General features: G+C 52.3%; 52 protein-coding genes and 2 pseudogenes. 44 read left to right on the forward strand and 10 right to left on the reverse strand.

The window, feature by feature from the left end:
- Positions 1 to 61 precede the first annotated feature (61 nt).
- On the forward strand, positions 62 to 553 hold the full coding sequence (locus tag ENTMO_RS0109525; protein WP_010429792.1) for an REP-associated tyrosine transposase: 492 nt from the start codon (positions 62 to 64) through the stop codon (positions 551 to 553).
- A gap of 85 nt (positions 554 to 638) precedes the next feature.
- Here ENTMO_RS0109525 and ENTMO_RS0109530 read toward each other — a convergent pair whose 3' ends face one another.
- From ENTMO_RS0109530 to ENTMO_RS0109575, 9 genes are all read right to left on the reverse strand, one after another.
- Positions 639 to 1,760 (reverse strand): ribosomal protein uL16 3-hydroxylase, encoded by a 1,122-nt coding sequence (locus ENTMO_RS0109530; RefSeq protein ID WP_010429795.1) that lies wholly within the window; start codon positions 1,758 to 1,760, stop codon positions 639 to 641.
- A 91-nt stretch (positions 1,761 to 1,851) separates the two neighbouring features.
- The gene (gene phoQ, locus ENTMO_RS0109535) at positions 1,852 to 3,315 is read right to left on the reverse strand and encodes a two-component system sensor histidine kinase PhoQ (protein ID WP_010429798.1); all 1,464 of its coding nucleotides are present in this window, start codon (positions 3,313 to 3,315) and stop codon (positions 1,852 to 1,854) included.
- Entirely contained in the window at positions 3,315 to 3,986 is a 672-nt protein-coding gene (gene phoP, locus ENTMO_RS0109540) for a two-component system response regulator PhoP (protein ID WP_010429800.1), read from the reverse strand. The genes phoQ and phoP overlap by 1 nt, the downstream gene beginning before the upstream one ends.
- A gap of 73 nt (positions 3,987 to 4,059) precedes the next feature.
- A complete protein-coding gene (locus ENTMO_RS0109545; protein WP_010429802.1) occupies positions 4,060 to 5,346 on the reverse strand; it encodes a site-specific integrase in 1,287 nt (428 codons plus the stop codon).
- Positions 5,346 to 5,561 (reverse strand): excisionase family protein, encoded by a 216-nt coding sequence (gene xisR / locus ENTMO_RS0109550; protein WP_010429804.1) that lies wholly within the window; start codon positions 5,559 to 5,561, stop codon positions 5,346 to 5,348. Before xisR ends, ENTMO_RS0109545 begins: the two co-directional genes overlap by 1 nt.
- A 61-nt stretch (positions 5,562 to 5,622) precedes the next feature.
- The gene (locus ENTMO_RS0109555) at positions 5,623 to 5,928 is read right to left on the reverse strand and encodes a DUF4060 family protein (protein ID WP_275990997.1); all 306 of its coding nucleotides are present in this window, start codon (positions 5,926 to 5,928) and stop codon (positions 5,623 to 5,625) included.
- Positions 5,849 to 7,735: an exonuclease family protein gene (locus tag ENTMO_RS0109560; RefSeq protein WP_010429808.1), complete on the reverse strand. Its 1,887-nt coding sequence runs from the start codon at positions 7,733 to 7,735 to the stop codon at positions 5,849 to 5,851. The genes ENTMO_RS0109555 and ENTMO_RS0109560 overlap by 80 nt, the downstream gene beginning before the upstream one ends.
- Before the next feature lie 223 nt (positions 7,736 to 7,958).
- On the reverse strand, positions 7,959 to 8,231 hold the full coding sequence (locus tag ENTMO_RS0109565; RefSeq protein ID WP_010429810.1) for a hypothetical protein: 273 nt from the start codon (positions 8,229 to 8,231) through the stop codon (positions 7,959 to 7,961).
- Between the two features lie 856 nt (positions 8,232 to 9,087).
- Positions 9,088 to 9,507 (reverse strand): helix-turn-helix domain-containing protein, encoded by a 420-nt coding sequence (locus ENTMO_RS0109575; RefSeq protein WP_010429811.1) that lies wholly within the window; start codon positions 9,505 to 9,507, stop codon positions 9,088 to 9,090.
- 77 nt (positions 9,508 to 9,584) lie between these two features.
- Here ENTMO_RS0109575 and ENTMO_RS0109580 point away from each other — a divergent pair, with 77 nt between their 5' ends.
- From ENTMO_RS0109580 to ENTMO_RS0109665, 17 genes and pseudogenes are all read left to right on the forward strand, one after another.
- Complete coding sequence (locus ENTMO_RS0109580) at positions 9,585 to 9,797, forward strand: Cro/CI family transcriptional regulator (protein ID WP_010429814.1); 213 nt, start codon at positions 9,585 to 9,587, stop codon at positions 9,795 to 9,797.
- Positions 9,797 to 10,249 carry a toxin YdaT family protein gene (locus ENTMO_RS0109585; RefSeq protein WP_010429817.1) on the forward strand — a complete coding sequence of 151 codons (453 nt, stop codon included), beginning with the start codon at positions 9,797 to 9,799 and terminating at the stop codon, positions 10,247 to 10,249. The genes ENTMO_RS0109580 and ENTMO_RS0109585 overlap by 1 nt, the downstream gene beginning before the upstream one ends.
- Positions 10,250 to 10,271: 22 nt before the next feature.
- Positions 10,272 to 11,190 (forward strand): annotated as a pseudogene (locus tag ENTMO_RS26510) (helix-turn-helix domain-containing protein).
- A gap of 2 nt (positions 11,191 to 11,192) precedes the next feature.
- Entirely contained in the window at positions 11,193 to 11,933 is a 741-nt protein-coding gene (locus ENTMO_RS0109595; RefSeq protein ID WP_010429826.1) for an ATP-binding protein, read from the forward strand.
- A 17-nt stretch (positions 11,934 to 11,950) separates the two neighbouring features.
- Complete coding sequence (locus ENTMO_RS0109600) at positions 11,951 to 12,607, forward strand: DUF1627 domain-containing protein (protein ID WP_010429828.1); 657 nt, start codon at positions 11,951 to 11,953, stop codon at positions 12,605 to 12,607.
- Between the two features lie 498 nt (positions 12,608 to 13,105).
- Positions 13,106 to 13,306: a hypothetical protein gene (locus ENTMO_RS0109605; protein ID WP_010429831.1), complete on the forward strand. Its 201-nt coding sequence runs from the start codon at positions 13,106 to 13,108 to the stop codon at positions 13,304 to 13,306.
- A gap of 169 nt (positions 13,307 to 13,475) precedes the next feature.
- Entirely contained in the window at positions 13,476 to 14,390 is a 915-nt protein-coding gene (locus tag ENTMO_RS0109610) for an FRG domain-containing protein (protein WP_041951381.1), read from the forward strand.
- A 241-nt stretch (positions 14,391 to 14,631) separates the two neighbouring features.
- A complete protein-coding gene (locus ENTMO_RS0109615) occupies positions 14,632 to 14,952 on the forward strand; it encodes a hypothetical protein (RefSeq protein ID WP_010429838.1) in 321 nt (106 codons plus the stop codon).
- 179 nt (positions 14,953 to 15,131) lie between these two features.
- Positions 15,132 to 15,350, forward strand: coding sequence for a hypothetical protein (locus ENTMO_RS0109620; RefSeq protein ID WP_010429840.1), 219 nt, complete (start codon positions 15,132 to 15,134; stop codon positions 15,348 to 15,350).
- Between the two features lie 144 nt (positions 15,351 to 15,494).
- Positions 15,495 to 15,788: a Ref family recombination enhancement nuclease gene (locus tag ENTMO_RS0109625; protein ID WP_010429843.1), complete on the forward strand. Its 294-nt coding sequence runs from the start codon at positions 15,495 to 15,497 to the stop codon at positions 15,786 to 15,788.
- Positions 15,781 to 16,137 (forward strand): RusA family crossover junction endodeoxyribonuclease, encoded by a 357-nt coding sequence (locus ENTMO_RS0109630; protein WP_010429847.1) that lies wholly within the window; start codon positions 15,781 to 15,783, stop codon positions 16,135 to 16,137. Before ENTMO_RS0109625 ends, ENTMO_RS0109630 begins: the two co-directional genes overlap by 8 nt.
- Positions 16,134 to 16,733: a hypothetical protein gene (locus tag ENTMO_RS0109635; protein ID WP_010429850.1), complete on the forward strand. Its 600-nt coding sequence runs from the start codon at positions 16,134 to 16,136 to the stop codon at positions 16,731 to 16,733. Before ENTMO_RS0109630 ends, ENTMO_RS0109635 begins: the two co-directional genes overlap by 4 nt.
- 59 nt (positions 16,734 to 16,792) lie before the next feature.
- Positions 16,793 to 17,161: a type II toxin-antitoxin system Phd/YefM family antitoxin gene (locus ENTMO_RS0109640; RefSeq protein WP_010429853.1), complete on the forward strand. Its 369-nt coding sequence runs from the start codon at positions 16,793 to 16,795 to the stop codon at positions 17,159 to 17,161.
- Positions 17,161 to 17,568 carry a type II toxin-antitoxin system death-on-curing family toxin gene (locus ENTMO_RS0109645; RefSeq protein WP_010429855.1) on the forward strand — a complete coding sequence of 136 codons (408 nt, stop codon included), beginning with the start codon at positions 17,161 to 17,163 and terminating at the stop codon, positions 17,566 to 17,568. Before ENTMO_RS0109640 ends, ENTMO_RS0109645 begins: the two co-directional genes overlap by 1 nt.
- Before the next feature lie 632 nt (positions 17,569 to 18,200).
- On the forward strand, positions 18,201 to 18,503 hold the full coding sequence (locus ENTMO_RS24010; protein ID WP_010429859.1) for a hypothetical protein: 303 nt from the start codon (positions 18,201 to 18,203) through the stop codon (positions 18,501 to 18,503).
- Positions 18,503 to 19,039 (forward strand): lysozyme, encoded by a 537-nt coding sequence (locus ENTMO_RS0109660; protein WP_010429862.1) that lies wholly within the window; start codon positions 18,503 to 18,505, stop codon positions 19,037 to 19,039. Before ENTMO_RS24010 ends, ENTMO_RS0109660 begins: the two co-directional genes overlap by 1 nt.
- A complete protein-coding gene (locus ENTMO_RS0109665) occupies positions 19,036 to 19,554 on the forward strand; it encodes a hypothetical protein (protein WP_010429866.1) in 519 nt (172 codons plus the stop codon). The genes ENTMO_RS0109660 and ENTMO_RS0109665 overlap by 4 nt, the downstream gene beginning before the upstream one ends.
- A gap of 433 nt (positions 19,555 to 19,987) precedes the next feature.
- On the opposite strand, the gene ENTMO_RS0109670 is transcribed toward ENTMO_RS0109665, so the two are convergent.
- Positions 19,988 to 20,473, reverse strand: coding sequence for a GNAT family N-acetyltransferase (locus tag ENTMO_RS0109670; RefSeq protein WP_010429870.1), 486 nt, complete (start codon positions 20,471 to 20,473; stop codon positions 19,988 to 19,990).
- Between the two features lie 420 nt (positions 20,474 to 20,893).
- Between ENTMO_RS0109670 and ENTMO_RS0109675 the strand changes: the two genes are divergently transcribed.
- The 26 genes and pseudogenes from ENTMO_RS0109675 to ENTMO_RS0109795 all read left to right on the forward strand — a co-directional run.
- Complete coding sequence (locus tag ENTMO_RS0109675; RefSeq protein ID WP_010429874.1) at positions 20,894 to 21,250, forward strand: hypothetical protein; 357 nt, start codon at positions 20,894 to 20,896, stop codon at positions 21,248 to 21,250.
- Between the two features lie 109 nt (positions 21,251 to 21,359).
- Positions 21,360 to 21,746, forward strand: a complete 387-nt coding sequence (locus ENTMO_RS0109680) for a hypothetical protein (protein ID WP_010429878.1) — start codon at positions 21,360 to 21,362, stop codon at positions 21,744 to 21,746.
- Positions 21,747 to 22,082: 336 nt separating this feature from the next.
- On the forward strand, positions 22,083 to 22,571 hold the full coding sequence (locus tag ENTMO_RS0109690) for a DUF1441 family protein (protein ID WP_010429881.1): 489 nt from the start codon (positions 22,083 to 22,085) through the stop codon (positions 22,569 to 22,571).
- Positions 22,571 to 24,673 carry a phage terminase large subunit family protein gene (locus ENTMO_RS0109695; protein ID WP_010429883.1) on the forward strand — a complete coding sequence of 701 codons (2,103 nt, stop codon included), beginning with the start codon at positions 22,571 to 22,573 and terminating at the stop codon, positions 24,671 to 24,673. The genes ENTMO_RS0109690 and ENTMO_RS0109695 overlap by 1 nt, the downstream gene beginning before the upstream one ends.
- Positions 24,670 to 24,885, forward strand: coding sequence for a hypothetical protein (locus ENTMO_RS0109700; protein WP_010429885.1), 216 nt, complete (start codon positions 24,670 to 24,672; stop codon positions 24,883 to 24,885). The genes ENTMO_RS0109695 and ENTMO_RS0109700 overlap by 4 nt, the downstream gene beginning before the upstream one ends.
- On the forward strand, positions 24,882 to 26,381 hold the full coding sequence (locus ENTMO_RS0109705) for a phage portal protein (RefSeq protein ID WP_010429887.1): 1,500 nt from the start codon (positions 24,882 to 24,884) through the stop codon (positions 26,379 to 26,381). Before ENTMO_RS0109700 ends, ENTMO_RS0109705 begins: the two co-directional genes overlap by 4 nt.
- Positions 26,308 to 28,341 carry a ClpP-like prohead protease/major capsid protein fusion protein gene (locus tag ENTMO_RS0109710; RefSeq protein WP_193354203.1) on the forward strand — a complete coding sequence of 678 codons (2,034 nt, stop codon included), beginning with the start codon at positions 26,308 to 26,310 and terminating at the stop codon, positions 28,339 to 28,341. Before ENTMO_RS0109705 ends, ENTMO_RS0109710 begins: the two co-directional genes overlap by 74 nt.
- 82 nt (positions 28,342 to 28,423) lie before the next feature.
- Positions 28,424 to 28,750: a DUF2190 family protein gene (locus tag ENTMO_RS0109715; RefSeq protein ID WP_010429891.1), complete on the forward strand. Its 327-nt coding sequence runs from the start codon at positions 28,424 to 28,426 to the stop codon at positions 28,748 to 28,750.
- A 25-nt stretch (positions 28,751 to 28,775) separates the two neighbouring features.
- The gene (locus ENTMO_RS0109720) at positions 28,776 to 29,018 is read left to right on the forward strand and encodes a DNA breaking-rejoining protein (RefSeq protein WP_029485040.1); all 243 of its coding nucleotides are present in this window, start codon (positions 28,776 to 28,778) and stop codon (positions 29,016 to 29,018) included.
- A gap of 9 nt (positions 29,019 to 29,027) precedes the next feature.
- Positions 29,028 to 29,606: a phage tail protein gene (locus ENTMO_RS0109725; RefSeq protein WP_010429894.1), complete on the forward strand. Its 579-nt coding sequence runs from the start codon at positions 29,028 to 29,030 to the stop codon at positions 29,604 to 29,606.
- Positions 29,603 to 30,004, forward strand: coding sequence for a phage minor tail U family protein (locus ENTMO_RS0109730; RefSeq protein WP_001704117.1), 402 nt, complete (start codon positions 29,603 to 29,605; stop codon positions 30,002 to 30,004). The genes ENTMO_RS0109725 and ENTMO_RS0109730 overlap by 4 nt, the downstream gene beginning before the upstream one ends.
- A gap of 9 nt (positions 30,005 to 30,013) precedes the next feature.
- Positions 30,014 to 30,757 (forward strand): phage tail protein, encoded by a 744-nt coding sequence (locus ENTMO_RS0109735; RefSeq protein WP_001704116.1) that lies wholly within the window; start codon positions 30,014 to 30,016, stop codon positions 30,755 to 30,757.
- Between the two features lie 10 nt (positions 30,758 to 30,767).
- Positions 30,768 to 31,199 carry a phage tail assembly chaperone G gene (gene gpG, locus ENTMO_RS0109740; RefSeq protein ID WP_010429898.1) on the forward strand — a complete coding sequence of 144 codons (432 nt, stop codon included), beginning with the start codon at positions 30,768 to 30,770 and terminating at the stop codon, positions 31,197 to 31,199.
- A 50-nt stretch (positions 31,200 to 31,249) separates the two neighbouring features.
- The gene (locus ENTMO_RS0109745) at positions 31,250 to 31,522 is read left to right on the forward strand and encodes a phage tail assembly protein T (protein WP_010429901.1); all 273 of its coding nucleotides are present in this window, start codon (positions 31,250 to 31,252) and stop codon (positions 31,520 to 31,522) included.
- Complete coding sequence (locus tag ENTMO_RS0109750; RefSeq protein WP_010429903.1) at positions 31,506 to 34,643, forward strand: phage tail tape measure protein; 3,138 nt, start codon at positions 31,506 to 31,508, stop codon at positions 34,641 to 34,643. Before ENTMO_RS0109745 ends, ENTMO_RS0109750 begins: the two co-directional genes overlap by 17 nt.
- Positions 34,640 to 34,978, forward strand: coding sequence for a phage tail protein (locus ENTMO_RS0109755; RefSeq protein WP_001704112.1), 339 nt, complete (start codon positions 34,640 to 34,642; stop codon positions 34,976 to 34,978). Before ENTMO_RS0109750 ends, ENTMO_RS0109755 begins: the two co-directional genes overlap by 4 nt.
- A 55-nt stretch (positions 34,979 to 35,033) precedes the next feature.
- Entirely contained in the window at positions 35,034 to 35,771 is a 738-nt protein-coding gene (locus tag ENTMO_RS0109760) for a phage minor tail protein L (protein WP_010429910.1), read from the forward strand.
- A gap of 2 nt (positions 35,772 to 35,773) precedes the next feature.
- Positions 35,774 to 36,493, forward strand: coding sequence for a C40 family peptidase (locus ENTMO_RS0109765; protein WP_010429912.1), 720 nt, complete (start codon positions 35,774 to 35,776; stop codon positions 36,491 to 36,493).
- A complete protein-coding gene (locus tag ENTMO_RS26515; RefSeq protein ID WP_237702314.1) occupies positions 36,486 to 36,716 on the forward strand; it encodes a tail assembly protein in 231 nt (76 codons plus the stop codon). The genes ENTMO_RS0109765 and ENTMO_RS26515 overlap by 8 nt, the downstream gene beginning before the upstream one ends.
- Before the next feature lie 7 nt (positions 36,717 to 36,723).
- On the forward strand, positions 36,724 to 37,104 hold the full coding sequence (locus ENTMO_RS26520; RefSeq protein ID WP_237702315.1) for a tail assembly protein: 381 nt from the start codon (positions 36,724 to 36,726) through the stop codon (positions 37,102 to 37,104).
- A gap of 54 nt (positions 37,105 to 37,158) precedes the next feature.
- Entirely contained in the window at positions 37,159 to 40,209 is a 3,051-nt protein-coding gene (locus ENTMO_RS24020; RefSeq protein WP_237702316.1) for a TipJ family phage tail tip protein, read from the forward strand.
- Positions 40,206 to 40,706: a DUF1983 domain-containing protein gene (locus tag ENTMO_RS26525; RefSeq protein ID WP_010429917.1), complete on the forward strand. Its 501-nt coding sequence runs from the start codon at positions 40,206 to 40,208 to the stop codon at positions 40,704 to 40,706. The genes ENTMO_RS24020 and ENTMO_RS26525 overlap by 4 nt, the downstream gene beginning before the upstream one ends.
- A 40-nt stretch (positions 40,707 to 40,746) precedes the next feature.
- The gene (locus tag ENTMO_RS0109780; RefSeq protein WP_010429919.1) at positions 40,747 to 41,061 is read left to right on the forward strand and encodes a hypothetical protein; all 315 of its coding nucleotides are present in this window, start codon (positions 40,747 to 40,749) and stop codon (positions 41,059 to 41,061) included.
- Positions 41,062 to 41,733, forward strand: a complete 672-nt coding sequence (locus ENTMO_RS0109785; RefSeq protein ID WP_010429921.1) for a hypothetical protein — start codon at positions 41,062 to 41,064, stop codon at positions 41,731 to 41,733.
- Between the two features lie 107 nt (positions 41,734 to 41,840).
- Positions 41,841 to 42,074, forward strand: coding sequence for a phage exclusion lipoprotein Cor (gene cor, locus ENTMO_RS0109790; protein ID WP_010429924.1), 234 nt, complete (start codon positions 41,841 to 41,843; stop codon positions 42,072 to 42,074).
- Between the two features lie 59 nt (positions 42,075 to 42,133).
- A pseudogene (locus tag ENTMO_RS0109795) lies at positions 42,134 to 42,615 on the forward strand (hypothetical protein); the annotation flags it as partial.

A 42,615-nucleotide genomic window follows, 5' to 3' on the forward strand; every position in this document is an offset into this window, starting at 1 on the left:
TCACGCTTTTGTAGGCAGGGTAAGGCGTAGCCGCCACCCGGCTTTTAGGCAAGGAACGCCAATGTCAAACTATCGTCGTCATTACGTCCCTGGCGGTACCTGGTTTTTCACCGTCAACCTGCAAAACCGCCAGAGCGATTCGCTTATACGTCATATCGACAGCCTGCGTGCTGCCACCTCTATGGTTAAACGCGCGAAGCCCTTTACCATAAACGCCTGGGTTATCCTTCCCGAACATATGCACTGTATCTGGACCTTACCGGAAGGCGACAGCGACTTTTCGGCCCGCTGGCGGGATATTAAAAAAACGTTTAGCCGCAACATCGACATGCGCCACATATGGCAGCCGCGTTTCTGGGAGCACACCATTCGCAATGAACAGGATTACCGGCGGCATGTGGATTACGTCTATATCAATCCGCTGAAGCATGGCTACGTCAGTAAGATTCGCGCCTGGCCGTATTCAACGTTTCATCGGGACGTACGGGAAGGGTTATATCCAGAGGATTGGGCCGGAGAGATCGAGGATTTTGCGGCAGGTGAGCGGAAGTAAAAAGCCGGGTGGCGGCTACGCCTTACCCGGCCTACATTCGGATCGTAGGCCCGGTAAGCGAAGCGCCACCGGGCATTATAGCGACTTAGTCCTCAAAAAACCAATACCCACTGTTCACCAGCGCGGCCAGCATCGCAAGGAATGACGGGTCTTCCAGCGCGTCGCCAAACGTTTCGGCGTGCAACACCTGATGGCTGGCGATGGCTTCCAGCGCCGGACGGTGTGGAGAGTCCAGCTTTTCGCCGTTCACGAAGACATCTTCACCAATGCGCAGCACGCGTAACCCGCCGAGGCGAACCAGCTTGTCACCCTGTTGCAGGGCATCATAAATCTCATCGGCCTGATACGGTGGCTCCGGCGGCGCAACGTCCAGCTCGTGGCGTGACTGGCTGACAAACTCACCAAACCACTGTTTGAAATGTTCCGGCTCGTTGATCAAATCCAGCATCATCCCGCGCAGCTTATCAAGCTCTTCCGGCAGGATGTCAGCAGGGTGTTCACGCGATGGCACGTCCGGGTCGCTGTAGCGGTAGCTGCCCAGCTCGCGCTGCAGAACATAGTCAGCGAAGCCGCTGATCATTTCGCGACCGCTTGGCGCGCGGAACCCCACGGAGTAGTTGAGCGAGTTTTCCAGGGAGTAACCTTCGTGCGGGAATCCCGGTGGAATGTAGAGAATATCTCCCGGCTCCAGTTCTTCGTCGATGATCCCTTCAAACGGGTCAACCTGAAGCAGGTCCGGATGCGGGCAGTGCTGTTTCATCGGCACTTTGTCACCCACGCGCCAGCGACGGCGGCCGGTACCCTGAATGATAAACACGTCGTACTGATCCAGATGCGGGCCAACGCCGCCACCGGGAACGGAGAAGGAGATCATCAGATCGTCCATTCGCCAGTCGGGCAGGGCGCGGAACGGGCGCATTAAGGCGGCGGTAGGCTCATGCCAGTTGTTGACCGCCTGCACCAGTAAAGACCAGTTATTTTCGCCCAGGTGATCGTAGCTTTCGAAAGGACCGTGGCTGACCTGCCATTTTCCGTCCTGGTGGCTCACCAGGCGGCTGTCGACTTCATTTTCCATGGCCAGGCCGGCCAGCTCGTCAGGGGAGATAGGGTCGACAAAATTGCTGAACCCGCGTTTGAGAACTACCGGGCGTTTTTGCCAGTAGCGCTCGATAAACTCGGGCCAGTTAAGTGCTAAGTGATATTCCATATTTTTTTATTCCGCAGGCTCTTATTGAGTCGGATTATAACGGAAGCTCAGGAGCCTGAGTGCGAGATCCGCGCATTTTTCACATAACGGGTCAAGTATCGTTCGATGTGGGATGCTGGCGGCCAAAAATAGCCTCCATTCGCGCACCGCCCAGCAGGCTTTCACCCGTTTCAATTTTGCCATCGTACTGATCGACAATCTCCCGGGCGACGGCTAACCCCACTCCCTGACCCGGACGTAGCGTATCGGCGCGTTGACCACGATCGAACACCACTTCACGTTTATTGCGGGGAATGCCGGGCCCATCGTCTTCAACGATGATGTGCAGCTCGTTATCCGTCTGACGTGCGGACACTTCCACAAACTCCAGACAATATTTACAGGCGTTATCGAGCAGGTTACCCATCACTTCCATGAAATCATTTTTCTCGCCCACGAAGCTGATTTCCGGCGAGATATCGAGGCTGATGTTCACCCCTTTACGCTGATACACCTTGTTCAGCGCGGAAGTGAGGTTGTCCAGTAAAGGCGCCACCGGATGCAGCTCGCGGCTCAATAACGCACTTCCTGAACGCATGCTGGCGCGATGGAGATAATAGCCAATTTGCTGCGAGATGCGACTGATCTGCTCAAGCATCACAGGCTCTGCATCATCAACGCTGAGCGTTGAGCTACGCATGGAACGCAGCGTGCTCTGCATGACCGCCAGCGGCGTCTTAAGGCTGTGCGTCAGGTCGGTGAGCGTGGTGCGGTATTTATCATAGCGTTCGCGCTCGCTTTTCAGCAGGCGGTTAAGATTACGCACCAGGCTGGTGAGTTCGCGCGTGGTTTCCGGGTTGAGCTTTTCACGATGATGTTCTTCCAGCTCGCGAACCTCTTTGGCCAGTGATTCTATCGGGCGCAAACTCCACCATGCTGCGACCCACAGCAGAGGGATAACCAGCAGAAGATTGGCGGCCAGAACATACACGAACCAACTCCAGACCATGTAAGAACGTTTAAGCTCAACCGGAATGGTGTCGATCACCACGATGGTCAGTTGCGGCATGTTCATGGTAGCGGGATAGAGATTAATGGCGACGGAGTGGGTCATCTCCGTGTCGTCGTCATCCTCGCGTATCTCATTCAGCTTTTGCTGAAGGGCGCGATCGTCATGCAGCAATGCGCTGGTTGAATTGAGATCGGCCTCAATCTCATGAAAACCATTTGTCCTGAGCCATTCCGGGCGAATGCGTTTTTTCAACCAGGGGACGTCGCGCTGAGCCCACAGCAGTTTGCCTTTTTCATCATAAATTAACGCCAGCGTTGGGCTTTGCTGATTGAGGTGCTCAGGCATATCCACGGTAATGTGGTTATCTTCCCACTTCGCCAGGGTATAAAACAGGTTACTTTCGCCGCGTAACAGACGGAAGGTTGTTTTATCGAAGCTCACGCTATACCCGACCAGCGCCACTAACCCATAGGAAAGAGAAAGCACCAGCACCACGGCAGCGGTTGCCAGCAGAAAGCGCACCCGCAGCGAAAGGGGCAGAAAGTGTCGTGAAATCCCTTTCATTAGCGTAATTCGAACAGGTAACCCTGACCACGAACCGTGGTGATCACGTCCTGGGGGTATTGCGCCTGAATTTTTTTGCGCAAACGTCCCATCAGCACGTCAATGGTGTGGCTCTCCCGTAGCTCGGCATCCGGGTAAAGCTGGAGCATTAAGGAATCCTTGCTCACCACTTTGCCGTTATTACGGATAAGCGTCTCCATGATGGTGTACTCGAACGCCGTCAGCTTGACCACTTCATTATTAATAGAAAATTCGCGGCGGGAAAGATCAACCTGGAATGGCGGAAGGGAGATAACCTGCGAAGCATGACCGCTGTTGCGACGTAACAGCGCCTGCATGCGCGCAGCGACTTCTTCGATATGAAACGGCTTCGTCACGTAGTCGTCCGCACCCGCGCTGAGCACTTCCACTTTATCCTGCCAGCCTTCACGGGCGGTCAGGACCAGCACCGGTAGAGAGACGTCATGGCTGCGCCAGCGACGGATCAGCGAGAGACCGTCTTCATCCGGCAAGCCTAAATCGACAATGGCGATATCCGGCAGGTGTTCATTGAGATAATAATCGGCTTCTTTTGCATCTTCAGCATCGTCCACCTGATGTCCCATCTCCTGAAGCTGAACTTTCAGGTGATGACGTAGCAATGCGTTATCCTCAACAACCAGTACGCGCATCATCTCTTCTCCCTAAATAATTGGTATGAATAGTTTAACGCTGATTATGTAGTTTGAAACCAGCGTCATGAAATTAAATGACTTTTTTAATGTTCCCAATACCTTGGGGGCGTCCTGGGGGCATAGCTGTCGGCATCTGATTGTTCAGCATGTTGACCTGATCCTGGTTCATATCGCCGATCCACTTCGAGTAAACCTCATACACCATACGCGCGTCCTCATGGCCCATCTGGCTGGCGATAAAGGAAGGGTTAGCACCGGCCATAAGCGTCCAGCAGGCGTATGTATGGCGGGACTGATAAGGGTTTCTCTCACGTATTCCAGAAAGTTTAGTTCCCCGTTTCCATCCATACGAAATCGAATTTTTGGAAAAAAAGCTCTCATTCACTGACGATTTCTTTTCAGGAGTAAATACAAAACGCAGATTTTGCGGCTCGGTTTTGCCAATTTCACGGTGATGGAAAACGATCTGCTGTCTTGGGTTATTGCCGGTGATTTCGAACTGCTCGAGCAGCGCATTATGAGCAGGCTTAAGCAGTGTAATCGTTCTGATGCCTGCATCTGTTTTTGGCGGCACAAACACCCGCTTGTTCGTCAGGCTTCTTGATACGTGAATCTCACCTTTCCTCAGATCGATATCCTCCCACGCCAGAGCACAAATCTCGCCGGGCCTCATTCCCGTATGGACGGCTACAATGATGATCAAAGCCAGTTTTCGGGGAAGGGCGGCAATCAGTGCCTGGTACTCATGAAGTAGAAGCGGATCGGGGTCTGCCTTAGATAGCTTGAGCCTGGACACGCCCTCATAAGGAGCGTGTAATATAAACTGACTTCGATTCGCAAGCTTCAGCATTTCTGATAAAACCGCCATCTGTTTATTGACTGTTGAGGGCGCGCGTCCCTTTTTAACCAGATTAGGCATTGATGGGTTTAATACGCTGCCGGTCAGCAGCTCTTTACGGTAATTCAGGATGTCGGCGTGCTGAATATCAGCAAGGGGAGTATTTTCTCCCACAACACGCTTCAGGGTATTAACTGCAGATGTGAGAGAGTGCAGTGTTGCCCCTGACACCTCCAGCGCTTTTGTATCAATGAAAAAATCGCTCAGCTCTTTAAACGTCGTGATCCGCTTAGTTGATGAGAATTTTTTAAGAGCCTTCGATTCAGGGAAGCGCGCCGCGTAGTCGAACTGGCCGAACTGTATCTCACTCACGATGACGGCGCGAAGGTTTCCAGCCTTCTTGATGTTGCTGCTGTTAACCACCCAGCCACGGAGAACTTCGCGGCAGCGAATGCCGCGATAGGTAAACGTGATCCTTATTTTTCCGTTATGAAGTTCAACGCCGGTTGGAAAGTTCATCATGCTTCCTGAATAAATCTATTAATCAGCGGGAAGTTGTACCAGACCAAAGCGCGTTTGCTTTCTCCGCCGGGTACCGCGGGTACTCGCTTAAAATGAACCCCTTCAATCCAGCATCCGAGGCGATAAGCTTTTATTTGCCTGTCATCCAGCCCCGTTTTTTCAGTTAGCTTTCCCGCCACCATCCACTCTTCATCAAAAATGATTTGCGCCATGCTTAACTCCATGACGCCGCCACGATATCGCAGCGGCAGATAGTATATTGATTGTCAAAAATCACCGACCAAGGCCAGGGAGGCACCGGAGATGCCTGGCACCTGTCATTGCCGTGGCCACGTAACTACGGGGGCGGTTAACAACCTCAACCGTAATTTTTCTCCCTTGGAACTTGATGGTGTAAAAAGTCTGCTTGTCGCTGCGACCATGCGCGCCATATTTCTCAAAATGGCATTTGAGCGCGGCGGCGCATGCTGGACCGCCGATACTGTCTCCCTTGCTACGGTTAATCAGACGCACAGGAGCCTTCCTGATGGTTGATAACGCTACGGGCAAGTCCGGCGGCCATAGCCGGTAATTCCTCATACTGATTGCAATAAGCCGGGTTGGAACATAAGCCCTGCAGTGCGGCGATCGTTAGCTGTTGCAGGTATGAGGATGCCGCCGATAGATCTGGTTTCTCACGGTCAGGATCAGCTGCCTTTTGAGGTTTTGCTGTTACAGCTGGTGTATCGAGCAATACCGATTTTGGTGGTTCGGGGCGGCGGTATTCCACGATCGCATCAAGAGCTATTTTCTGACGAACGCTAATATCGTCGGACCAGCTATCCAGCATGGTTGTTGCCACATCGTGGATCTCCTCGTTGGTAAACACAGGAGACAGGCAATATTCAGTGGTGGTGATATCTTCCATCAGTAGCGGGATAACATCGGAAACGAGGTGACCTGTGAATGCCACCACGCCCTCAGCCTCTTCTTTCCCCATGATATTGGTGCGGCCAGAAATCAGATCATTTAGTGCGTGCAAAATCGAAAATTCGCGTTCGTCTGGTGCTTCGCGAACGTCTTGAGCTGGAGGCACTTCCTGTTTTTCGACTTCATTTGAGGAGGGGGTATTTATCAGAGCATCGACTGAGAAGACTCCTCCACCCAGGTTCTCAACACGCGGCTGACCGCCGGCTTGCTTTTCAGGAGTCGTGTTCGGAGCGAATGTCTCGCTGAGTTCTTTGTCGAGTTGCGCAGCTTTGCCAGGGCAAACTGCTGGTGGAAGAGTTTCGCCCGGTACAGACGGTTTGGTTTCATCATTTTCAGTCTCCAGCTTGATATTGCCGCATGCGATATCGATTGTTTTCTGATCCGGTTTCGCATGATTCGATTCAACCAGATTGCGGTTAATATATGCACGCAGATCGACCGGCTTGAGGTAAAGGTCTTCCGGAGCGGTTTTAATCAGCGCGATAATGGAGGCGCGGGAGAAGTCCAGGATGCCCGGAGTGCCGCGTAATTTATTCCACCAGGCAGAAAAGCGCGGATCTCTTCCCTCGCTTTCCATCTCTTTGGCGCGGCGGATAATTTCGGATGGAATGGCATAAATATCAAAATCCATCGCGGCCGAGAGAATGCCCAGTGCGGTTTCCAGGCGGAGAGTTGCGAGATTATGCACCAGATCAGGACTGCGATCGGTAGGGGTATTACCGCCCAGGCTGGCTTCTGTGTCCGGTTTGATGTCGGTAGCAACAGGCTCACGCTTTGCTGCCGGAGTGTCGATCCATTTAGTGATACCTTTTTTGATATCAGGCCACTGAGTTGAGACCTTCATAGTTTTGCGAATCCACGCCAGTAGTTCTTCCTGCCGCTCACCGCTCAGGGCAAACACGCGAGGTTCCTTCACAAAAGCCTGGGCCAGTTCTCGTTGGAAGCTGCCATCGTCGTCGTTATTTAAATCGACTACCTGACCGAATTGCGAATCGGTGATCTCCTCCACTGCGCCGAAGAGGGCGAGGCATGCCGCGCGGGAGTCCTGGTCAAGGTTGCGTACAATCTTCATACCCGCCGCGTGCACGGTTTCGTTATTATCGATTTCTGGTTGTGGCGCAGCAGCTGGTTCACCTCGATTGTTATTCCAGACAACGTGCTCACCAAAGAAATCAGCGCTAAACACATCAAGCTCAGGACATGGAAGGTCTTCGTGGTGCTCCCAAATTTTCACCTTAAAATAATCATCTATATGTTCAGGATGTTCAGCCGCCAGCTTGCCGAAAATAACAGCTTCAGCAATGGCTTTTGTGGCCGAATTTACTGCTGTAGCAAGCGGCTTTAAGTCCGGGTGTTTTTTCAAGGCTTTATCTTTTGGAAAATAAGCACCGCCGAAAACTTTTAATTCAACAGACATAATTACCTCTATTAATTTTTTGGTGTGTGATGTTTAGCGATATGGTTTACGAATAACACGCTTAACCTTTTTTAACGCGTTACGCCTTTCTCTTTTTTCATTGCATTGCTCACATAAATAAATCGTGCGCTTGAAGGGGTATCTGTCTGTTTTCCTTTTGTGCATTTCCGATTTTTTATATTCGCGGCAGCAAACGGCGCAATGACAAATGATGTCATCCATATCAGTTAAGTAGTTGGCGTTTGTAATCGTAATAGGACATGCCGCAGGCGTTCTGTGCTTCTGTGAAGTTCACAGACAGCAAGCTAATGTGCTTAACAGCGCATACTGGACAATGAAACTCGCCCAGCACATAGCCACCATCAAGTACTACGGTTACAGGGCCAGAGGATGGTAGATGAACCACGCCAGAAATAATCCCGTTAATATTAAATGTCGCAATTTCTTTGTTTACTATTGCAAGACCCATTTCAATGGTTGTTACTTCTAATTTCATTTCAGACACCTTGTTTTAGGTTGAGAGAATTCCTGCCGTTTAAGGCATGGTTTTTGAATCGTGTATAATTAAATGACAGTCAGGTTATTGTGTTTTATCGACGCTATTAACCTTCAGAATTCAGGGTTGCCTTTTTGAGCAAGCAAATAACAAAGTTTTCGAAGTTTTATTTCAAACCAGTTAAGGCGGACTGCCTGTTGCCGTGATGGTTGACGATTAAAGTCTGTCATAATGAATCCCCTATAAGGTTATTAACAGCCATCCACAATTTCGATTGCCCACAACTGGAAGCACACTCCGCCAGCTAACAAACCAATCCCCATTAGTGAAAGAGTGGAATGCGCCTCCATGTTGTGGACGATTCATCTGCCCTGGTCTGGCGGCGCCACCTCGCCAGGGCAGATGTAAAGGGCAGTTTCGCTGCCAGTCGGCTTATTGGTCTGTGAAGGTATTTCAAGTCCTGCAACGCGGGGTTTGCTCTCCGCTCCAGGTTCTCCCCGCTATGCTTTAGCGCGCAACCTGAGAAAACCGCCTTCAAGCCTTTGGCTTACGCCACATTCAAGAAACTGCCTGGACGAACTCGGAAAAGCTCAGTGCTTCTTCACCCTCCGCCAGACTGTTGAAATACTCTTCGTATGCTTTTTCCATCTCGAACCCCTGTTTGCTGCTTTGCTTGGCTAATCACCCTTATCGCCGGGTAGGCGGAACGTTTACTGATTACTGCTGTTAAGTTTTGATAACGCAGATTGTTATTTAAACCTAACAAAACGTCAAGGGTGAATTTCGCAAAACCTAACAGCAGGATCGTGAAAAACACAAAAAGGCCGCTATTGAAGCGGCCTGGCGTGAAGAAAAATTATTTGATATCGAGGTTTTTGAGGATCTGCAGGATTTCTTCTTTGCTTTTGGTTTTTATCAGGTCGTTGAACGTTTCATCGTAGTCTTTGACCTTGTCCCGCAAATTGATGATGTGTTGTTCTTTCTCAGCGTTGGGGAGTTTTTCAAACAGTTCCAGAAGCTGAATCTGTTGCGGTGAAAGCATCCGATACGATTCTGCTGGGGCTGGTTCGTATCCGTCATCGCCTTTAATGATCCAGCCAGGTTCAACGCCAAGAGCCGCAGCTAACTTGAAGAGATTATCGCCCCTTGGAGAGGTTTCATCACGTTCCCACTGAGAGATTGTGACATGAGCAACCCCAGCCTGTTTGCCTAGGCTGCGCTGGGTATATTTCAAAGCAGAGCGCCGCTCTTTTATACGCTGACCGATCGTTTTCATAGTTCGGAAATCCTAACGCGCATTGACTCTTGTTTCCTTAACATATAAAGTTAGGAAAACTTACCAAGGAGGACAAAATGAAAACCGAAGATGTAATCAAACACTTTGGGAAAAAAGCCAACGTGGCGAGGGCTCTCAACATCGCTCGATCCTCTGTGAGTGAGTGGGGGGAGTTAGTACCTGAACGACGCGCCGCTCGACTGGAAAAATTAACGGGTGGTGCATTGAAGTACGACTCAGTTTTGTATGAGCACAAGCTTAACCTCAATGCCCCTAAGGAGTCTGACTGATGGAAATCAAAAAGCTGGCATGCGAGCTGGAGTCTTGGGCGCAGGAAAAGGGCTGGAAGACGGTCACGCAGCTGATAACCCCGCATCACTTTGGCGATCTGCTTCAGTCACTTGATGACGTATCGGATCCGGACGAATACGCGCGCCGTTTGCACAACAACAAGCAGATTATTCAACGTGCTTTCCGCAACGATACGCCTAACTACCTGAAACAGGCAGAAGCGCTGAGCTATGCCATCCGTACCGCCATTGATAACGAACTGGCGCAGAAGGACTGCATGCACTACCGGGCGGCCAGGGTTAACAAAGAGTGTATCGAAGCCACCAATGCCGTCTTCACTGGCAAACCGCAACCGGTAATCCGCCGCGAGACTCTGGAAGCTATCGACGCGCTGGCGCAGCTGGTCGGCGTCAAAGTGAAGCTGGTTTCGACTTGTTCAAACGTAGCCTAGTTCAGTTGTATTGAGGTGTTCTATGAGCATGGAACTGATGGTTCAGGCGATGAAGGTCAAGGTAGGAAACCCCCTTCGTAAGCTGGTCCTGCTTAAGCTGGCCGATAACGCAAGTGATCAGGGCGAATGCTGGCCGAGCTATCAGCATATCGCTGATCAGTGTGAGATCAGCCGTCGTTCCGTCATGAATCATGTTGCCGCGCTTTGCGAGTCTGGACTGATGCGAAAAGAGACCAGAACGGGCCCAAAAGGTAACGGCAGTAATTTCTACCGACTACCCCTGAGCGGTGCAAATACCAGTGCAAGGGTAGTGCAGGGGATTCACCAGGGTGGTGAAGCAAATTCACTAGGGGCTGGTGCAGGAGATTCACCAGATGGTGCACCACATTCACCAGGGGGTAGTGAAGGAGATTCACCCAGAATCAGTCACTCTTCTGAACCAGTCAAAGAACCAGAAAATAATACTTGTCCGGACGCTTCGCTGTCGGACGAACAGCTGACCAAAGAGGCGTGTTTTAAATCGTCATCCAGAGGCCGTGGTTGCACATGCAGGAAAACGGCAGTGGGGAAGCAAGGAAGATCTGACCTGCGCCCAGTGGATGTGGAACCGCATCGTCAAACTGTATGAAAAAGCCGCTGAGACAGACGGGGAACTGGTGCGCCCCAAAGAGCCTAACTGGGCTGCATGGTCCAACGAAATCCGTCTGATGTGTGCCCTTGATGGCAGAACACATAAGCAAATATGCGAAATGTTTTCGCGTGTACAGCGTGATCCGTTCTGGTGCCGGAACGTGATGTCACCGTCAAAACTGCGCGAAAAATGGGATGACTTAATTCTACGGCTGCCATCGCCAGGGGCGGCTCAGAATCAGGCTGGTGGCCGGGATATCAATCGGATCTCCCGTCCTGACAGCACCGTTCCGCCAGGATTCAGGGGGTAAGCATGCAAAACGCAGGTTCCATTCTCGATCGCCTTCGCCGCGTCATTCCGCCGGGCGTAGAACCCAAATTCAAGAGCGCCGCTGAGCTGATGGTCTGGCAGCGCGAGGAAGGTCTAAAACGTGCCGCTGAGGTGGACAAACTCAACCAGCAGGCACGTGCTGAGAAAATTTTCGGTAGATCCGGGATCCAGAACCTGCACCGCAGCTGCAGCTTCGCGAATTACACGGTGAACGGCGATGGCCAGCGCCATGCCCTGAGTATGGCAAAGAGCTATGCGCAAAATTTTGGCACCGGCTTTGCGAGTTTCGTTTTCACCGGAAAGCCGGGCACTGGCAAAAACCACCTGTCAGCAGCCATTGGAAATTATCTGCTGAAACAGGGGCGAACGGTTCTGATTGTGACGGTGCCTGATCTGACCCTGCGCGCCCGGGCCTGCTATGACGAAGGACATTCTGAAGCCGCGCTGCTGGATGACCTCTGCAAAGTTGATCTGCTGGTGCTCGACGAAGTCGGCATTCAGCGCGACAGCCGCGGCGAGAAAGTTTTGTTGAACCAGATTATCGATCGCCGGCTGGCCGCTATGCGCCCGGTTGGCGTGCTGACCAACCTGAATTACGACGAGCTGATAGAGACCCTGGGCGAAAGGGTTGTTGATCGCCTGCGCATGGATAACGGCATTTGGGTGAACTTTGACTGGGAGAGCTATCGCGGAAACGTTAGCCACCTGAGACCTGTTAAGTAAATTTTGAGGAGAAAATTATGAAATCTGTAGTCGACGCATTGAAAGCCATGGGTAAAGCAACCTATCACGAAGTAGCAGCACGCCTGGATATTGAACCCGTAGAGGCCCTGAAAATGCTGCGCGAGCACAAGGAAGAGGGGTTGTGCAATTTCTTCGATGGAGCCTGGTCGGTTGGTACCGCGAAAGAGCAGAAGCCGAAGCGTATCAGACCAAAGCAGCCATCGCAGCTGGTGGAGAGGGTATTGTCAGCTATGCAGGGGCAGGGGGCTATGAGTGCCAACCAGGTTGCAGAAAAACTGGGTAAAGGTTCGCGAGCTCTGAATGCCTCGCTGGGTGCGATGTGCAAGGACGGTCTGGTCCTGCGCCATGTGGACGGGAAAAATATCACCTGGAGCCTGGCGGATGAACCGGAAGTTCAGCCAGAACAGCAGGAGCCTTCAGTACCGGACGTCAAGTTATCATCAGCGCCAGACAGCACAACCCTGGAACAAATTATTGGGGAAATCCCAACTTTCGCCAGTCGTCCGGATGATCTGATTATTCCGTCACCGCGTTATATCTCAACTGAAATCCGCCGCACGAAAGCGAAGCTGGCACGCCTGCAGCGTGTGCAGAGGGCTGTTCGCGAGCTGCGCCATCATAAGCATCTGCTGGAGGGGCTGGGGAATGACTGATTTGCCGAAATGCCCTGAATGCGGAATGGCTCCTTCTCTGAGGGTTCGCAGCCGGGGGATGAACTGGGGTTCGGCAGAGGTTCGCTGTTCGAACGGTTGTCCCGGCATTCGGGCGGGATTTTCGTTCCCGCCTGATGGTGAGGCAGCGGCCCGGCAGTTGCTTCAAGAAAAATGGAAAGAGTTAGTGGAGGCAAAGTGAGCAATTTATTACTTCACAAATGTGTAAAAGACACCGAGGGCTCGTCGACTGAGACAAAATCTCTCGGCTGGAATCGTGGCTGGAAAACATGCCGGAAGGGTTGGAAAACGTTCTGTCGTGAGAACGCAGAAATCACGGTAGAAGAACACCTCGAGACTGATCTCTCGTTCACGAACTAGGCTGTAGCCAACTGGCATATTGCTGAATAACTCACTTACTAGACGCCATAGGATTAGCTCATAACCGCTTCTTCATGGTATTTTCATGCCACACTTCATGAGATTAGAGGGAAATTTGAGATGATGTATTCAGTGACTTTTGATGATACTGGACGTGTAGAGGATATTGAACTAGAGCGTGAGGTTAGGGCCGGAGATAGGCTCTCGCTTAACATTGATGGTCTTGATGGTATTTATATTGTCATGACTGTTAGTGGCCCTATTTATGAAAATATATGTGTTCCAGCAAATATCAGGGTCCAAAAATATTGGAAGCAATAATGTACCCCCCCTAATCATCAAGGGGGGTATTCCGAAGTGGAGTATTGCATACAAATCGAAAGACTAGTAGGGCTAGGTTAATATAGATGTTGATGTGTCAGAAAGAACCTGCTAAGCGGGGGATGAACTAAACCCGACTACGTATTAGAAGTAAATTTGGGGACATATAATGATAGATAGTAGATCGAAACTAAACAAAAAAAGACCGCGACCTTCAATTCAGATCACATCAGTATCTGATTTTGTTCGCCATGTTGTTAATTGGCGACTTGATGGCCATCCCCCAACGGCCTTCAGAGGCCAGAGTCACTATGGATGGTATTCCATTCCAAAACTTTTTCGTGATGATAATGATATTCATAGTAGCGAAAACTATGCCGTTAGGGATATTGTTTCATTGCATCCAAGTGAATTTGAATCTGATAAGACTATGTTTGACCGGTTGGTTAGAATGCAGCATTTTGGTTTACCCACTAGACTTTTGGATGTAACAACAAACCCTCTGGTGGCTCTTTGGTTTGCTACAGAAATGAGCAAACGTAGTGAGGATTATCATGGTGCAGTTCAAGCATTTTTAGTGCCTAAAGACCGGCAGCGTTATTATGATAGCGATAGAGTGAGTTGTATGGCAAATATTGCCAATCTCACAAAGAAACAAAAAGAGGAATTAGCCTCTTGTGCCATGACGGCGTCATCTGTCATTGAATTTAATAAGCAACCTGTCGTCGATACCTTAGTTTTTCACATTGGAATGGAAAAGGCACATTTTAGAAATGTTGTAAATCCTGATGATTTGTTACGCCCTATTTATGTCAAACCGAAAATGTCTAACAAGCGAATAATTGCACAGGCTGGAGCGTTTATGCTTTGGGGGGTGAATGTTGATGCGTCTAGAGTTGCTGAACGTCTCCGACAGGACAGAATTTGGATCGATGAAGCCGACAAAGCCCATATTAGAGATGAGCTGAATCTTTTAGGTATAAATGAGAGAACTCTATTTCCAGAAATTGATAAATCAGCCAAATTTATAACTGATTTGTACGGGAGTAGACGACGGGGTCTGAGCGCAAGCGGTTTACTATGATTACGAGGTCCTAGCCTTTAAGCCAGGATGCTCTAATCCCGTGAAAGATGGTTCAACTCCCGTTAGCTAGCGATCCGCAGTACATGGAAAATGCTGAGCAGAACACGAAAACTTAACCCGCTTCGGCGGGTTCTTCACATCTATCCCCGTCATCCTGTAACGTTTCGTGCTCTTATTGCGTTGATCATTCTGACGTTGCGGTGTACTGTATGAATATACAGTTAATTGTTCAGGAGGCATCATGTCGTATACATCTCCAGTGCTCGCTAACACAGAAACTCCTATGACGCTTGCCAGTCTTTGTCGCTTAGATGGCAAATACCGCGCAATCGAAATCTCACCGGGATTTGTTGTCGTAGATATAACCCGTCCCCCCCAGTCGGGTGATACTGTTGCGTTCTCGTTCTGCGGTGGCATGCAGTTTGCGAAAGTACAGGGCGAGTCATTAATTACCCCAGATGGTGATGTGATAGAAGGTGACGCGCTGGACGATGTGCGGGTGGCAGGAGTGGCTATCTTTTTGATTAAAGAAATCAACAACGACGAACTACCAATCATTTAGCCCTTCGGTAATTCCCTCACGCAAGAGAAGTCACTATCGTTCGGTTGTTTAGCTCAATTGAGCTTTATTGATTTATCCAACCTATTAGACATCAGGCTAAGCGGAACTGTTAATGAGGTCAGCGCGCAGGGAGATAAAGGACCGCCCCCGGAAGGGGAAACCATTTTAGGGATGTGCCCATGAAATTAAATGAATTTGCCGCGGGTTTAACCAAAGACGGATTGCTTGTTTTAAATCTGTCCGATGGCGAAATAACTGACTACCTCGTCACCAATAATGCTTTACGCACGCTGATACGCCGGGAGGGTAATCGAATTTCCGCGCGGATCCTCAGTGATGATGAGCGAATAATCAACCTTAACTCCCTGCCAGAAGCACTTAAGGTTCTCAAGCCGTAAGTGTTGATTTATAATAATCAAACGGGCTGAACACCCACTGATTACTGCGCCAACCTGAGGAATCAAAATGGCGCAGAGCATTACCCTAAACAACTCTCACCGCCCGTCTATGTGCGGTGTTTCTGCTTGCGCTGGTGGTCCAGCATGAAGAAAGCAGATAACCTTCATCTTTCGCGTGTGGCCGCACTGGGCTGCATCGTGTGCAGAAATCAGAACCTGGGCGAAACGCCTGCGGAAATTCACCATATCCGAACCGGTCAGGGCATAAGCCAGCGCGCTGACCATCGGAAATCAATTCCTCTATGCCATATGCACCATCGCAACGGCGGTTATGGTGCGGCGATTCATGCTGGCCGCAAGCAATGGGAGAGAAACTTCGGTACCGAGTTGCAGCTGCTGGAGCAGGTCCAGTTAGAGCTGGGAGTGTTCTATGCCTAAATACATCATCACCCCAGTCGGAAAACCACGCATGACTCGCCGTGATAAATGGAAACAGCGGCCACCGGTGATGCGCTATCGCATGTTCTGCGATGAAGCCAGGCTGCATGGAATCCAGGTACCGGAGAGCGACGCCCATATCACTTTCGTTTTGCCGATGCCGCAGAGCTGGAGCAAGAAGAAGCGCGCAGCAATGGACGGTCAACCTCATCAGCAAAAACCCGATCTGGACAACTTAAAAAAATCTCTGTTGGACGCCTTGTTTGAGGATGATTCCCAAATTTGGGACGCCCGGACAACAAAAGTATGGGGCGAAACCGGAATGATAATTATCGAGGATATGAAATGACGCCACGCCAGAAACGCCATTATCTTGAAGGACTGGGAAAAACCTCAATGGCGCCACGCAAGAGCTGGCTCGGGAAAAGTGTTCTCCTGACTGATATCCAGTCCGGGTGGATTAAATCGCTGCTAACAGTGTGGGGGGAGTCTGTGCGCGGTGGAACGGCTCCGGCCAAACCGTGCGGCCATTCGTGCTGGAATGTGCTCAGTGGAAAAAACTGGTCTGATAAAGCGCTTGAGCGATTTACGGCGGCGTTGAACCAGGCGAGAGAAGAGGGATTCCGTGGTGAGCAGGCAATGAGGCGCGCGCGCTCGATACTCTGGCCCGAGCCGCCGGTGAGTGTAATTGACGCAGCGATGTGCAGCGATGACGCGAAATTTATTGAGGATGTGGTGCTTCAGGCTTTCGATTTGATGGATCCGGTTTATTTGGTTGGCCGTCACTATTACACCACCAGGAAAAAAATCTCTGACATCACCAGAGAACTGCAGAGCTTAGCACCATGGCTGACGGAACGAGCGGCGAGAGAGCGGGTAACTTGGTGTCTACAGATATTCAGGGCAAAAGTCTATCTGTCAGCAAAGAAAGCGCTGGATGGTTGATCTGATTACAGGCTCGAATCAGTATGCTAAGCTGTACATGTACAAGAGATGAGGTGCGTATGCGCAAAGTTAGTTATACCCAGATGAGAGCAGAGCTGTCCGATATTCTTGATGCAATCAGGAACGGCGAAACCGTAGTTGTTACTCAGCGGGGAAGACCTGACACTGTATTGAAAGGCTCCACTAGTTCCGAACTTAGTTACAGCCCAATTACAACAAGACCTTATACCGCGAGGTCTAATCCTTCAAACACAATTATTGAAGTGGTTAGAGACGCTCATGGTCAGGCTTACTATGTTAAAAAGGCACCAAATGGAGAAATTATCACAAAGGTAAAAGCAGACAATACTAAAATATCATTCAGCGAAGCCCTGAAGCTTACACAAACAAAACACGCAAAAATCATCAAGGCCTTGGAAGACAAATAATGGATGACATTGCTTTTTTAACGCCTGATCAGGTTGTTGAGATTCAAACTTCGACCTTACCTAATAGTGGCCCGGCAGATGAAGGAAAACTGCATGGAGCACTATTTCGTGTCCAGACACTTGCCGAGTATGAAGGCTGTGATGACATCTTTGCATTTGCAGCGATGTATCTCATTGCAATAGCTAAAGCACATGCTTTTAATGATGCGAATAAGCGCACGGCATTCCAGGCAACCAGCGTGTTTTTACTGATGAATGGAGTCGAGCTGAACGCCTCGTTCGAACTGGTGAAGCTGACGGTGCTTGCCGCTATGGGCGAGGCTGAGTTAGATAACACAGCCTTTGCTCTGCGTATCTTGTCTGATTATCGAAATGATATCGTGGCAGAGCATGATTATTTAGTGTGACAGTAAAGCCCGCTTCGGCGGATTATTTGATCTCACGAAACCACGAAAGTGATTTTTTTCAGTTTAGAGTTGAAAACGCGTCAGAAAAGTAGATAATTCATTCATGCTTGGCAGAGCTGCGCCACGATGGCAGCGATGTAAAGCTACAATTTGAAAAAACTTTAAACCCCGCCTGCCGGGGTTTTTTGTTATCCGGCGATACGACAGGGGTATTCGCGAAGGTGCATTGCACCAGTACCCCTGTCATATCGCCGTGTTTACTTCAGGGCGCAGGATGATAGATTACCTTCAGTCATTGCCGGTTCGTATACATGATCATTTTGCTGCGATGACGGCGCTGATCTTCTTTGCAACTATTTTCAAGATCGTTTTTCCATTTATCGCGTACCTGATAAACCGTGTCTTTGAGTATCGAAGTTACAAGCGCTTTAGCAAAAAAGAAGAGATAAGCGACGAACGAGCGAGAGAAATTGCTAAAGAGATCTGGAGACCGAAATCCAAGCCACCAAAATGGTTTTTGAAACTTAAAAACAAGCTATTCCGCAAAAATAATCCCCTCTTATAGAGCCGCATTTAACTGCGGCTTTTTTATTTCCTTCACACAGCACCCGCACACAGCGAGGTGAGAGACGATGAAAATGAATGATTCAGGGAACATCTTCACGCAGTTCTTCGCGTGGGTAGCAGCTCTGGCGTCTGCCATTGGATTTACCACTCAGGATCTGGTGTTCATGTTCTTTGGCGCAGCCGGTTTGCTTATCTCGCTTGCCTCCTACGTTAACGGGCGGGTGGATGCAAACCGCAGGCGCAGAGAAGACGAGAAGCGAACGAAAATGGTCAATGACTACCTGAAAGGGGTCGGTGATAAACCTCTTCATGAACGTCCGGCTGCGGCAAGCGTAGTTGTCGAGGCATTACAAAAGGAAGGTGAGTAATGGGGAGCCGGGCAAAGTTGAGCGCAGCCGTTCTGGGGTTAGTGCTTGCTGGCGCATCCGCACCGACCATCCTCGATCAGTTCTTGGATGAGAAAGAAGGGAACAGGCTCACTGCATACAAAGATGGCGGCGGGATCTGGACGATTTGCCGCGGTGCCACGATGGTTGATGGTAAACAGGTGGTGCAGGGAATGAAGCTGACACAGGCGAAATGCGACCAGGTAAACGCCATCGAACGGGATAAAGCGCTTGCGTGGGTTGATCGCAATATTAAGGTGCGGCTGACCGAACCGCAGAAAGCAGGTATTGCTTCGTTCTGCCCCTACAATATCGGCCCCGGTAAATGTTTCCCCTCGACATTCTACAAGCGCATCAACGACGGTGACCGAAAAGGGGCTTGTCAGGCTATCCGTTGGTGGATTAAGGATGGTGGCCGCGATTGCCGCCTGACTAAAGGCCAGAAGAATGGCTGTTATGGGCAGGTTGAGCGGCGTGATCAGGAAAGTGCGCTGGTGTGCTGGGGGCTGGACCAATGAAAATTAATCTGGATCTTATCGGCGTTGTCGTTATAGCTGGCATGTCAGTCGCTCTCGTTAAGAGCTGCTCAGACGCTAGTATCCTTCAGAGCGATAACGACGTTCTGCGAAGTGACAATTCTCTGCAGGGGCAGGTTATCGCTACCCAGGCATTCAACTTCAATCGATTCAATCAGGTTGCAGAACATGCCAATAGGCTCAACTCCCTAATTGACACCAGCACCGAAGAAACCGTAATCGAATACCGAGAGATTCTCCGCCGTGAAAAGACCTGTGATCTGCCTGTTCCTGCTGATATCGCTGGTGGGCTGCTCGAATACGCGCACCGTTTACGTGCCAGCGCCATGCACACCGATACCAGCAGACCTGACGCAGCCGATGATCGTTCCGCTGCCGCCGGCTCAATAACATACTGCCAGGCCGTGCTCTGGATTAAGCCGCTGCTGGCAGTGATTGAGAAGGGCAACAATAACTTCGCAGGCATTAGGCAGATAGAGCTGGAAAGGAAAAACTAGGGATGGCTCGTCCTTGAGCACACGGGTATTCCTGAACGACGGCTTTACCTGACATAGCAAAGCACCTTTAAATTCTAGAAAAGACTCAATATTTAACAAGCGAAGCGCATCAATCCGAAAAAAAAGCCCCCACAAGGGGGGCTACCGGAGTCTCAGTTTCACATGCTCTTATTATCGATGTTTCCCTGGAGTCGGCATTCTCCGCATCAGAGTCTTGGATATCCTGGCATGGATCCAGAGATCAACAAGCGTAAGCGTAAAGAATTAAGATTTTACTTAGGTAGGTAGATTGCTGTTAGGTAACAAGTTATCTATCTGTTCACGTTATCAATGTTCAGGAGCGCCAGACGAAGAAAGACATCCTGGCGCATAACAAAGCTTGGCAGATGAACTGCATGTTTAAAAAGGCGCAATAATAAGCGCCTGAAGAATATTACTTGGTGGTACTGAAAAGCTTCATGTACTGATTGATAGGCTTGCCAGAGTGGGAATCCTTCCCTGAGTCAGGCGTAACAGATAAAACTTTCGAAGCTAGTTTGTTAGATGCCTGATTATCAACTCCGACGATAGCCTCTACATAGAATTCACTAAACGAGTTTCTAAATCCATAGCGCATTTCTTCGATGCTTGAGGTGAAGAGCGTTGTGCCGACGCCCTGCATTTTAAATCTATCAGCTACAGCATAACCGACGCCAAAACATGGCTTACCTTCTACTGGGTCGACCGGAACATATACGGCAACACCTTTAACAGTCTCTCCTTGAACAAAGGCGTAAGTAATCCTGGGGGTACCATTAGCATCGTCTAAAAGCACTTTCATATCGGTGTGAACTACACATGGAGAAAGTCTGATTAGACCATTTGACAGTGCATGCTGAAAACTTATCAATGAGTCTGTTGGGTCAACAATTTCAGGCATTTTAGTTTCTCTTTAATATGTTATGAGCGGTATCAAAATACTACGTTCCTATTTTTTATTCTTTGATATCAATGGTTCATGCGCTGAAATTTTGAAGTGGATTAAATTTTACAAAAAAATCCTTTGGAGCGCATCGTACGCGCAAATCTAAGAAACTCCTTCGGCTGTGAACTTGGGCAAAGCTTTTGTTAACGGTGGTGATGCCGAGAAAACTGTTACATTTTAGAGAGGAAGCACATGTAGGCCGCAACAGATAGTGTTCAGAACGTACGAACAAGCTGCAAAAAAATGCGCAACCCAAGAGGTAAAATCCTTGCAAATCCCTTATGCAACTCGGTTGCAAGGCGATCAAACTATCTTGCAATTTTTGCTGATTCAGATTAATCCTAAGGTTATGATTCTGCTATAAGAGGGATTAGAATGAATCAAGTGATAGTACGTACCAAAGATGAACTTGAACGCGCACAGAAAAGTAAAGCTGAAACCATTCGAATAGAAGGCGAGCTTGCTAACAAGGTTCGCAAAGGAAAAACAGTGGCAAAGGCAAGTGGGGTTACACTTGCTGCGATTGCTGCTGTATTAGCCGCAACACCTTTTACCGGTGGTTTGTCTACCATGGGACTACTCCCGGTAGCTGCATATACAGGATTTGAGATTGCTACGATTATTGCTGCTGCATCCATTGGCATAGCACTCCTTGTTCCTGTCTTTAAAGATTATGAGGAAATCGAGGCAGGTGACGGCCGATTAGTTCTCAGACGGCGTAGCAAGAATTGATGTGCTGACTAACGTTATTTTCGGCGTCATTTTTAAGTGCATATGTTACTGATATGTAAGGTTAATCATCAAAGATGATATTCATGCTCAACTTATAAAAGGAGGTTATATGGGTTTCAAAATCACAAGCATCGATCAAACTAATTCAAATTACACTAATGAAGGGGGAGTATTTAAATTCGTTTTAGATGGGTATCCTGATGAGAAATGGCGTAACAAGTTTTCTGATGCTGTAAATTCTTACAGGGGAAGAAACTTCAGCAAGGCCCCTGTAAACCCTGTTGATACCAATTTTGTTGAAGCTTATGCACAAATTCATGGCGATAAGAACTTGGAATTTGTATCAAAGGAGCTCATTGAACTTATTGAAATTGCTAACAATCATTATGATCAAGAAGTTCATGAACTTGCTGAGAAGCAAAGAAAGGAAAGAGATGATAGAACATCGTTAGATACGGAAGTTTCTAATCAAATATCTAAAATTAAATTTAGTTAAAGCTAAATTTAAGTTAACAATTAAAAGCCACTATTAGTTCAGGTGGCTTTTTTTGTCTTCATCCTCAGTAGAGTCAGATCAAAGACAATATCAACCCTACCGGTTTATCAAATTAAAATTACTTTTAATGATAATCGATATCAGGAACTCGTAGCTTTGAGAAGTGCTTTGTTTTGGAGGGTCCTCCAAGCGGGGGACCCGACCACGGGGCGGCTGGCTCGCGGGAAACGGCTAGTTTTTCGGATCTAGGGTCATCATCATCATGTGCGCAGGTCTTTGATTTAATTAGAGGCCATTTTCGCAAGATGTCGAATCGTTCAAAAAGTGTTCACCATCATGGACCAGGAAATTGCCACTTTAAAACTCAATATCAACCAGCTGGCAGGGATAACCGGCGTACACCGTCAGACGGTTGCCGCGAGACTGAAAAATGTTGAACCTGCTCCAGGCAGCAACAGCAAGTTAAAGCTCTATCTGGTGACCGACATTCTGACCGAACTGATGATCCCTACCGTTTCGGCCAACATCGATGATATGCCCCCCTCTGACAGGCTGTCCCACTGGAAAGCAGAGAATGAGAGGCTGAAGTTCGAACAGGATACGGGGCAGTTAATACCCGCAGATGAAGTGGCGCGAGAATTCTCATTGATGGCGAAAGCCGTCGTCATGGTACTTGAAACCCTCCCGGATGTGCTCGAGCGCGACTGTGCTTTAACGCCTGCTGCGGTAGTTCGTGTGCAAAGCGTTATTGATGATCTGCGCGACCAGATGGCGGAGAGGGTGCAGGACGCTGAAAAAGACGAGGAAGAGCCTGAGGAGGACTGATGGCAAAGCGGGCATCCGCCAGGGACATCCGCCGCGATGTCTCCGGTATTTTACGAGCCCCGCGTCGTATGCCGGTGGCCGATGCGGTCAGTACTTATATGCGCGTGCCAATGGGGGCGGGAAACTCAGTTCCATGGGATCCGGATCTGGCACCCTATGTGATTGAGCCGATGAACTGCCTTGCATCGCGTGAATACGATGCGGTGGTGTTTGTGGGCCCGGCGCGAACGGGTAAAACCATCGGGCTCATTGACGGCTGGATTGTTTATAACATTGTCTGCGATCCGGCAGATATGCTTGTGATTCAGGTATCTGAGGAAAAAGCTCGCGAGCATTCCAAAAAACGCCTGGACCGTACTTTTCGCTGTAGCCCTGAAGTTAAAACCCGGCTAAGCCCAAGACGTAACGATAACAACGTCTACGACCGTACATTCCGCGCCGGTAACTATCTGAAGCTTGGCTGGCCATCCGTCAATATCATGTCGTCCTCGGACTATAAGAGTGTGGCGCTGACGGATTATGACCGCTTTCCGGAAGATATCGACGGGGAGGGGGATGCTTTTTCACTGGCATCGAAGCGTACCACGACATTCATGTCCTCCGGGATGACGCTGGTTGAAAGCTCGCCCGGGAGGGATATCAGAGACACAAAATGGCGGCGTTCCACGCCCCATGAAGCCCCTCCGACCACCGGAATTTTATCGCTCTATAACCGTGGTGACCGCCGTCGTCTTTACTGGCCATGCCCCCATTGCGGCGAATATTTCCAGCCGGAAATGGACAATATGACCGGGTACCGCGACAGCAGCGATCCTGTGCTTGCCAGCGAAGCGGCTTTTCTACAGTGCCCGGCCTGTAAAGGCAGGATCACACCGGACATGAAGCGTGCGCTTAACATGAAATGTGTCTGGCTCCGGGACGGGCAAACCATCGACAGGAAAGGCCTGGTTAGCGGTGATGGCCGTCGTTCCCGTATTGCCTCCTTCTGGATGGAAGGTCCGGCAGCTGCTTACCAGACCTGGGCGCAGCTTATTTATAAGTTCCTGACCGCCGAGCAGGAATATGAATCCACGCGCAGCGAAGAAACCCTGAAGACGGTGATCAACACCGATTTCGGCAGGCCCTATTTGCCGCGGGCCAGCATGGAGCAGCGTAAAAGTGAATTGCTCGAGCAGCGTGCCGAAGAAGTCCCAAAACGTTCGGTACCCGATGGCGTGCAGTTCCTCACTGCGACCGTGGACGTGCAGGCCGGGCGCAACCGGCGCTTTGTTGTGCAGATTACGGGTTATGGAAGTATGGGTGAGCGCTGGATAGTTGACCGTTACAACATCCGGCATTCGCTGCGCTGCGACGGCAACGGGGAAAGCATTCAGGTGGATCCGGCGAGCTATCCGGAGGACTGGGATCTTTTACTCACCGACGTCTTTGATAAAACGTGGCCACTCGCAGCTGACCCGTCAAAGGGCATGCGGCTGATGTCGATGGCCGTGGACTCAGGGGGTGAAGATGGCGTGACGGATAATGCCTACAAATTCTGGCGCAGATGTCGCCGTGAGGGGCTGGGTAAGCGTATCTATCTCTTCAAGGGGGACAGCGTCAGGCGCAGCAAACTTATCCAGCGAACGTTTCCCGACAACACGGGCAGATCAACGCGCCGCGCACAGGCGACGGGTGATGTGCCTCTTTATCTTCTCCAGACCGATGCCCTTAAAGACCGGGTGAATAATGCGCTGTGGCGAGATTCACCCGGCCCTGGCTATGTGCATTTCCCCGCCTGGCTGGGCAGCTGGTTCTATGACGAACTGACGTATGAGGAACGCTCGAATGAAGGGAAATGGAGTAAGCCCGGCCGGGGCGCAAACGAAGCATTTGACCTGCTCGTTTATGCCGACGCGCTCGCCATCCTTAGTGGTTACGAAAAAATCAAATGGCCGTCAGCTCCTGAGTGGGCACGGCGGGAAACGTGGATCGAGGACACGCAGACGGAAACTGGCGAAATGCCATCCCCGCCGCCTGCGCCGAAATCTAAATCAAAACCAAAACGTGAGAAGCCCGTAACCGAGCAGGCTAATCCGTGGTCTTCGCCAGGAGGTTGGGTGTGAACCCAGCAGATATTCAAAACATGATCGACCGCTACGCTGCAGCCGAGTTGTCTGTTCTGGAGGGGAAATCAATCACTTTCAACGGGCAGCAGATGACGCTCGAAAACCTGTCGGAAATCAGAAAAGGCCGTCAGGAATGGGAGCGACGACTGGCTACGCTCAATAACAAACACCGCGGGCGACCCGGCTACAGGCTGGCGAGGTTTGGATGAGTTTTTTAGATGATGCGATAGGCCTGTTTTCACCAGGCTGGAAAGCCTCACGCCTGCGTGCCCGCGCAGTTATTAAGGCGTATGAGGCGGTAAAGCAAACGCGTACCCACAAAGCCCAGAAGGAAAATCGTTCAGCCGATCAGCTCAGCCAGATGGGGGCGGTTTCACTGAGGCAGCAGGCGCGCTGGCTGGACAACAACCACGATCTGGTGATTGGCGTTTTCGACAAGCTGGAAGAAAGGGTGGTGGGTGCGAAGGGCATCATAGTTGAACCGCATCCGATGCTGACTAACGGGAAGATAGCTAAAAAGCTGGCCACTGATATCCGCAGAAAGTGGGGCGAATGGTCCGTAAGACCCGATGTTACAACCCAGTTTACCCGCCCCATGCTGGAGCGGCTGATGCTGCGAACGTGGCTCCGGGACGGTGAGGTATTTGCTCAGCTGGTTCGCGGTACCGGAAATGGTCTTCAGCCGGTTGCTGGCGTGCCGTTCTGGCTGGAAGCGCTGGAGCCGGACTTCGTGCCGATGAACAGCGATGCCGCCACCCAGCTCAATCAGGGCGTTTTTGTCGATAACTGGGGGCGCCCGAAAAAATATCAGGTCTATAAAAGCCTGCCAGTATCCGGGCGTCAGTTCGATACCAAAGAGATAGATGCAGAAAACATGCTTCATCTCAAATTTACACGACGCCTGCACCAGACCCGCGGAACGTCTCTATTGTCAGGTGTTCTGATGCGTCTGAGCGCGCTGAAAGAGTACGAGGACTCGGAGCTTACCGCTGCCAGAATTGCTGCCGCACTCGGCATGTATATCAAAAAAGGCGACGGACAGAGCTTCGAGTCTGATTCCAGCAGCGATGACCGCGAGCTGATGATTCAGCCCGGTATGCTCTATGACGAGCTGCAGGCCGGGGAAGAAATCGGGATGATTAAATCCGATCGCCCGAACCCTAACCTCGAGTCGTTTCGTAACGGACAGCTGCGTGCCGTGTCCGCCGGCAGTCGCCTCAGCTTTTCCAGCACATCCAGAAACTACAACGGAACGTACAGTGCCCAGCGGCAGGAGCTTGTCGAGTCAACCGACGGATATCTGATTCTTCAGGACTGGTTCATCGGTTCAGTGACCCGGCCCATGTACCGGGCCTGGCTGAAGATGGCTATTGCTGCCGGAGAAATCAAGCTGCCGAGAGGCATCGATATGGACTCGCTTTATAACGCGGTTTATTCGGGGCCCGTTATGCCGTGGATTGATCCCGTTAAAGAAGCGAATGCCTGGAAAACGCAGATCCGCGGCGGTGCTGCTACTGAATCCGACTGGATACGTGCCAGCGGTCGCAACCCGGATGATGTTAAGTCACGCCGTAAAGCGGAGGTTGACGAGAACCGTGAACAGGGCCTGGTGTTTGACACCGACCCCGCCAATGATAAAGGAGGCACCAGTGCCGAAGCCAAAGAACCGGGCGCGCCACCGTCCGAAAGCCAGCGCAAAAAGTAATTCGTGGTTCCGCATGCAGGCCAGCAATAACAGCGAGGCCGACATTTTTATCTATGACGAAATCGGGTACTGGGGCGTAACGGCGAAACAGTTCGTCAATGATCTCCGGGCACTTGGGGACGTCACCCACATCAACCTTTATATCAACTCGCCCGGTGGTGATGTCTTCGACGGTATTGCTATTTATAACGCGCTGAAGCACCACGGCGCGGCGATTACCGTGCATATCGACGGTCTCGCGGCCTCCATGGCCTCGGTGATTGCGATGGTAGGCAATCCGGTCATCATGCCTGAAAACACGATGATGATGATCCATAAGCCCTGGGGGTTTGCTGGTGGTGACGCGAGCGATATGCGCGACTATGCGGATCTTCTCGACAAGGTTGAATCCGTTCTTATCCCGGCTTATGCGCAGAAAACCGGAAAATCCACCGAAGAAATTGCGGCAATGCTGGAGGACGAAACCTGGATGAACGGCAGCGAGTGCCTTGAACTGGGTTTTGCCGACCAGGTGACACCATCCCTTCAGGCTATGGCCTGTATTCATTCAAAACGTATTGAGGAATTTGAAAAAATGCCAAAAAGCATTCGCAACATGATCACCCCGCCGCGCAACACTACCCAGCGTGACCCGGTTATTACCCAGCCTCAGGCACCGCAGGCAAAAACAGACCCGGCACCGGATGAAAATGTGATCCGCGCGCAGGTGTTGGCTGAGCAGAAAGCCCGTGTTAACGCTATCGGCGATCTCTTTGCCATGTTCGGCAATAAGCACATGGAACTGCAGAATCAGTGTGTGGCCGACCCTGATTGTTCCGTCGATAAGGCGAAAGATTTGCTGCTGGCAGAACTCGGTAAAACGGCCACGCCGTCCAATAAAACCACCCAGCCGCATATTCATGCGGGCAATGGTAACTTCGTCGCGGATGGTATTCGCCAGGCACTGATGGCGCGTGCCGGGTTCGAAGGTCAGGAGCGGGATAACGTTTATAACGGTATGACGCTGCGCGAGTATGCGCGTATGGCCCTGACTGAAAAAGGTATCGGCGTGGCCAGCTACAACCCGATGCAGATGGTTGCCCTGGCGCTGACCCACAGCACCTCGGACTTTGGCAACATTCTGCTTGATGTTGCGAACCAAGCGCTGATTCAGGGCTGGGACGAGGCGCAGGAAACCTTCGAACAGTGGACCAAAAAAGGCCAGCTGTCGGACTTCAAAACGGCGCATCGTGTCGGCATGGGTGGTTTCCCTTCTCTGCGACAGGTTCGCGAAGGGGCTGAGTACAAGTACATCACTACCAGTGACAAAGGCGAAACCATCGCGCTTGCCACGTATGGTGAAATCTTCTCAGTAACCCGCCAGGCGATCATCAACGACGATCTGAACCAGCTTACCGACGTACCGATGAAGATGGGGCGCGCGGCGAAAGCAACGATTGGCGATCTGGTTTACGCCATTCTGACCAAAAACCCGAAACTCTCAGACGGAAAGGCGCTGTTCCATGCCGATCACAAGAACCTGAGCTCGGGCGCAATTTCTGTGGCCAGCCTGGACGAATCGCGCAAGCTGATGCGTCTGCAGAAGGAGGGGGAGCGAACCCTGAATATCCGTCCGGCCTACATGCTGGTGCCCGTCGCCCTGGAAACTCTGGCAAATCAGACCATCAAGTCGGCCAGTGTTAAAGGTGCAGACATCAATGCCGGGATCGTTAACCCTATCCAGAACTTTGCAGAAGTCATTGCCGAACCACGCCTGGATGAAGCTGATGCGAAAGCCTGGTATCTGGCTGCCGCGAAGGGCACCGACACCATCGAGGTCGCTTATCTCAACGGCGTCGACACGCCATACATCGATCAGCAGGAAGGCTTCACCACTGATGGTATCGCCACGAAAGTGCGTATTGATGCTGGTGTGGCGCCGCTGGACTATCGCGGCATGACCAAATCCTCTGGTCAGTAAAAAACAGTCCTGACAAACAGACGCCCGTAAGGGCTTTTTTTATACCTGAAACCAGCCCCGCAAGGGGCTGAATGGAGAAGTTATGGCTAAGAACTATGCGCAGGACGGGAAAACGATCCCTCTGGTAAACGGCGGTGCAACCGATGTTCACAGCGGCGACCCGGTTGTTGTTGGAAAACTTATCGCGGTGGCAATTACCGATATCCCGGCTGGCGATACCGGGGACGGTTTTACTGAGGGTGTTTTCCTTCTGCCAAAAGTATCCGCAGATGCGGTTACTGCCGGGGCGCAGGTGTATCTGAAGGACGGCAAAATCACGATCGAAGAAACGGACGCCGTTGCCGCGGGCATCGCCTGGGAAGATGCAGGGGCAAACACCACCGTTGTTGAAGTTAAGATCAATGCCTAACCCCTTTGACCGGATGGCGGCGCGCATGGACGCGGCCACCATAAAAAAGATGGGAAAGACAGCGATCATCAATGGCAGCAGCTATGACGTTGTTCCAGCCGATCAACTCGAGGAAATGGGACCATTGTCGGGAACAGGTACTTCGCTGGTGGTTTTCTCTGAGCTTTACCAGCCACGCCGAAACGACAGCGTCGATTACGACGGTAAGAACCTGACCGTTACCCGCTATGACATGTTCAACGGAAAACCCCGCATCCATCTCGAATGAGGAGGCTCTATGTCTGTGAAAGGACTGGAAAGGGCTATTCAGAACCTGAACAGCCTCAGCCGGTTAATCGTTCCTGAGGCAACCGCAAAAGCACTAAACCGGGTGGCCAGCAGAACGATAAGCCAGGGGAGCAAAGCTGTAGCGAAAGAAGCAACAGTTGATGATAACCGGAAAAAGGGGCTTCCGGTTCGTCTGGTCCGCCAGCGTTCCCGTCTGCGCAAGGCCCGTCACGATCGCCCGGTCGCGTCGATAAAAATCAACCGCGGTAATCTTCCTGCGATAAAGCTCGGCACGGCGCGCGTCCGGCTCTCGCGTAAAAAAGGGGCCAGAAACGGAGCGGGCAGCGTCCTTAAAATCGGGCCCTATACCTTTCGTAACGCTTTTATCCAACAGCTCTCGAACGGGCGCTGGCAGGTCATGCGGCGCGTAGGCCAGGCCCGTTATCCGATTGATGTGGTCAAAGTTCCTCTTGAGACACCGCTCACCGTGGCCTTCACCGCTATTTCAAAGCGCATTATTGAAAGCGATATGCCCAAAGAACTTTCCGCAGCCCTGAAAAACCAACTGAGGATCCACCTGAAGCGATGAACAGACACAGCGCAATTCGTGCAGCCATTCTGGCAAAACTGAAAGCCGAGATCACCGACACGGTCACCTGGTTTGACGGGCGCCCTGTTTTTCTTGAAGAGCAGGATCTCCCTGCCGTGGCTGTATACCTTTCTGACGCGGAGTACACCGGCGATTCGCTTGACGAAGATTCGTGGCAGGCGGTTGTTCACATCGAGGTATTTCTTAAAGCCTCCAGCCCCGACAGCGCGCTTGATTCCTGGATGGAAGAGAAAGTGTATCCGGCAATGGCCTTCATCCCGGGTCTGACCGAACTGGTCGAGACGTTCACCCCGCAGGGTTATGACTATCAGCGGGATGATGAAATGGCCACCTGGGGTTCAGTCGATTTCACGTACTTAATCACCTATTCAATTTAAGAGGTACTTATGCCTACTCCAAACCCGCTGGCCCCCGTGAAAGGTGCCGGTACCACCCTCTGGCTTTACACCGGAACGGGCAACGCTTTCGCTAACCCACTCTCGGATATCGACTGGAACCGCCTGGCGAAAATTAAAGAGCTGACGCCGGGCGAAATGACCGCCGAATCGTATGACGACACTTACCTCGACGACGAGGATGCCGACTGGAACGCGACGGCCCAGGGGGCAAAATCTGCTGGCGATACCTCGTTCACCCTCGCCTGGAAGCCGGGCGAAGAAGGGCAAAAAGACCTTGTCGCATGGTTTATTGATGGCTCAGTACGTTATTACAAAATCAAATACCCGAACGGTACCGTCGACGTTTTCCGCGGCTGGTGCAGCAGCCTGGGTAAAGCCATTCCGGCAAAAGAGGTCATTACCCGTACAGCGAAAATCACCAATACCGGCAAGCCGGAACTTGCAGAAGAAAGCGGGACCCCGAATATCCCCGTGACCGGCGTTACGCTCGATAAAGCCACGGCAAGCGTGGCCGTCGGCGCAACCACAACGCTCAATGTGACGGTTAACCCTGCCAGTGCCTCAGATACCTCGTTCCGCGTGGCAACCTCCGACGGGGCAAAAGCAACGGTCACCGTTAGCGGCAACGCGATCACCGTCACCGGCGTGGCGGCAGGCACCGCTGACGTTATTGTTATGACCAGCGACGGTAATTTCGTTGCGGTCTGCAAAGTCACCGTAACTGCAGCGTAAGGAAGGACGCATGTTTCTGAAAAAAGAGAAGTTCACCTGGCAAACAGAATCCCTGACCATCTTCGAGCTGTCGGCGCTGCAGCGTATTGAGTACATCACGTTTATGGCCGCAGAGGAAAAGGCCGTCAGCGCTGACAGCGACGGCATCAGCGATCAGGAAATGACGGCCAGGCTGATAGGCTCAAATATTCGCTGCGGTGCGCGTTTGATCGCGATGTCTTTGTGGCATAACGATCCGGCTGGCACGGATGTGGAAACGCTTTATCAGCAGGTGCTTAGCGGCTGGCCGCCAGAGGCGATCGGTAAAGCAGAAATGGAAATAAAGCTGCTCTCCGGCATGCTCGTTCCGGTTGAGGATGACAACGCTGCCGATCCGGATGCCTCAGCGGAGGCCGAAAGCGCTGAACCCGTTACGGCGGAAAAGCCCTTGCCAGCGAGCTGAAGTTTGTCCTGAATCTGGCGCGCGAGTTCGGGCGACCCGACTGGCGCGCCATGCTGGCTGGAATGACTTCCAGTGAGCTGGGCGACTGGCACCAGTTCTACCGGGAGCATTATTTTCAGGACGCGCAGCTCGATGCGCATTTCTCAGAGCTGCTTTATTCCATCTCCACTCTTTTCTTCCGCGACCCGGAACTTACCCCCGCACATTTCAGCCTGCTTTCTCCTTCCGGTATCGTCATCAGCGATGACGAGCCGGATGATGATGCGCTGATGGCCGCAGCTGAGGGGATAACAGGAGGTATCCGATATGGCCCAGCAGATTAGCGATCTGGTCATCAACCTTGACGTCGACAGCGCCACGTTTAGTGAGCAGGTTGCCCGCATAAAGGGCCAGCTAACCGGGATGGCTGAGGACTCTGAAAAAGTCCAGACGCGAATGCAGCGCGCTTCCGAGCGGCAGGCGGCTGCGTTTAAAACCGTGGGCGACGCTGGCGCGGCGGCTGCCGCAGATATGAAATCCCGCCAGTCGGCCGCAACGGAAGGGCTGACCAAAGACTGGCAGAACGTTTCAAAGTCCGTTGATGAAACTCACCGCCGCGTGACCGAGCTTAATCAGCGCATGCGTGAGAATGACGGGCAGGCCGCAGCGCTTGCCCGTCGGCAGGATGAACTGGCGGCATCATTTTTCCGCCAGATTGACGGCGTTCGCCAGCTCAATGGTGAGACACAGTCGCTTGCGAACGTGCAGGCGCGCTTTCGCGCAGCGAGGGCACAGGGCAACATAACCCCGCAGGATTATCTCGCCCTTATTTCCCGCACCACGGCCCGGCAAAAAGAACTGCAGATCGTGGAGGAAAAATCGGCCGCAGCGCGCACGCGATTCCTCAGCCAGCTGAAGCAACAGGTTGCAGAGCAAAAGCTCTCCGGTACCGAGCTGCTGCGCATGAAGGCGGCGCAGGTCGGTGCCAGCGATGCGGCTGAGGTCTATATCCGCAAACTTGAAGCTGCCAAAGTGGCCACGCACGGTCTGGGGCTTCAAAGTGCTGCTGCCCGGCAGGAGCTGGGGGTACTTATCGGCGAGGTCATGCGCGGTAACTTCGGTGCACTGCGCGGCTCCGGGATCACGCTGGCGAACCGGGCAGGATGGATAGACCAGCTGCTGTCGCTGCGCGGCCTGGGGATCGCCGGCTTGGTTGGTGGGATTGCCGCGGCGGCATTCGGGCTGGGTAAGGCCTGGTATGACGGCAGCAAAGAGTCTGAGGAATTTAACAGGCAGCTGATCCTGACCGGGAACTACGCGGGGAAAACGTCAGGGCAGCTTCAGGCGCTGGCTCGCTCGCTGGCCGGTAATGGCATCACTCAGCATGCCGCTGCAGGCGTGCTGGCACAGGTCGTTGGAAGCGGCGCGTTCAGCGGGAATGACGTCAGCATGGTCAGCAATGTTGCCCCCAGGCTGCAGCAGGCTACCGGGCAGGCCGTTGACGAAACCATAAATCAGTTTAAACGCCTGAAGGATGATCCGGTTAACGCGGTCGCTACGCTCAACGATTCCCTTCACTTTCTGACGGCCACCCAGTATGAACAGATAGCTTCTGCTCAGGCGCTTGGGGATTCGCAGAAAGCTGCCGAGCTGGCCATGCGGGCATATTCCGACGCGGTCATTCAGCGCGCCGGGGCGGTCGAGGATAATCTTGGCTCCCTCGAAAAAGCCTGGAACTGGGTGAAGAATGCCGCCTCAGGCGCATGGGATGCGATGCTTGGCATAGGGCGTAATCCTGACTCCGCGATGAAGCGCCAGGACTCTTTTGCTGAATGGCAGGCAGCAGAGAAAGAGTACCGCGCGCTGTCCAGCAATCTTAAGGTCGACCCGGATTATGCCGGTAACAACGTTCTGCAGAAAGCGGATGCGGAAAGGCTCAGAAACGCGCGCCAGCAGGTGGAGCTGAAAAAGCAGGCTTACGAACTTGCCGATCAGCAATACGCCCAGGAAGGGCTGGCAGCCGCGCGGGAAAAAATGCGGACGGACCAGCAGGCTCAGGCAATCCGCAGCCAGCAGCAGTTTAACCAGCTGGTGGAGTCCGGCGCGACGGCGGCAGAAAAGCGGGCTTCAGCAGAGAAAAAGCTCAGTCAGCTTATTGAGAAAAACCGCCAGGATGCGAAAGACGGTGTCGCCACGCTGTGGACTGAAAAGGATATTGCCGCTGCCCGCGCCGGGATTGGAAAGCAGTGGAAGGATCCAAAAACGCCGAAAGGCAAAAGCTACTCAACGCCCGCCGGGGATAAAGCCGAGGAAAAGGCGCAGGCCGAACTTCTCACCCTTCAGGCCCAGCTTAAAACGCTTGAGCAGCATACCAGCGTGAACGACGTCATCAGCAAACAGCATCAGGATCTCTGGCAGACTGAAAATCAGTTCACCGTTCTGCAGGAGGCCGCGGGGCGTCGTCAGCTTACGGCGCAGGAAAAATCCCTGCTGGCGCACAAGGAAGAAACGCTCGAGTACAAGCGGCAGCTTGCCGACCTGGGCGATAAGGTTGCCAGCCAGCAAAAGCTCAACCAGCTGGCCGATCAGGCCGTGAAGTTTGAGCAGCAGCAAAAAGCCGCCAGGGCGGGCCTGCAGGCTCAGTCTGAGGGGTTATCCACCCGGGAAGCCGGGCGACAAACTACGCTGCAGCGTCTCAGCGAAAGCTATTCGTACAACCCTCAGGCGCAGCAAAAGGTTCTGGAAGAGCAAAGGGAGACGTTTGAGGCTGAAGATGCCCTGCGCGCAAACTGGCTGGCCGGTGCGAAACAGGGCTGGGCCGAATATCAGGATTCAGCGACAAACGTTTTCAGCTCTGTTCAGCAGATTTCGCAGGCTACGTTCAGCGGGCTGGCGGGCCAGCTTACCAGCCTGACGACAACCGGTAAGGCGAGCTTCAGGGACTTCACCAGCTCGATCCTTAAAATGATAGTGTCCGTTATCAACCAGCTGCTGGTGGCTTACACCATCCAGAGCGCAATGGGCTGGGTTAGCGGCGGGGCGAAAACCTCCTCTGCAGGTCAGTCATTCGCGGTCCCGTCATACCGGCCACAGGGTTTTGACGTGGGCGGTTTTACCGGGCACGGCGGCAAGTACGAGCCAGCCGGTATCGTTCACCGCGGGGAATTCGTCTTCACCAAAGAATCAACCAGCCGCATCGGCGTGGCTAATCTCTATCGCCTGATGCGCGGGTATGCCTCGGGTGGTCTGGTCGGCGGCGGGAGCGCAGCCGGTGCTGGTATGGGCGGGATCAGTGTTTATGCCCCAGTCAGCATCAGCCAGCAGGGGAGTGACGGAAGCATAAATCAGGCGAACGCCACGGGGACGGCGAAACAGCTGCAGGCGATTGTTCAGCAGACAATCACCGAACGACTGAAAAAAGAAATGTCCGCGGGCGGCGTGCTTTATTCGAGGAGGACACAGTGACGGACACGTTTACCTGGCGCACGCGAAAAACAGCGCAGGGCACTGAAACAGCCCGAACGCTGCAGGCCCAGTTCGGGGATGGCTACAAACAGATAGCGGGGATGGGGATCAACGACAAACAGGAAACGTGGAACCTGGACTGGACGGGCACCAGACAGGAGGCGGCTGCGCTGCGCGCTTTTCTGATGTCTCACGTTACTAAATCGTTCTGGTGGACCACGCCATGGGGTGAAAAAAAGCTGTTCAGAATGAAGGCCGATTCGTTCAGCGTTTCTTTCCCTACCGGGAAAAAAGCCACTGTGGCCTTCACTTTTGAACAGGCGTTCGCGCCCTGATTTTCTCGACAAAAACTGAAAGCTGCCTCCGGGCGGCTTTTTTTATGGGGGGAGTATGAGTTTTACGGCAGACATCCAACAGCTTGAGCCCGGCAGCGTTATTCAGCTGATTGAGATCGACGGCACTGAATTCGGTATGGATCAGGTGCTGCGTTTTCATGCACACAATATTCAGGAAGAGGGGTGGGCAGCCTTCGCCGCAGAAAATCTGCCCGCCATTATCTGGCAGGGAAACCAGTACGATCCCCATCCCTACGAACTGAAGGGGATGGAGTTGTCGAGTACAGGTTCCCAGCCAACGCCTACGCTGTCCGTCGGGAACGTCGGAAACTATGTCACCGCGCTGTGTCTTGAATATGACGATATGGTCAGGGCTAAGGTCAAAATCCATACCACGCTTTCGAAGTATCTCGATGCCGCCAACTGGAAAAACGGTAATCCGGGTGCCAGCCCGGCCGATGAGCGCGTACAGCTCTTTTACGTCAATGCTAAAACCGCAGAGACGCGGGTACAGGTTGATTTCGAGCTGTGTTCTCCTTTCGATATTCAGAGCCTGCAGCTGCCGACACGGCAGATTACGCCCGTCTGCACCTGGTGTATGCGGGGCTGGTACCGAAGCGGGACCGGATGCGATTACAACGGCACGAAATACTTTATCAAAGACGGTACGCCGACCGATCACCCGTCGAAAGACGTTTGTGGTGGCCGCCGGCAGGATTGTCAGGATCGTCACGGCCCGGACGCGCCGCTGCCTTTCGGTGGTTTTCCGGCCGCTAATCTGCAGGGGAAATAAAGATGCGTGAAAAATTGCTGGATGCTATCCGTCAGCACGTCGCTGCTGAATACCCCAAAGAAGCTTGCGGTCTGATTGTTCAGTCAGGCCAGCAGCAAATCTTTATTCCCTGCCGCAACATTGCAGATAAGCCTGAGGAGACATTCACGCTCTCCCCGGAAGATCAGCTCGCTGCCCGCGCGCGCGGTGAGATCATCATGATCATTCATTCCCATCCGGATGTGGTCCGGCTGGTGCCCTCGGAGCTGGACCGGATCCAGTGCGACTGGTCGGGGATTGAGTGGGGGATCATGTCCTGGCCGGACGGGGATTTTTGTACGATTTCCCCGCGTGAAGACCGGGATTATGCCGGGCGGCAGTGGGTACTGGGTTACGCCGACTGCTGGTCGCTTATCCGTGAATTTTATCTGCGCGAATACGGCATTGTTCTCGGGAACTATTCAGTACCTTACGAATGGTGGGAGAGCGGCAAGGAACGGCTCTACGACGACAACTGGGAGCGTGAGGGATTTGTTGAGATTGCCGCCGGTGCAATGCAGCCCGGGGACGTCATCATGATGAGCGTGCAGGCATCGGTGACTAATCACGCCGCGGTATATGTGGGTGACAACATCATTCTCCATCATCTTTTCGGGCACCTTTCTTCGCGAACGCCTTATGGAAAATATTATCGCGACAGAACGGTCCGGGTGGTCAGGCATAAGGACAGAATGCATGGTTAAGACGCTTATTCTCGAAGGGAAAATGGCTAAAAAATTCGGTAAACGCGTTCAGTTTGATGTTGCCGATCTGCGCGAAATGCTCAGGGCCATGTGTTCACAGGTTCCCGGATTCAAAAAATATATGTCGGAAGCTCATATGAAGGGGATCCGTTTCGCCTTTTTTAACGGTGACAACAATATCGGGCTGGAAGAGTTTGATATGACCCGCGGTGGAAGCGTGTAACCGGATCGTGCCCGTTTATGAGGGGGCCAAAAGTTCGGGCGTCCTGCAGATAGTTGTCGGTGCCGTTGCGCTGGTCGCTGCATTCTTTACCGCCGGTGCGAGTATGGCAGCCTGGGGGGCTGCGATGAGTGCAACAGCCATCAGCGTCACGTCAATTTTGACCGGCGTCGGGGTGTCAATGATGCTGGGGGGCGTTGTCCAGATGCTCACGCCCCAGCCATCCTTCGGTGCGGGTAAATCCTCCAGCACGGACAACACGCCTAACTACGCCTTCGGGGCGCCGGTCAATACCGTCGCTATGGGGCATCCTGTCCCCCTGGCCTACGGTCTGACTGAGGCAGGGGGAGCGATAGTCAGCGCCGGTATGTACTCGAGCGATCAGCAGTAGGCCAGCGGCCACTAACTTAAAGGTGCTTCGGCACCTTTTTTTATGGGTGAAAAAATGCAGCTTCTTAAACAAGAAACCATCCTGCAGGGTGCCAAAGGGGGAGGTGGCAATTCACATACTCCGGTTGAGCAGCCTGACGATCTGCTGTCGGTCGCAAAATTAAAAATGCTCATTGCCGTTTCTGAGGGGGAAATACAGGGCGACCTGACCGCTCAGAACATTTTTCTCAACGATACGCCGCTGGCAAACGACAGCGGGGAATACAACTTCAGCGGCGTGAAATGGGAGTTCCGCAAGGGCACACAGGACCAGACCTATATTGCCGGGATGCCTCAGGTCGACAACGAGCTGGCCGTGGGCACAACTGTCACCACCACCGCGCCCTGGACGCGCCAGTTTACCAACCTTTCCCTGGATGCCATCCGCATCAAGCTCAGCCTTCCGGTCCAGTATCTCTATAAAGATAACGGCGATATGGTGGGCACGGTCACCGAGTATGCGATCGATTTATCAACGGACGGCGGCGCCTGGAAAACGGTGGTAAACGGCAAGTTTGACGGAAAGACCACGACGGAATATCAGCGTGACCACCGTATCGATCTGCCAAAATCCACGTCCGGCTGGTCTGTCAGGGTCAGGCGTATTACGGCTGATGCCAGCGGATCAAATTCGAAACTGGTTAACGCCTTCAAGGTGTTTTCGTATGCGGAAGTCATCGACAGCAAGCTTCGTTATCCTTTAACAGCGCTCCTGTATGTCGAAGTGGACAGTAGCCAGTTCAACGGCAGCGCGCCGAAAGTGACCTGTAAGATAAAAGGCAAGCTGATTAAGGTTCCGGATAATTATGATCCGATAACCCGTAACTATTCTGGCTCATGGTCCGGCGGGTTCAAAATGGCCTGGTCCAATAACCCCGCCTGGATATTTTACGATCTGGTTCTGGATGAAATTTACGGCATGGGCACGCGCGTGGATGCGTCTATGGTGGATAAGTGGGCGCTGTATTCAATCGCCCGGTACTGTGACGAAATGGTTTCCGACGGGGCCGGTGGCACCGAACCGCGTTTCACCTGCAACGTTTTCATTCAGAGCCAGGAGGACGCCTGGCAGGTACTTAACGATCTCGCCGCGGTATTTCGTGGAATAACGTTCTGGGGCAACGATCAGATTTATGTCCAGGCAGACGTCCCTCAGGACGATGTTGACTGGGTTTATAACGTCTCAAACGTTATCGATGGGCTGTTTACTTATGCGGGCGGCTCATACAAAAATCGCTACAGCTCCTGCCTGGTGTCCTGGTCCGATCCGCAGAACCATTACAGCGATACCGTTGAGGGGGTCTATGATTCGGCGCTTGTAGAACGTTACGACATCCGGCAGACGTCCCTGACCGCAATCGGCTGCACCTCGCAAAGTGAAGCGCACCGACGCGGTCGCTGGGTATTGCTCTCCAATGCCAAAGACGGGACCGTATCGTTTGGCGTGGGGCTGGACGGTTATATCCCTTTGCCCGCTGAAATTATCGGTGTCGCCGATCCTTTCCGTTCCGGTAAGGAGAACGGGGGCCGCATAAGCGCGGTCAACGGCCGCCAGATTACCCTCGATCGAGAAGTAGACTACGCGGCGAAAGACCGGCTGGTGGTTAACCTTCCCGACGGAAAAGCCCAGACGCGGACAATCAGCGCGGTGAGCGCCGATAAAAAAACGGTGACGGTGGCTACGGCATTCAGTCAGGTTCCTGTGGCGGGCGCTGTCTGGGCGATAGACAGTGATAACCTCGCAATACAGTACTTCAGGGTCACCTCAATCGCGGCTAACGACGACAGCACAGGCGGTTTCACTATTACGGCCGTTCAGCACGATCCAAACAAATATCGTTACATCGATGACGGCGTTCGGGTCGAGTCTCCCCCGATCACCGTCACGCCGATAAGCGTCCTGTCTGCTCCGAAGAATATCGTGGTGACTGAGAGCGATCATGTGTCTCAGGGGCTGACTGTAGCAAGCCTGGACGTGTCATGGGATAAGGTAGAGGACGCAATTCGGTATGTTGCCCAGTGGCGTAAGGACAACGGGGACTGGATAAACGTTCCGGTTACCAGCGCGCAGGGTTTCTCGGTTCAGGGCATTTATTCGGGCAGCTATGACGTGCGCGTACGGGCGCTGAATGCGCAGGATACGTCGTCACCATGGGGATACGGTGAAACAACTTATCTCTCCGGTAAAACGGGAAAACCGGGTACTCCGCTCAACTTCCTGGCGACCAAAGATGTGGTCTGGCATATCGACCTGACCTGGAAATTTCCGGATGGCTCAGGCGACACGGCCTATACAGAGATTCAGCGCGCCACAACTGCCGACTACGCCAATCCTGAACTGCTGGTCCTGGTGCCGTACCCGGCTGCAGATTATCAGCATGGCCCCATGCCTGCCGGCGTTCGCCAGTGGTACCGCGCGCGCCTGATTGACCGTATCGGTAACGCCGGGGACTGGACCGACTGGATCATGGGCACGTCCTCGATAGATGTCAGCGAAATAACCAATGACATTCTGGAGGATATGAAAGAGTCGGAAACGTTCAAAGACCTGATCGAGAACGCGGTGGACAGCAACGAAAAAATTGCTGGCATGGTTAATGACATCAAACAGGCCAACGACGAACTGGAGCTGCAGGCGAAGGATATCGCCCAAAACGCCCAGAACGTCGGGAAGGTTCAGACCAGCGTTAATGAACTTTCCAGCACGGTCGGGGATGTTTCGTCTTCACTCAGTCAGCTTGAGCAAACGGTAGCAACAGATGCCGCCGCCCTGGGCCAGCGAATCGACAGCATCAGCGTGTCTGTGGACGGCATGACGGGCGGGGTGAAGAACTCAGCCATTGCCATTATCCAGAACGGGCTGGCGCAGGTGGCCACACGCAAAAGGTTATCCGCAACGGTCGCCGGTAACAGCGCTCAGCTGGACCTTATTGACGAGGTTATCGTTAACGAGAAGGAAGCAACGGCGCGCTCGCTGCTGAGCCTGCAGACGGAAGTGAACGGCAACAAAGCATCCATCAACAGCCTGAATCAGACGTTCTCGGATTACCAGCAGGCTATGGGGTGAACGGGCATACCTCAGCCATCACCACTAACGCTCAGGCGATAGCCAACGTTAATGGCGACCTCAGCGCGATGTACAACATCAAGGTTGGCGTCTCCAGCAACGGGCAGTATTACGCCGCGGGGATGGGTATCGGCGTGGAGAATACGCCTTCCGGCATGCAGTCGCAGGTTATCTTCCTGGCAGACCGCTTCGCCGTCACCACGGCTGCCGGAAACAGCGTGGCTCTTCCGTTCGTGATCCAGAACGGGCAGACATTCATCCGGGCCAGCTTCATTCAGGACGGCACCATTGAGAACGCCAAAATCGGCAACTATATCCAGTCGAATAACTATGTGGCTGGCTCAGTCGGGTGGAGGCTGGATAAGACCGGTACGTTTGAGAACTACGGTTCGACAGCTGGCGAGGGGGCCATGAAACAGACCAACCAGACAATCAGTGTACGGGACTCCAACAATGTGTTGAGGGTGCAGATTGGGAGAATCACTGGTACATGGTGACGGGAGGCCTCTTGCGGGCCTCTTTTTTTCAGGAGATATGATGGCGGAATACGGTGTTCAAACATGGGACGCATCAGGCAAGGTTAACAACTATGGAATTAAGCCAGTCAGCGTTTGCGGCTATCTGCAACTGGCCGTTAACCAGAAAACAGGCTCTTATTCCGTTGCCCTTCCTCCGGGTTGCAAACTGACCTACTTTCAGGTCATGAACGATGATAAGTGGGGAACTGGAAGAAGGAAGATCACCATCTCCGGCGGTACTGCAACAGTTTCCTCAGTGGGGGATACCGATTACTCAGCAGGGACTGAACCCGCTGTTGCAGCTTTTCTCATTTTCCAGATCGAGAGGGCATGAATGGCGCAGTACGGCGGTTTACTGACGACGACGAGCGGTGAGGTATGGGTTACCGCGAACAGCTCGCCAATTGCATTACAGGCGCGAAAGACAGCGGCACTGCAGGGAACATCGGGTTTCAATACAAAGGTGACGCACACCTTTCCCTCAGGTCAGCCCGTTGTGGCCTTCGTTCATTGCACGGTTGAGGTGGAAATCACTCAGACGGTAAGCGGAAACACCATCACGATTGATTTTCTCAGACCTAATGCAACCGGCACAGCGTACGTTTATTTTTTCACAATTTTCCCTCAGACAAAGCCAGATTACGGGATGGCCGTGTGGGATGCATCGGGGACTCTGATTTTAACCCACGAGACGCGCACGCTCGGTGATGTCGTTACCATAGGCACTGCCGGAGTGGATGCCAGCTCAGGCTACAACATCAACACAACCCGGGCGGGGAAGTGGGCCTGCATGCCTGTCATGCTCGGCCTGATTACCGGGGTTATATCAGCCGGTGGCCAGCCGCAGCCCTACGCTGCAATTTACAAGAGCATGGCAAAACTCGAGGGAAGCAATACGCGGATATTTGCCAGACCTCAGACAACCCCCTCCGGAGGGCTGCAAAACGTCGCGTACTCAAACATGAGAAACGTCATCATGGCCATTAATTGCGCCAACTATGATTGATCGTTTTCAACGATCAATTTCTAATAATTGATCTACCAAATCAATTATATCCCATTGATTCATATTGTTATTGTGTAACCTTGTGAATGCCCTGGGATATAACCACTATGAAAAACATGATTCTTTGCCTGGCGGTGGCGGTTTTGCTCTCCGGTTGCGCTGGCGTTATTGAGAAACAGCAACCTGTGTGTTCTGGTACAGCCCTCATCGGCGGACAGGAAAACAGTGTCCAGATTTACGGAGTGCGTAAACAAAACAATCAGACCCAGTACCGCGCCGGTTATCCCTTTAACTGGACCTGGGTTAGTGCCAACACGTTCATCAGCACCACCTGCCAATAACTCATTCTGTTTCAAAATAAACCTCGCTCCGGCGGGGTTTTTTATTGCCTGGAGAAAATATGCTTTATAACACCGGCACAATCACCATTAACGGAAATACCGCAACCGGCATCGGCACGAACTGGACGGCACCCGCCAGCCAGGTTCGAGCTGGCCAGACGATTATTGTGATGTCTAACCCGGTGCAGCTGTTCCAGATTTCATCCGTGAACAGCGCCACGTCAATGACGGTTACGCCAGCTGCTTCCCCGGCGCTGAGCGGCCAGAAGTATGGAATTCTTGTGTCGGACATTATCTCGGTTGATGGGCTGGCACAGGGCATGTCGCAGCTCATCAAAGAGTACGACGAGAACATTGGCGCGTGGGAGACGTTCGCCACCACCTCAGCAAATCAGAGCATCACAGTTACTATCAATGGCACCCCTGTAACGATCCCTGGCATCGGTAAACTGGCGCAGAAAGGGAGCAATGGTGCGCTTGCAATCGCTGACGGCGGTACCGGGGCAACAAAGGCAGAAGACGCTCGCACAAACCTCGGTTT

Origin of the sequence: Enterobacter mori LMG 25706, from assembly GCF_000211415.1 — a bacterium.
Taxonomy (GTDB): Bacteria; Pseudomonadota; Gammaproteobacteria; order Enterobacterales; family Enterobacteriaceae; genus Enterobacter; species Enterobacter mori.

Bases quoted from the DNA above. Each gene is read 5' to 3' on its own strand.
- ENTMO_RS0109625 (WP_010429843.1), top strand. From the start codon at position 15,495: ATGAAGAAAGCAGATAACCTTCATCTTTCGCGTGTGGCCGCACTGGGC.
- ENTMO_RS0109690 (WP_010429881.1), top strand. From the start codon at position 22,083: ATGGACCAGGAAATTGCCACTTTAAAACTCAATATCAACCAGCTGGCA.
- ENTMO_RS0109610 (WP_041951381.1), top strand. From the start codon at position 13,476: ATGATAGATAGTAGATCGAAACTAAACAAAAAAAGACCGCGACCTTCA.
- ENTMO_RS0109750 (WP_010429903.1), top strand. From the start codon at position 31,506: ATGGCCCAGCAGATTAGCGATCTGGTCATCAACCTTGACGTCGACAGC.
- ENTMO_RS0109595 (WP_010429826.1), top strand. From the start codon at position 11,193: ATGCAAAACGCAGGTTCCATTCTCGATCGCCTTCGCCGCGTCATTCCG.
- ENTMO_RS0109675 (WP_010429874.1), top strand. From the start codon at position 20,894: ATGAATCAAGTGATAGTACGTACCAAAGATGAACTTGAACGCGCACAG.
- ENTMO_RS0109545 (WP_010429802.1), bottom strand. From the start codon at position 5,346: ATGAACTTTCCAACCGGCGTTGAACTTCATAACGGAAAAATAAGGATC.
- ENTMO_RS24020 (WP_237702316.1), top strand. From the start codon at position 37,159: ATGCAGCTTCTTAAACAAGAAACCATCCTGCAGGGTGCCAAAGGGGGA.
- ENTMO_RS0109585 (WP_010429817.1), top strand. From the start codon at position 9,797: ATGGAAATCAAAAAGCTGGCATGCGAGCTGGAGTCTTGGGCGCAGGAA.
- ENTMO_RS0109705 (WP_010429887.1), top strand. From the start codon at position 24,882: ATGAGTTTTTTAGATGATGCGATAGGCCTGTTTTCACCAGGCTGGAAA.
- ENTMO_RS0109565 (WP_010429810.1), bottom strand. From the start codon at position 8,231: ATGAAATTAGAAGTAACAACCATTGAAATGGGTCTTGCAATAGTAAAC.
- ENTMO_RS0109600 (WP_010429828.1), top strand. From the start codon at position 11,951: ATGAAATCTGTAGTCGACGCATTGAAAGCCATGGGTAAAGCAACCTAT.
- phoQ (WP_010429798.1), bottom strand. From the start codon at position 3,315: ATGAAAGGGATTTCACGACACTTTCTGCCCCTTTCGCTGCGGGTGCGC.
- ENTMO_RS0109680 (WP_010429878.1), top strand. From the start codon at position 21,360: ATGGGTTTCAAAATCACAAGCATCGATCAAACTAATTCAAATTACACT.
- ENTMO_RS0109710 (WP_193354203.1), top strand. From the start codon at position 26,308: ATGATAAAGGAGGCACCAGTGCCGAAGCCAAAGAACCGGGCGCGCCAC.
- ENTMO_RS0109715 (WP_010429891.1), top strand. From the start codon at position 28,424: ATGGCTAAGAACTATGCGCAGGACGGGAAAACGATCCCTCTGGTAAAC.
- cor (WP_010429924.1), top strand. From the start codon at position 41,841: ATGAAAAACATGATTCTTTGCCTGGCGGTGGCGGTTTTGCTCTCCGGT.
- ENTMO_RS0109615 (WP_010429838.1), top strand. From the start codon at position 14,632: ATGTCGTATACATCTCCAGTGCTCGCTAACACAGAAACTCCTATGACG.
- ENTMO_RS0109780 (WP_010429919.1), top strand. From the start codon at position 40,747: ATGGCGGAATACGGTGTTCAAACATGGGACGCATCAGGCAAGGTTAAC.
- ENTMO_RS0109670 (WP_010429870.1), bottom strand. From the start codon at position 20,473: ATGCCTGAAATTGTTGACCCAACAGACTCATTGATAAGTTTTCAGCAT.
- ENTMO_RS24010 (WP_010429859.1), top strand. From the start codon at position 18,201: ATGAAAATGAATGATTCAGGGAACATCTTCACGCAGTTCTTCGCGTGG.
- ENTMO_RS0109765 (WP_010429912.1), top strand. From the start codon at position 35,774: ATGCGTGAAAAATTGCTGGATGCTATCCGTCAGCACGTCGCTGCTGAA.
- ENTMO_RS0109785 (WP_010429921.1), top strand. From the start codon at position 41,062: ATGGCGCAGTACGGCGGTTTACTGACGACGACGAGCGGTGAGGTATGG.
- ENTMO_RS0109605 (WP_010429831.1), top strand. From the start codon at position 13,106: ATGATGTATTCAGTGACTTTTGATGATACTGGACGTGTAGAGGATATT.
- ENTMO_RS0109640 (WP_010429853.1), top strand. From the start codon at position 16,793: ATGCGCAAAGTTAGTTATACCCAGATGAGAGCAGAGCTGTCCGATATT.
- phoP (WP_010429800.1), bottom strand. From the start codon at position 3,986: ATGCGCGTACTGGTTGTTGAGGATAACGCATTGCTACGTCATCACCTG.
- ENTMO_RS0109735 (WP_001704116.1), top strand. From the start codon at position 30,014: ATGCCTACTCCAAACCCGCTGGCCCCCGTGAAAGGTGCCGGTACCACC.
- ENTMO_RS0109665 (WP_010429866.1), top strand. From the start codon at position 19,036: ATGAAAATTAATCTGGATCTTATCGGCGTTGTCGTTATAGCTGGCATG.
- ENTMO_RS0109620 (WP_010429840.1), top strand. From the start codon at position 15,132: ATGAAATTAAATGAATTTGCCGCGGGTTTAACCAAAGACGGATTGCTT.
- ENTMO_RS0109660 (WP_010429862.1), top strand. From the start codon at position 18,503: ATGGGGAGCCGGGCAAAGTTGAGCGCAGCCGTTCTGGGGTTAGTGCTT.
- ENTMO_RS0109645 (WP_010429855.1), top strand. From the start codon at position 17,161: ATGGATGACATTGCTTTTTTAACGCCTGATCAGGTTGTTGAGATTCAA.
- ENTMO_RS0109530 (WP_010429795.1), bottom strand. From the start codon at position 1,760: ATGGAATATCACTTAGCACTTAACTGGCCCGAGTTTATCGAGCGCTAC.
- ENTMO_RS26515 (WP_237702314.1), top strand. From the start codon at position 36,486: ATGGTTAAGACGCTTATTCTCGAAGGGAAAATGGCTAAAAAATTCGGT.
- xisR (WP_010429804.1), bottom strand. From the start codon at position 5,561: ATGGCGCAAATCATTTTTGATGAAGAGTGGATGGTGGCGGGAAAGCTA.
- ENTMO_RS0109580 (WP_010429814.1), top strand. From the start codon at position 9,585: ATGAAAACCGAAGATGTAATCAAACACTTTGGGAAAAAAGCCAACGTG.
- ENTMO_RS0109635 (WP_010429850.1), top strand. From the start codon at position 16,134: ATGACGCCACGCCAGAAACGCCATTATCTTGAAGGACTGGGAAAAACC.
- ENTMO_RS0109575 (WP_010429811.1), bottom strand. From the start codon at position 9,507: ATGAAAACGATCGGTCAGCGTATAAAAGAGCGGCGCTCTGCTTTGAAA.
- ENTMO_RS0109555 (WP_275990997.1), bottom strand. From the start codon at position 5,928: ATGAGGAATTACCGGCTATGGCCGCCGGACTTGCCCGTAGCGTTATCA.
- ENTMO_RS0109725 (WP_010429894.1), top strand. From the start codon at position 29,028: ATGTCTGTGAAAGGACTGGAAAGGGCTATTCAGAACCTGAACAGCCTC.
- ENTMO_RS0109560 (WP_010429808.1), bottom strand. From the start codon at position 7,735: ATGTCTGTTGAATTAAAAGTTTTCGGCGGTGCTTATTTTCCAAAAGAT.
- gpG (WP_010429898.1), top strand. From the start codon at position 30,768: ATGTTTCTGAAAAAAGAGAAGTTCACCTGGCAAACAGAATCCCTGACC.
- ENTMO_RS0109730 (WP_001704117.1), top strand. From the start codon at position 29,603: ATGAACAGACACAGCGCAATTCGTGCAGCCATTCTGGCAAAACTGAAA.
- ENTMO_RS0109720 (WP_029485040.1), top strand. From the start codon at position 28,776: ATGGACGCGGCCACCATAAAAAAGATGGGAAAGACAGCGATCATCAAT.
- ENTMO_RS0109525 (WP_010429792.1), top strand. From the start codon at position 62: ATGTCAAACTATCGTCGTCATTACGTCCCTGGCGGTACCTGGTTTTTC.
- ENTMO_RS0109695 (WP_010429883.1), top strand. From the start codon at position 22,571: ATGGCAAAGCGGGCATCCGCCAGGGACATCCGCCGCGATGTCTCCGGT.
- ENTMO_RS0109760 (WP_010429910.1), top strand. From the start codon at position 35,034: ATGAGTTTTACGGCAGACATCCAACAGCTTGAGCCCGGCAGCGTTATT.
- ENTMO_RS0109745 (WP_010429901.1), top strand. From the start codon at position 31,250: ATGCTGGCTGGAATGACTTCCAGTGAGCTGGGCGACTGGCACCAGTTC.
- ENTMO_RS0109630 (WP_010429847.1), top strand. From the start codon at position 15,781: ATGCCTAAATACATCATCACCCCAGTCGGAAAACCACGCATGACTCGC.